The 57,671-nt window shown below is 36.7% G+C and carries 44 protein-coding genes (2 of these 44 only partly in view); 21 read left to right on the top strand and 23 right to left on the bottom strand.

The window, feature by feature from the left end; genetic code table 11:
• Both IR022_RS17980 and IR022_RS17975 read right to left on the bottom strand, forming a co-directional pair.
• Positions 1-874 carry the 5' portion of a GH3 auxin-responsive promoter family protein gene (locus IR022_RS17980; protein WP_194204770.1) on the bottom strand. The gene continues 641 nt to the left of window position 1, outside the view, so 874 of the gene's 1,515 nt are visible here — the first part of the coding sequence; its start codon is at positions 872-874; its stop codon lies off the left edge, out of view.
• Positions 871-1,572 carry a Crp/Fnr family transcriptional regulator gene (locus tag IR022_RS17975; protein ID WP_191976374.1) on the bottom strand — a complete coding sequence of 234 codons (702 nt, stop codon included), beginning with the start codon at positions 1,570-1,572 and terminating at the stop codon, positions 871-873. The genes IR022_RS17980 and IR022_RS17975 overlap by 4 nt, the downstream gene beginning before the upstream one ends.
• Positions 1,573-1,945: 373 nt before the next feature.
• On the opposite strand from IR022_RS17975, the gene tig reads away from it, so the two are divergent.
• The 11 genes from tig to metH all read left to right on the top strand — a co-directional run bounded on the left by tig (position 1,946) and on the right by metH (position 17,925).
• Positions 1,946-3,319 (top strand): trigger factor, encoded by a 1,374-nt coding sequence (tig, locus tag IR022_RS17970; RefSeq protein WP_194204769.1) that lies wholly within the window; start codon positions 1,946-1,948, stop codon positions 3,317-3,319.
• Positions 3,320-3,639: 320 nt separating this feature from the next.
• Positions 3,640-4,305 carry an ATP-dependent Clp endopeptidase proteolytic subunit ClpP gene (gene clpP, locus IR022_RS17965; RefSeq protein ID WP_050711304.1) on the top strand — a complete coding sequence of 222 codons (666 nt, stop codon included), beginning with the start codon at positions 3,640-3,642 and terminating at the stop codon, positions 4,303-4,305.
• Between the two features lie 134 nt (positions 4,306-4,439).
• Entirely contained in the window at positions 4,440-5,684 is a 1,245-nt protein-coding gene (gene clpX / locus IR022_RS17960) for an ATP-dependent Clp protease ATP-binding subunit ClpX (protein WP_050711305.1), read from the top strand.
• A 146-nt stretch (positions 5,685-5,830) separates the two neighbouring features.
• Positions 5,831-8,017, top strand: coding sequence for a DNA helicase RecQ (gene recQ / locus IR022_RS17955; RefSeq protein ID WP_050711306.1), 2,187 nt, complete (start codon positions 5,831-5,833; stop codon positions 8,015-8,017).
• Between the two features lie 176 nt (positions 8,018-8,193).
• Complete coding sequence (gene coaD, locus IR022_RS17950) at positions 8,194-8,655, top strand: pantetheine-phosphate adenylyltransferase (RefSeq protein WP_050711307.1); 462 nt, start codon at positions 8,194-8,196, stop codon at positions 8,653-8,655.
• Between the two features lie 180 nt (positions 8,656-8,835).
• A complete protein-coding gene (locus IR022_RS17945) occupies positions 8,836-10,428 on the top strand; it encodes a S41 family peptidase (protein ID WP_050711308.1) in 1,593 nt (530 codons plus the stop codon).
• Positions 10,429-10,466: 38 nt separating this feature from the next.
• The gene (locus tag IR022_RS17940; RefSeq protein ID WP_050711309.1) at positions 10,467-10,904 is read left to right on the top strand and encodes a hypothetical protein; all 438 of its coding nucleotides are present in this window, start codon (positions 10,467-10,469) and stop codon (positions 10,902-10,904) included.
• A 48-nt stretch (positions 10,905-10,952) separates the two neighbouring features.
• The gene (gene smpB / locus IR022_RS17935; RefSeq protein WP_050711310.1) at positions 10,953-11,405 is read left to right on the top strand and encodes an SsrA-binding protein; all 453 of its coding nucleotides are present in this window, start codon (positions 10,953-10,955) and stop codon (positions 11,403-11,405) included.
• Between the two features lie 6 nt (positions 11,406-11,411).
• Positions 11,412-12,791: a DUF6056 family protein gene (locus IR022_RS17930; protein WP_194204768.1), complete on the top strand. Its 1,380-nt coding sequence runs from the start codon at positions 11,412-11,414 to the stop codon at positions 12,789-12,791.
• A gap of 19 nt (positions 12,792-12,810) precedes the next feature.
• Positions 12,811-14,217, top strand: a complete 1,407-nt coding sequence (locus tag IR022_RS17925) for a DUF6056 family protein (protein ID WP_194204767.1) — start codon at positions 12,811-12,813, stop codon at positions 14,215-14,217.
• A 15-nt stretch (positions 14,218-14,232) separates the two neighbouring features.
• Entirely contained in the window at positions 14,233-17,925 is a 3,693-nt protein-coding gene (gene metH / locus IR022_RS17920) for a methionine synthase (RefSeq protein WP_194204766.1), read from the top strand.
• Positions 17,926-18,073: 148 nt separating this feature from the next.
• Here metH and IR022_RS17915 read toward each other — a convergent pair whose 3' ends face one another.
• The 14 genes from IR022_RS17915 to IR022_RS17850 all read right to left on the bottom strand — a co-directional run bounded on the left by IR022_RS17915 (position 18,074) and on the right by IR022_RS17850 (position 34,522).
• Positions 18,074-18,523, bottom strand: a complete 450-nt coding sequence (locus IR022_RS17915; RefSeq protein WP_050711314.1) for a GatB/YqeY domain-containing protein — start codon at positions 18,521-18,523, stop codon at positions 18,074-18,076.
• 29 nt (positions 18,524-18,552) lie between these two features.
• Positions 18,553-19,845 (bottom strand): cell division protein FtsZ, encoded by a 1,293-nt coding sequence (ftsZ, locus tag IR022_RS17910; protein WP_050711315.1) that lies wholly within the window; start codon positions 19,843-19,845, stop codon positions 18,553-18,555.
• Between the two features lie 120 nt (positions 19,846-19,965).
• Positions 19,966-21,378 carry a cell division protein FtsA gene (gene ftsA, locus IR022_RS17905; protein ID WP_194204765.1) on the bottom strand — a complete coding sequence of 471 codons (1,413 nt, stop codon included), beginning with the start codon at positions 21,376-21,378 and terminating at the stop codon, positions 19,966-19,968.
• 244 nt (positions 21,379-21,622) lie between these two features.
• On the bottom strand, positions 21,623-22,357 hold the full coding sequence (locus tag IR022_RS17900; protein ID WP_194204764.1) for a cell division protein FtsQ/DivIB: 735 nt from the start codon (positions 22,355-22,357) through the stop codon (positions 21,623-21,625).
• A gap of 126 nt (positions 22,358-22,483) precedes the next feature.
• Positions 22,484-23,857: a UDP-N-acetylmuramate--L-alanine ligase gene (murC, locus tag IR022_RS17895; protein WP_194204763.1), complete on the bottom strand. Its 1,374-nt coding sequence runs from the start codon at positions 23,855-23,857 to the stop codon at positions 22,484-22,486.
• A 5-nt stretch (positions 23,858-23,862) separates the two neighbouring features.
• Positions 23,863-24,978 (bottom strand): undecaprenyldiphospho-muramoylpentapeptide beta-N-acetylglucosaminyltransferase, encoded by a 1,116-nt coding sequence (murG, locus tag IR022_RS17890; RefSeq protein ID WP_194204762.1) that lies wholly within the window; start codon positions 24,976-24,978, stop codon positions 23,863-23,865.
• 13 nt (positions 24,979-24,991) lie between these two features.
• Complete coding sequence (locus IR022_RS17885; RefSeq protein WP_194204761.1) at positions 24,992-26,194, bottom strand: FtsW/RodA/SpoVE family cell cycle protein; 1,203 nt, start codon at positions 26,192-26,194, stop codon at positions 24,992-24,994.
• A gap of 90 nt (positions 26,195-26,284) precedes the next feature.
• The gene (gene murD / locus IR022_RS17880; RefSeq protein ID WP_194204760.1) at positions 26,285-27,619 is read right to left on the bottom strand and encodes a UDP-N-acetylmuramoyl-L-alanine--D-glutamate ligase; all 1,335 of its coding nucleotides are present in this window, start codon (positions 27,617-27,619) and stop codon (positions 26,285-26,287) included.
• Positions 27,620-27,709: 90 nt separating this feature from the next.
• Positions 27,710-28,972 carry a phospho-N-acetylmuramoyl-pentapeptide-transferase gene (gene mraY, locus IR022_RS17875; RefSeq protein WP_050711322.1) on the bottom strand — a complete coding sequence of 421 codons (1,263 nt, stop codon included), beginning with the start codon at positions 28,970-28,972 and terminating at the stop codon, positions 27,710-27,712.
• A gap of 56 nt (positions 28,973-29,028) precedes the next feature.
• A complete protein-coding gene (locus tag IR022_RS17870) occupies positions 29,029-30,489 on the bottom strand; it encodes a UDP-N-acetylmuramoyl-L-alanyl-D-glutamate--2,6-diaminopimelate ligase (protein ID WP_194204759.1) in 1,461 nt (486 codons plus the stop codon).
• A 37-nt stretch (positions 30,490-30,526) separates the two neighbouring features.
• Positions 30,527-32,734: a penicillin-binding protein gene (locus IR022_RS17865; protein WP_194204758.1), complete on the bottom strand. Its 2,208-nt coding sequence runs from the start codon at positions 32,732-32,734 to the stop codon at positions 30,527-30,529.
• Between the two features lie 27 nt (positions 32,735-32,761).
• Entirely contained in the window at positions 32,762-33,064 is a 303-nt protein-coding gene (locus IR022_RS17860; RefSeq protein WP_242053295.1) for an FtsL-like putative cell division protein, read from the bottom strand.
• A 71-nt stretch (positions 33,065-33,135) separates the two neighbouring features.
• Positions 33,136-34,071, bottom strand: coding sequence for a 16S rRNA (cytosine(1402)-N(4))-methyltransferase RsmH (gene rsmH, locus IR022_RS17855; RefSeq protein WP_194204757.1), 936 nt, complete (start codon positions 34,069-34,071; stop codon positions 33,136-33,138).
• 1 nt (position 34,072) lies between these two features.
• A complete protein-coding gene (locus IR022_RS17850) occupies positions 34,073-34,522 on the bottom strand; it encodes a division/cell wall cluster transcriptional repressor MraZ (protein WP_050711326.1) in 450 nt (149 codons plus the stop codon).
• 436 nt (positions 34,523-34,958) lie between these two features.
• Here IR022_RS17850 and IR022_RS17845 point away from each other — a divergent pair, with 436 nt between their 5' ends.
• The 5 genes from IR022_RS17845 to IR022_RS17825 all read left to right on the top strand — a co-directional run bounded on the left by IR022_RS17845 (position 34,959) and on the right by IR022_RS17825 (position 39,572).
• Complete coding sequence (locus IR022_RS17845; protein ID WP_194204756.1) at positions 34,959-35,804, top strand: 1-acyl-sn-glycerol-3-phosphate acyltransferase; 846 nt, start codon at positions 34,959-34,961, stop codon at positions 35,802-35,804.
• Between the two features lie 94 nt (positions 35,805-35,898).
• Positions 35,899-36,918 (top strand): GNAT family N-acetyltransferase, encoded by a 1,020-nt coding sequence (locus tag IR022_RS17840; protein WP_050711328.1) that lies wholly within the window; start codon positions 35,899-35,901, stop codon positions 36,916-36,918.
• 163 nt (positions 36,919-37,081) lie between these two features.
• A complete protein-coding gene (locus tag IR022_RS17835) occupies positions 37,082-38,305 on the top strand; it encodes a 3-phosphoshikimate 1-carboxyvinyltransferase (RefSeq protein ID WP_194204755.1) in 1,224 nt (407 codons plus the stop codon).
• Between the two features lie 7 nt (positions 38,306-38,312).
• Positions 38,313-38,741: a phospholipase gene (locus IR022_RS17830; RefSeq protein WP_194204754.1), complete on the top strand. Its 429-nt coding sequence runs from the start codon at positions 38,313-38,315 to the stop codon at positions 38,739-38,741.
• A complete protein-coding gene (locus IR022_RS17825; protein ID WP_194204753.1) occupies positions 38,742-39,572 on the top strand; it encodes a metal ABC transporter permease in 831 nt (276 codons plus the stop codon).
• 213 nt (positions 39,573-39,785) lie between these two features.
• Here IR022_RS17825 and IR022_RS17820 read toward each other — a convergent pair whose 3' ends face one another.
• From IR022_RS17820 to IR022_RS17810, 3 genes are all read right to left on the bottom strand, one after another.
• Positions 39,786-41,675 carry a carbohydrate-binding domain-containing protein gene (locus IR022_RS17820; RefSeq protein ID WP_194204752.1) on the bottom strand — a complete coding sequence of 630 codons (1,890 nt, stop codon included), beginning with the start codon at positions 41,673-41,675 and terminating at the stop codon, positions 39,786-39,788.
• 272 nt (positions 41,676-41,947) lie between these two features.
• On the bottom strand, positions 41,948-44,071 hold the full coding sequence (locus IR022_RS17815; RefSeq protein WP_194204751.1) for a S46 family peptidase: 2,124 nt from the start codon (positions 44,069-44,071) through the stop codon (positions 41,948-41,950).
• A 79-nt stretch (positions 44,072-44,150) separates the two neighbouring features.
• On the bottom strand, positions 44,151-45,644 hold the full coding sequence (locus tag IR022_RS17810; protein WP_194204750.1) for a lipopolysaccharide biosynthesis protein: 1,494 nt from the start codon (positions 45,642-45,644) through the stop codon (positions 44,151-44,153).
• Between the two features lie 293 nt (positions 45,645-45,937).
• Here IR022_RS17810 and IR022_RS17805 point away from each other — a divergent pair, with 293 nt between their 5' ends.
• Together IR022_RS17805 and hemW are read left to right on the top strand one after the other, a co-directional pair.
• Entirely contained in the window at positions 45,938-47,749 is a 1,812-nt protein-coding gene (locus tag IR022_RS17805; RefSeq protein ID WP_194204749.1) for an AMP-dependent synthetase/ligase, read from the top strand.
• Between the two features lie 3 nt (positions 47,750-47,752).
• Positions 47,753-48,883: a radical SAM family heme chaperone HemW gene (gene hemW, locus IR022_RS17800; protein WP_194204748.1), complete on the top strand. Its 1,131-nt coding sequence runs from the start codon at positions 47,753-47,755 to the stop codon at positions 48,881-48,883.
• Between the two features lie 72 nt (positions 48,884-48,955).
• On the opposite strand, the gene IR022_RS17795 is transcribed toward hemW, so the two are convergent.
• The 3 genes from IR022_RS17795 to IR022_RS17785 all read right to left on the bottom strand — a co-directional run bounded on the left by IR022_RS17795 (position 48,956) and on the right by IR022_RS17785 (position 52,842).
• Positions 48,956-49,741 (bottom strand): hypothetical protein, encoded by a 786-nt coding sequence (locus tag IR022_RS17795; RefSeq protein WP_194204747.1) that lies wholly within the window; start codon positions 49,739-49,741, stop codon positions 48,956-48,958.
• Between the two features lie 271 nt (positions 49,742-50,012).
• A protein-coding gene (prfB, locus tag IR022_RS17790; protein WP_157258327.1) for a peptide chain release factor 2 occupies positions 50,013-51,126 on the bottom strand; the annotation gives its coding sequence in 2 pieces (ribosomal slippage) (positions 50,013-51,062 and positions 51,064-51,126; 1,113 coding nt in all).
• A 69-nt stretch (positions 51,127-51,195) separates the two neighbouring features.
• Positions 51,196-52,842 carry an alkaline phosphatase gene (locus tag IR022_RS17785; RefSeq protein ID WP_194204746.1) on the bottom strand — a complete coding sequence of 549 codons (1,647 nt, stop codon included), beginning with the start codon at positions 52,840-52,842 and terminating at the stop codon, positions 51,196-51,198.
• A gap of 608 nt (positions 52,843-53,450) precedes the next feature.
• On the opposite strand from IR022_RS17785, the gene surE reads away from it, so the two are divergent.
• On the top strand, positions 53,451-54,233 hold the full coding sequence (surE, locus tag IR022_RS17780; protein ID WP_194204745.1) for a 5'/3'-nucleotidase SurE: 783 nt from the start codon (positions 53,451-53,453) through the stop codon (positions 54,231-54,233).
• A 41-nt stretch (positions 54,234-54,274) separates the two neighbouring features.
• Positions 54,275-55,423: a lipid-A-disaccharide synthase gene (gene lpxB / locus IR022_RS17775; protein WP_194204744.1), complete on the top strand. Its 1,149-nt coding sequence runs from the start codon at positions 54,275-54,277 to the stop codon at positions 55,421-55,423.
• Between the two features lie 21 nt (positions 55,424-55,444).
• On the opposite strand, the gene IR022_RS17770 is transcribed toward lpxB, so the two are convergent.
• Entirely contained in the window at positions 55,445-56,446 is a 1,002-nt protein-coding gene (locus tag IR022_RS17770; protein WP_194204743.1) for a Stealth CR1 domain-containing protein, read from the bottom strand.
• Positions 56,447-56,579: 133 nt separating this feature from the next.
• Between IR022_RS17770 and IR022_RS17765 the strand changes: the two genes are divergently transcribed.
• On the top strand, positions 56,580-57,671 hold the 5' portion of the coding sequence (locus IR022_RS17765; protein WP_194204742.1) for a glycosyltransferase. It continues 3 nt past the right edge of the window; the window shows 1,092 of its 1,095 coding nt (coding positions 1-1,092); the start codon lies at positions 56,580-56,582; the stop codon falls past the right edge of the window.

Below are 57,671 nucleotides of genomic sequence, written 5' to 3'. Positions count from 1 at the left end.
GCATATCTTTTGAATCGCCCAAATATTGTGAGCCAAAAAATCCTTCGGATGCATTATAGGTTTCCCAATAAACCATCGAATCTTTGTTTATCAACTTCCTATATTGATCTTCGAAAGGGGTGAAACTTACTCCTCCATGAAAAAACACTTCCAGATTAGGCCATAAGTCGGTCAACTCTCGACCTGTATCCACTGTAATTTTTTTCAGTAGAACCAACAGCCAAGAAGGAACACCCATAAAGGCTCTCACATCTTTTCTTATAGCATAATCAGTAAGTTCCTGTAATTTGGTTTCCCAATCGGGGATAAGAGATATTCTTTCGGGAGTCCTGCTATACTTTGCCCAGAATTTTAAATTCTTAATTAGTATTGCCGAAATATCTCCGGTAAAAACACCATCTCCTATATTATTAACCTGTTTACTACCTCCTAATACAAGAGTCTTTCCTAAGAAAAATTTAGCTTGAGGATTACTATGCGCATACAATGCAAGCATCTGTTGTCCACATTTGTAATGACCTTGTGTCAGAGATTCTTGAGTTACAGGAATATATTTGCTCTTATCGTTTGTAGTTCCCGATGACATGGCGAACCATTTCACAGGTTTATTCCACAACACGTTTTGCTGCTTATCTATCAGAATCTTTTCGAGATAGGGTTTCAAATCTTCGTAATGAAAAACAGGAACCGATTTTCTAAAATCGTCCTTATTTTTAATAGACGCAAAATCATACTGGGATCCAATATAAGTATTGGTTCCAGATTTGATAAGATAGTTAAGTATTTTTTCTTGTGTAAGAATTGGGTTATTTATAAACTGCTCAACCTCTCTGTACTTAAAATCTAAATATTTATGTACTAAAGAAGAGATCATCCTATTTTACTAATTTTTCGCAGTCTATCTTCGTCCATTATTTTAATTTTACGTCCATCCAAAGCAATAATATGTTCATCTACAAATGTAGATAATGTTCGGATAGCGTTTGAAGTAGTCATATTTGACAGGTTTGCTAAATCTTCTCTCGATAGGTAGATACTAATAGTAGCACCGTCTTCTTCCAAACCATAATTTTCGAGTAAGAAAACTAATGATTCAGCAAGTCTCCCGCGAATATGCTTCTGAGTAAGACTTACCACCCGTTCGTCGGCAATACCGAGATCGGTAGATAATTCTGTAATAAAATACATTGCCAGTCTGGTATTTGACATAACCAACTGCTCTATAAGTACCATAGGAATAAGACAAACCATAGAAGCTTCGAAAGCCGAAGCATTTGTCACATAAGGTTCTTTAGCAAAGTAAGCCCGGTATCCAAAATTCTGGACAGGGCGTATCATTCGGATAATCTGGCTACGTCCACCAACCCCGTTCTTAAAGATTTTAACTTTCCCTTTTAAGAGACACATTAAATCTTTGGGGACCTCTTCTTCGCAATAAATGATTTCATTTTTTTTGAGGTGAAGAATCTTCGCTGCATCTTTTACAAGTTCACGTTCACTATCCTCCAGAAGAGCCCACATGTCAGGGATGCTAGCTTCAAAGCTGATTACATCTCCCTTATCTTTTATCATATAACGCCATTTTTACTAGGTATCTGATATATAAGATACCGAATATAGGAGCAAATATAAATATTATTTATTCATTATCTGAGTTTTCGAGGTGATAAAAAAATGATATAAAAATTACAATAATATATTCGCTCTTAAAATCGAAGGCCAAATAACATCAACAATAATTTAATATTCAACAAATTAATCATATTAACACGGGAATTGGTCATAACTAAAATGAAAATGAGAAATAAATTTGAATATTGGAATAATATAAACTATTTTTGTGCCACTAAAAAATTTATCTTTATTCTGAGTCTGAAGCAATATAGCTGGATTTAGTAGATCGACCGAATTAATTACATAACAATATATAAAATACAAGCGAAAGATGGATACATCTCTTATAAACGTAGATAGCGTAAATGCTATACTTAAGGTAGACGTAAAGAAAGCTGATTATCAAGGAAAAGTCGATGAGGCTATCAAAACTTTTCGCAAAAAGGCGAATGTACCGGGATTCCGTCCGGGAACTGTACCAGTAGGTATGGTTAAAAAAATGCACGGAAAATCGATCCTTGCCGAAGAAGTAAATAAATTGGTTGGTGAAGGAATCTACAATTACATACAAGAAAACAAACTTAATATATTAGGTGAACCTCTTCCTAACGAAGAAAAACAACAACCTGTTGATTTTTCTAAAGAAGAAGATTTCGAGTTTTTCTTTGATATTGCTCTTGCTCCTGAAGTAAAATTGGCTTTGAGCAAAAAAGACAAAATCACTTATTACAAAATAGCTGTAGAACAAGATTTAGTTGACAAACAAATCGCTTCTTACAAAGCAAACTACGGTAAATACGAAACTGTTGAAGAAGGTGCTAAACCAACTGACCTTCTTAAAGGTGAAGTAGTAGAACTAGAAGGTGGAAAACCTAAAGACGGTGGTATCCGCGTAGAAGGAGCTGTTTTGATGCCTTCTTATATGAAAGACGAAGAAGAGCAAGCTAAATTTGCAGATGTAAAGAAAGGTGCAACTATCGTTTTCAACCCAGGTAAAGCTTACGAAGGAAACGAAACTGAAATAGCTTCGTTCTTACATATCGAAAAAGATGCAGTAGAATCTATCGCTGCTGAATTTTCATTCACTGTAAACGAAATTACTCGTTACAAAGAGGCTGATTTAGATCAAGCATTATTCGATAAAGTATTTGGAGAAGGAACTGTTACAACTGAGGCTGATTTTATCGCTAAAGTAAAAGAAACTCTTCAAACACAATTAGCTCCAGATAGCGACTACAAATTCTTATTGGATGCACGTGTATTACTTGAAGAAAAAGCAGGTAATCTTGAATTCCCTGATGCATTCCTTAAAAGATGGTTAATGGCAACAGGTACTGACAGAACTGCAGAATCTCTTGAAGCTGATTATCCTCAAATCATCAACGATTTGAAATTCCATTTGATTAAAGAACAATTAGTGAAAGAAAACGATCTTAAGATCGAAGAAGCTGATGTTCGTGCCGTAGCTCTACAAGCTGCTCGTGTACAATTTGCTCAATACGGAATGATGGGTATGCCTGATGATGTTCTTGCAAACTATGCAAACGAAATGCTTAAGAACAAAGAAACTTCTCGCAACTTGGTTGACAAAGCAATGGAAGAAAAAATCGTTGTATGTCTTAAATCTATCGTTGGAGTAGAAGAAACAGAAATGAGTCTTGACGAATTCAAAAAATTCTTCGAAGGAGAAGCTGACGCTGAATAAAGACCCATATTCATAATATTGCAATAAAAAAATAAGGTCTATACGAAGAGACCTTTGCCTCTAATCTTAAGAAAGACAAAGTTTTTATTTGTTGGTTTCCAATAATTATTTATAACTTTGTTTTAGACTAAGCTCCAATGGCAAAGGTCTCTTTTTTGTTCGCTGCACAACAAGGTCTAAGACCTGTTTATAGCTTCAACAGGTTATTAAGTTATAATTCAAATAACATACAAAATAGTTACTGTAACTTACAACATTAAAAGTTAGGCATAAAATTTGCAGTCTCCTAAGTGAATTAATAATTAAAGATATAAACAACTATGAATGATTTTAGAAAATACGCAACCAAACATATTGGTTTGAACGGATTGGCTCTCGATCAATACATGGATATAACCAGCAGCTATATTTCACCAACCATCATTGAAGAACGTCAACTTAATGTTGCACAAATGGACGTGTTCTCACGATTAATGATGGATCGTATCATTTTCCTTGGTACTGGTATTGACGATTATACTGCCAATGTTATTCAGGCACAATTACTTTATTTAGATTCTGCCGATTCGGGTAAAGATATTTCTATCTATATCAATTCACCGGGAGGATCAGTATATGCCGGATATGGAATATATGACACCATGCAATTTATCAGCAGCGATGTATCTACAATCTGTACAGGCATGGCAGCTTCTATGGCAGCAGTACTATTGGTTGCAGGACAAAAAGGCAAACGTTTTGGCTTGAAGCACTCACGTACCATGATACACCAACCTTTAGGTGGTGCACAAGGACAAGCTTCTGATATTGAGATCACTGCTCGTGAGATTGCTAAAGTTAAACAAGAATTATATGCTATTATAGCAGATCATTCTGGACAAACTATCGAAAAAGTTGCTCAGGATTCGGATCGTGACTATTGGATGAATTCTACTGAAGCTAAAGACTATGGTATGATTGACGAAATATTAGTTCGAACAAAATAATGCATACATATCATTGTGAATGACTTAATAATTGGCTGCTTATAATTTATAGGCAGTCAATTATTCGTTTGTAGACATAGGCAATAGATAATAAATACATTTCAAAAACAGGTCTGTGACCTCAAATAAAAAATATGGCTAAAAAAGGAACAAACGATTCTTGTAGTTTCTGTGGACGACCTGATAGCGAGGTTAATTTATTAATCTCTGGGATATCGGCACATATATGCGACAAATGCATCGATCAGGCATATCTTATAGTAAAAGATTCTTTAAAATCAGACAAAGGCTTTGGAGATTCACTTGACAGAAAGACGCTGCCAAATCCAAAACAAATAAAAGAATTCTTGGATCAATACATTATTGGACAAGATGATGCTAAGCGTTACCTGTCGGTTTCGGTATACAATCACTACAAAAGATTGTTGCAGGAAGTAGGCGAAGATGATATTGAGATCGAAAAATCTAATATTATCATGGTAGGACCTACCGGAACGGGTAAAACAATGCTGGCACGTACCATCGCAAAATTATTACATGTACCATTCGCAATTGTTGATGCAACTGTATTAACAGAAGCGGGATACGTAGGTGAAGATATCGAAAGTATTTTGACTCGTCTTTTACAAGCTGCTGACTATGATGTGGCTGCTGCTGAGCGTGGTATTGTATTTATTGATGAAATAGATAAAATTGCCCGTAAAGGAGACAACCCTTCTATCACTCGCGATGTAAGCGGCGAAGGTGTACAACAAGGTTTATTAAAATTACTGGAAGGTTCTATCGTGAATGTACCACCTCAGGGAGGCCGTAAACACCCTGACCAAAAAATGATTGCCGTAAACACCAAAAATATACTTTTTGTTTGCGGAGGTGCTTTTGATGGCATTGAGCGTAAGATAGCACAACGTCTGAATACTCGTGTAGTTGGATATTCTTCGGCTCTGAAAAATGCTGATATCGACAGAAAAGAACTGTTGAAATATATAACTCCTCAGGATTTAAAATCTTTTGGATTAATCCCCGAGATTATAGGTCGTCTGCCTATTCTTACTTACCTGAATGCATTAGATCATTCTGCTTTGAGAAGAATTTTAACAGAGCCTAAAAACTCAATCATCAAGCAATATCTGAAATTATTTACAATGGATGGTGTTGAACTAACCTTCGATGAGGATGTTTATGAATATATAGTAGATAAAGCCATTGAATACAAATTGGGAGCCAGAGGGCTTCGTTCGATAGTAGAAACAGTGATGATGGATGCCATGTTTACCATCCCTTCAAGCGAAGAAAAGAGCCTGCATATTACAAAAGACTACGCAGTGCAACAGTTGGAAAGCTCGAATCTGGACAGGCTGAAAAATTCTTATGAATAATTCTCATTTTTCTATTAAAAAAAAATCTTTTTCTATTGTATTTTTCACTTAAGAAGCTATCTTCGTAAGATATAATTACATTTTCAAAAATTACGAGTGTAGGTTATGTCTATTTTTGAGATTCCATTTATGCGATTTAATTAACTATGTCAAAACGAGAAGATTTATTAATCGAAAATCTAAAAAAGCATTTTGGATTTGATAAGTTCAAGGGTAACCAGGAGGCTATCATTCAGAATGTTTTAGCGGAAAAAGATACTTTTGTTTTGATGCCAACAGGAGGTGGCAAATCCCTTTGCTATCAGCTTCCTGCAATTTTGATGGAGGGTACAGCTATTATTATATCCCCATTGATTGCATTGATGAAAAATCAGGTTGATGCCATGCGCAACTTCAGCGAAGAAGATGGGATAGCTCACTTTTTGAATTCATCCTTAAATAAAGCTTCCATTGAGTTGGTAAAAGCTGATGTAGTATCGGGCAAAACAAAATTATTATATGTAGCTCCCGAATCTTTAACAAAAGAGGAAAACATCGACTTTTTGCGACATATCAAGGTATCTTTTTATGCGATAGATGAAGCGCATTGTATATCGGAATGGGGACACGATTTCAGACCCGAGTACAGACGTATCAAACCCATAATAATGGAAATCGGGCAACGTCCGCTTGTAGCATTAACAGCTACTGCGACGCCTAAAGTACAGCACGACATCCAGAAGAGTCTGGGTATGTTGGATGCAAAAATCTACAAATCATCCTTTAATCGGGAAAACCTTTATTACGAAGTTCGACCCAAAACAGAGAAAGTAGATCGGGACATTATCCGCTATATTAAATCTCAGGCTGGAAAATCAGGGATCGTATATTGTTTAAGTAGAAAAAAAGTAGAAGAATTCGCAGAAATTCTTCGTGCCAATAATATAAATGCACTTGCTTATCATGCAGGGTTAGATGCTTCTACTCGCGGAGAGAATCAGGACTCGTTCTTAATGGAAAAAGTGGACGTAATTGTTGCCACTATTGCTTTTGGGATGGGAATTGACAAACCCGATGTAAGGTATGTTATCCATTATGATATGCCCAAAAGTCTCGAAGGATATTACCAAGAGACCGGACGTGCAGGACGTGATGGAGGCGAAGGGCAATGTGTTGCATTCTATTCTTATAAAGATTTGCAAAAACTCGAAAAGTTTATGCAAGGAAAACCTGTAGCCGAACAGGAAATAGGCAAGCAACTTCTTCTTGAAACTGCAGCTTATGCTGAAACAGCGATGTGTCGTAGAATAGTTCTATTACATTATTTCGGAGAAAAATATAATCAACATAATTGTGGTAATTGTGACAATTGTATAAACCCTAAAAAACAAGTGGAAGCTCAAGATTTATTATTAACAGCGATAGAAGCTGTGTTAGCATTAAAAGAAAAATTTAAGACCGAGTATGTGATTAATTTCCTTAGAGGGAAAGAAACATCTGAGATTGAGACCTACGGACATCAAGAGTTGGAAGCATTTGGATCTGGAGAAGAGACAAACGACGAAACATGGAATGCCGTTATAAAACAGGGGTTAATTGCGGGTTATCTGGACAAGGATATTGAAAACTACGGTTTACTGAAAGTTACAAAAAAAGGAAAAGACTTTTTAAAGAAGCCAGTTTCATTCAAAATTGCTCAAGAAGAGGATTTTGATGATGAAAGTGACGATGAGGTAGTTATCAAAGGCGGTGGCGGAAGTTCGGCTGTCGATCCTGTACTATTCTCGATAATGAAAGACCTTCGTAAGAAGATGTCTAAAAAGCTGAATGTTCCTCCTTATGTAATATTCCAAGATCCTTCATTAGAATCGATGGCAACCATCTATCCTACAAGTATCGACGAATTACAAAACATACCGGGTGTAGGAGCAGGTAAAGCAAAAAGATACGGTGCTGAGTTTGTTGAAATCATCAAAAAGCACGTAGAAGAAAACGAAATTGAACGCCCTGAAGATTTACGTGTTAGAACAGTAGCAAATAAGTCGAAATTAAAGGTAGCGATAGTTCAAAGTATAGACCGTAAGGTGGCTCTTGATGATCTTGCTGAATCGAAAGGCATAGAATTTCCTGAGTTATTGGCTGAGCTTGAAGCTATTGTTTATTCGGGTACCAAAATAAATATCGATTATTTCTTGAATGAAGTGATAGACGAAGACCATATGGCTGACATCTTTGACTATTTTCAGGAAGCCGAGTCGGATGATCTCGAAGATGCAATTAATGAGCTAGGCATGTTTACCGAAGAAGAAATTCGTCTGGTAAGAATCAAGTTCATTTCCGATATGGCAAATTAAGGTCATTGACCTTCTTATTATTACTGTTTGATTCATAATTAAGTTCATCTAGGTATTAAATAATATACAACTATTTGTTGTTATATCTTGTAGCGAAAATCTACGATTTAATTCCCTAAGTCATAAAAGGTTTGTGAACCTAATAATGATACAAACAGTAAGTACAGCAGTAAAAAATGAAGAGAGCTATTTTTCCAGGTACATTCGACCCATTTACAATTGGTCATGCATCACTGGTTCGAAGAGGATTAAACGTTGTTGATGAAATTGTTATATCAATTGGAGTTAACGATAGTAAAAGGAGTTATTTTTCGTTGGAGCAACGAATTCAAATGATAGAAAAGTTGTATGCGGATGAGCCTCGAGTTTCGGTAGGTTCATACGATTCTCTGACTGTTGATTTTGCAAACAAAGTAGGTGCAAAATTTATTATCCGAGGAATAAGATCTGTTAATGATTTCGAATATGAGAAAACTATAGCCGACATGAATCGCAATATCTCAGGTATCGAAACATTAGTACTCTTTACTGAGCCAGAATTAACTCATATTAGCTCTACAATTGTTCGGGAACTTTTGCGCTATAAACACGACGTTAGCAAATTTGTACCGGATGGTATTGATTTTAATACAGACTAAGACAATTGAATTGGAATAAAATAAAACTATCCAAAGAGTCAAGTAAGAGCCTTTGCTTGACTTTTTTGCATAAATAAGGTCGTAGACTTTTTATTACTTTAGAACTATAACATCTACAACCTGTTATAATTCTAAATACATATCACTTAATACTTTTATTTACTTAAAAGAGAACACAGAATGAGAAAGACACTGTTATTGATAATAACCTGTACATTTATTTTTGTTAATACAATTTCGGCACAATACGCCATGAGTCAGGGGACTAAGAAATTAGCCACGACTATGACTTTAATAGAGAGAATGTATGTTGATACTGTTGACGACGAAAAGTTGGCAGAAGATGCTATCGTAGCCATACTAAAGGAACTCGATCCTCATTCCTCTTATCTAAGTGCTGAGACTGTAGCAGATATGAATGAACCGTTGGAAGGCAATTTCGATGGAATAGGTATATCATTTAACATGATCTCCGACACGCTGTATGTGATAGAAACAATAGCCGATGGTCCTTCGGAGCGTGTAGGCTTACTTCCTGGCGATCGTATTATAGCTGTGAACGATACCGCTATTGCAGGTGTTAATATGAATACACGTGATATAATGAAACGACTGAAAGGGCCAAAAGGAACTAAGGTGAATATAAAAGTACTTCGCCGAGGTGTTCAAAAACCAATAAGCTTTCAGATAATACGTGCAAAGATTCCTATTTATAGTCTGGATGCAGCCTATATGATTGATGATAAAACAGGCTATATCAGATTGAGCCGCTTTGGAGCAACAACCGTTGCCGAATTTAAAGAGGCACTAGCTAAACTATCATCTCAAGGTTTACAGAACTTGATTCTGGATCTTGAGGGTAATGGCGGAGGCTATTTAAATGCTGCAACAGAACTTGCTGATGAATTCTTAGATAAAGACAAGCTTATTGTTTATATGGAAGGAACTCATCAGGCTAGAACCAGCGATTCGACAACAGAAAAAGGGCTATTCGAAAAAGGAAAATTAGTAATTTTGGTTGATGAAGGTTCGGCTTCGGCAAGTGAAATTGTTTCAGGAGCAGTTCAAGATTGGGACAGAGGTTTAATAGTTGGTAGACGCACCTTTGGTAAAGGGCTTGTTCAAAGACAGTTTCCCCTACCCGATGGATCGATGATTCGCTTAACTGTTGCACGTTATTACACACCTACAGGACGTTCTATTCAGAAACCATATACACATGGAGATCAAGATTCTTACAATAAAGATTTGATTGACAGATACAACAGAGGTGAAATGATGAATGCAGACAGCATACATTTCCCTGATTCTTTGAAATACAAAACACTCGTAAATGAGCGTACCGTATATGGTGGCGGTGGTATTATGCCCGACTATTTTGTGCCAATAGATACTGCTGAATATACAGAGTATAGCGGACGTATAAATGCAATGGGCATTATTTACCGACTGTCATTACAAACAGTGGATGCTAATAGAAAAGAGCTTCTGAAGAAATATCCGACTATCGAGAAATTCAAAAAAGAATATGAGGTATCGGATGAACTTCTATCAGAAATGATAAAAATGGCAACCGATGATAAAATCGAATATAAAGAAGATCAATATCTCAGATCTAAAGAACAGTTTAAGCGCAGAATAAAGGCTTTAATTGCGAGAGATCTATTCAACACCGAAGCATACTTCAAGATTATCAATGACGAGAGTGAAATCTTCAAAAAAGGTCTTGAAATTATAAATAGTGATACTGAATACAATAAGTTACTTAAATAAGGAGTATCAAGAAAGAAAAGAATAAACATCAATAGATTATGACAGCAAGAAAAGTGTATAAAGAAATTTCGAAAGTTCTGACCGAGGCAATTAATGGTTTGAACGAAGGGTATACAGGCAGTTCTTTAACTGATATATTTCTTGTTGTCGATAAAGATAGCGGTAGCCTATCCGTTTTTGATGATGAAGAGAATCTACTTTCTCAAGTTATAGTAGAGGCTTGGGCATCAGAAGATGATGACCAAGTTATTGCCCGTCAATTAAGAGAGGTTGTGGAACAATTCGATATGGATAATAAGTTCGACTCTCTGGACGTGTTTAAACCATTCTCGATTAACATTGCTGATGAAAACTTGGTGGTTCTCGAAGAACTATTAGTTATTGAAGATGATTCTATCATCAGAATCGAGAATGATTTTCTTAGCCGTATAGATAAAGAATTTGACGACTTTTTAGATAAATTGCTGAAAGAATAAGCTCTTCGCATCTTATTCACACACAGCTACTCCAAGATAGATTATACGATGAAACAATTAAATATAAATATAAAGAATAAACGAGCAACTTTCGATTATGAGTTACTCGATACTTATACTGCGGGAATAGTATTAACCGGAACCGAAATTAAATCAATCAGATTAGGTAAAGCCAGTCTGGTTGATACTTTTTGTATATTCGAGAAAGAGGCCCTATGGGTAAGAAACATGAATATTACCGAATATTTTTACGGTTCATACAACAACCACGTAGCTCGTAGAGACCGCAAACTTCTACTCAATAAAAAAGAACTAAAAAAGATTCAGCGATCTGTTAAAGAAACAGGCTATACAATTGTTCCTACACGCCTATTTCTTAACGACAGAGGCTTGGCGAAACTTAATATTGCAATTGCACGAGGTAAAAAGCAATATGACAAACGACAAACTCTAAAAGAAAAAGATGATAAAAGAATGATGGATAGAATAATGAAAAAATAAAGAGGAATGAATTACAATAAAAAAAAAATAACGGGGGATAATACTAATAAGATTATTCTGGGATTATTTCTTCTTATTTTTTTCATCTTAGTTTTTTTACTAAATCGATTGTATCCTATTCATTCAGATGATTGGATGTACTCATTTATTTTCAATGAGACTCCACCCAAACGTATTGAAAGCATACTCGATATATTCGTATCACAGTACAATCATTATCTGTATTGGGGTGGTCGAAACGTGGTTCATTTCATCGATCAGCTTTTGTTATTATTGAATCCTATTATCAGAGAGATAATCAATAGTATAGCTTATATTCTTTTCGCATTTATAATATACAGAATAGCCAATAACGGGCGACCAACCAATCCCTTTTTATTTTTGCTGATCAACTTATTGATCTGGTTACTAACACCCGTATTTCCTCAAACAGTTATTTGGATTACAGGCAGCAGTAATTATTTATGGGGCACATTAATCATCATTGCATTTCTATCATACTATTATAGCTTTTATTTGAACGAAAAAAAGCACAAAGGTGTTTTTAGAAACATTCTGTTTTTGCTCTGTGGAGTTATTGCAGGATGGACAAACGAAAATTCCGCCATCGCACTTATTTTCATCCTATTCAACATACTTCTGTATTTTAAGATAAGAAAGATCAAGATACCTCTGTGGGCTACTTATGGCTTTATTGGTGTTTGTATAGGTTGCATCATTATGCTGTTAGCACCCGGTAACTTCATCAGATCGAAAGATACACATGCAGCGTTTAATCTGACTGATAAACCCTTCATGGATGTACTAGAGTACAAAGCGCGAAATATATATTGGATTTATAAATATGTCAATTCAATAGGTATTCTTATTGTAATATATGCATGCTTTACATTCCTCTTCTTTTGTCAGAATAAGGATAGCAGGAATTACAAAGCATGGTTTGGCTCATTATTGTTTTTTACTGCGGCTCATGTCTCAGCTTTTGCAATGATTGGCTCACCTATATTTCCACTTCGTGCTACATTCTGCTTATCAAGTTTTATGATCATATCCATATGCATACTTTATGCCAATATCAGTTTGAGTAATTTGACTCTCAAAATCGGAAATATTTTGATATTGATCGCAGGAACTACTATCTTCGTATTTACTTACATAGAAAGGTATCAAGTGTTATCCTCTCTTTCTGACAGATATCAGCAAAGAGAATTATATATAGAAGACCAAAAAGAAATAGGTAATAAGGATATTATATTAAAAGAATCACCGATTATACTGCCTGCCGAATTTGATTTTGAAGATATTTCGGGTGATCCAACATCTTGGCGGAATACAATTTGCGCCGACTATTATCAGTTAAATTCAATAAAACGGATCGATCCGTAAGCACATCTAAGATTGACTAATGAAAGAGTATTACGAAAACTGTATCAGCAAATATCTTAAACTAGATGCTACACTATCTGGTGAAAAGTCAGCTAAATTTATTTTTAGCATACTTCTGCTATTCTTTTTCGTACTCATTCTATCGCTAAATATTATATATCCTTTATATGCTGACGATTGGGGTTATGTATTTAAAGAAGGAACAAATTTCACTCAAAGGAATAGTGGTATATCCGATATTCTACATTCGCAGTATAGCCACTATTTTGGGCATGGCGGAAGAACTGTAGTGCATATCATAGCCCAATATCTACTCTTTCTTGGAGGTTATTGGACTGATCTCCTTAATAGTGTTGCTTACATTCTATTTACTTTTGTAATATACAAGATCTCTAATATTGATAGAAAGGTTAATCCTACGTTATTCTTTTTTATCAATATCCTAATCTGGTTTTTTCAACCAGCATTTTCTCAAACAATTCTCTGGATAACAGGTAGTGCTAACTACTTATGGGGAACGCTCATTATTATTTCGTTTCTATATTTCTTTTGCCAATCATTTATAAAAGAAAGCAATAAAAGTTCCGCCTCTAAAACTACTATCTTCTTCTTTGCTGGTATTATTGCAGGATGGACTAACGAAAATACAGCTTTAGGCATGATATTTATGATCTGCCTATTGCTTATATATTTAAAAAGAACACATAATCCAATACCGATGTGGATGATAACCGGATTGGCAGGAGCAATTATAGGCTTCATCATTATGGCTGCCGCACCCGGTAATTATGTAAGATACGAAGGTATCATCCAAACTAATGAAGTCATACAACAATCGAAAATAAAATATTACTTAACAAGGCTACTACCCGTCATAGGTGATTTTTACAAATTTGCGTTGCCTCTTGTCATGATATATTCGCTAGCACTAGTCACATATATCTATTTCGACAAAAAAAGAAATATAAGAATCATATACCTATCGCTCTGCTTCTGTGCTGCTGGTATTATAGCAGATATGGCAATGATTGCTTCTCCTGAGTTTCCTTCTAGGGCTTGGTTTGGTATCATTACATTCTTTATTATTGCTATTGGAATTATATATGCCAATCTAAAGACAGAACATATATACCTTTCAGTTATAAAGACACTTCTAATCTTTTTTGCATCAGTCTATTTCTTACTGACATACCAAAAAGGATTTAAAGACTTATATGCTCTTAACGAAGTATTTAAAAGAAGGGAACAAATTATAGATCAACAACAAAACAAGGCTGAATTCGACTTTGTTACTAAAGAAACAATCAATCCTCAAACAGCTCTACCGATGATAGATGAAGTTCCATCGGATAGTGAACACTGGATAAATTACTTCTATATTAAATATCACAAAATCAGATCCTTCAAAATAGAGTCCGAGAAATAAATAAGAATACTAAGAATGCTACAGATTAAAGATATACTAAAAGAGAGAATACTTATATTAGATGGTGCCATGGGTACCATGATACAACGATATACGCTTACTGAAGAAGATTTTAGAGGAGACAGATTCAAAAACTCTACGAATCTCCTTAAAGGCAATAACGATTTATTGTGTCTTACCCGTCCTGATATAATTGAAGCTATACACTGCGAATACTTAGAAGCAGGAGCAGATATCATAGAGACCAACTCGTTCAATGCAAACTCTATTTCTATGGACGACTACAATATGTCGGACTTAGTAAAAGAAATGAATATTGCAGCGGCTCGTCTTGCTCGTAAGGCAGCAGATGAATATACAAAACGTACACCTAATAAGCCTCGCTTTGTGGCAGGATCAATAGGCCCTACTAACAAGACTGCATCTATGAGTCCTAAGGTAGAGAACCCAATCTATCGTGCTGTGACCTTTGACGATTTGCATCAAGTATACAAAGAGCAAATAGAAGGTTTGATTGATGGTGGAGTTGATCTGCTTTTAATAGAAACTATATTTGATACACTGAATGCTAAAGCAGCTCTTTTTGCAGCAGCAGAAGTTCGCAAAGAACGAAATATAGAGATGCCAATTATGATTTCGGTAACGTTATCAGACAAAGGCGGACGTACTCTTTCGGGACAAACAACCGGAGCATTTCTTGCATCTGTCAGCCATATCGATTTCCTCTCAATAGGTCTTAACTGCTCATTCGGGGCATCCGACATGAAACCTTTCCTTAAGGAATTGGGCAGACTTGCACCTACATATGTATCGGCATATCCTAATGCAGGTTTACCAAATCAATTTGGAGAATATGATGAGACTCCCGAAATTATGGCTAAGCAGATCAAAGAATATATAGACGAAGGTCTTGTTAATATTCTTGGTGGATGTTGTGGTACTACCCCCGATCACATAGCGCAATACGTGAGTTTAGTTGAAGGAGCAACTCCTCATAAACCTGCTGAAAAGCCTAAATATATGTGGCTTTCTGGTTTAGAATTATTGGAAGCTAAACCTGAGATTAATTTTATAAATGTTGGTGAGCGTTGTAATGTAGCCGGTTCTCGTAAGTTTCTTCGACTTATAAAAGAAGAAAAATACGAAGAAGCACTAACTATTGCCCATAGACAAGTAGAAGATGGCGCTCAGATTCTTGATGTAAACATGGATGAAGGTCTATTGGATGGAGTCAAAGAAATGACGACCTTCCTCAATCTGGTAGCGTCCGATCCCGATGTATCACGTATTCCCGTAATGGTCGATTCATCTAAATGGGAAGTACTTGAAGCAGGTCTTAAATGTCTGCAAGGTAAAGCTGTTGTAAACTCAATCTCGCTGAAAGGTGGAGAGGAAGAGTTTCTTCGTCAAGCACGTTTGGTTAACCAATACGGAGCAGCCGTAATTATTATGGCATTTGATGAAACAGGACAAGCTGATAGATTTGAGAGACGTATCGAAATATGTGAGCGTGCTTATAAGTTACTTGTAAATGACGGATTTAATCCGATGAATATAATCTTCGACCCCAACATCTTAGCAATAGCTACGGGGATTGAAGAACATAGAGGCTATGCGGTTGATTTTCTTAAAACCATTGAATGGATAAAAGCGAATCTACCTCATGCTAAAATCAGTGGAGGTGTTAGCAACCTTTCGTTCTCGTTCCGCGGGAATGATTATATACGAGAAGCTATGCACTCGGTATTTCTTTACTATGCCATCCAAAAAGGTATGGATATGGGTATTGTGAATCCGGGGCAGTCAGTTATATACGACGACATCCCCACAGACCTTAGAAACCTCATAGAAGACGTTATCTTCAACAGAAGAGAAGAAGCTACCGATGAACTTATTGATTACGCTGAGCGTATCAAGAATGAGAAATCGAACCAACCCGAACAAAGAGTAGAAGAATGGCGTAGCTATGCCTTAGATCAGCGTTTAGAATATGCTCTGATTAAAGGTATCAGCGACTTTATGGAAGAAGACTTGGAAGAAGCTCTAAGAGTGTATCCAAAAGCCGTAGATATCATCGATAAACCTCTTATGTCAGGGATGAACAAAGTAGGAGATCTCTTCGGATCGGGAAAAATGTTTTTACCACAGGTTGTAAAAACCGCACGTACAATGAAACGTGCCGTAGCTATACTTGAACCTACACTTGAGGCTCAAAAAGATTCAAAATCGGTTTCTAACAGTGCCGGTAAACTTGTTATCGCAACCGTGAAAGGCGATGTTCACGATATTGGTAAAAATATCGTAGCTATCATTCTGGCTTGTAACAACTATGAAGTTATCGACCTTGGCGTAATGGTTCCACCGGAAGTAATTATCCAAAAGGTAATAGAAGAACAACCTGATATATTATGTCTTAGCGGACTTATTACTCCATCTTTAGAAGAAATGAGTATTGTTGCTCATGAAATGGAAAAAGCTGGATTTACAATTCCTCTTATGATTGGAGGTGCTACGACTTCTAAACTGCATACAGCTATAAAAATTGATCCTAAATATAACAACGGTTCGGTAGTATATGTGAAGGATGCTTCACAAGCTCCATCAGCTGTTGCTAAACTCATCAATCCTGCCTCTAAAGAATCTTTTATCCAAGAGATAAGAGACGAGTATCAGGATCTGAGAGATTCAATGGAGACAAAAAAAGTGGAACTTCTTCCACTTGATGAAGCTATAAAGAATTCATTCAAAATTGATTGGGCAAATTATACACCGTCTACTCCTAATAACTTGGGTCGCCATATTATTCCTCACATTCCGATAGAAGAGATTCTTCCATATATCGATTGGAAGTTCTTCTTCCACTCCTGGAATCTTTCGGCACGTTATCACACTGTACAGCATTTAGATGGCTGTCCTAGTTGCGATATTGAATGGCTGAACACTTTTCCCGAGAAAGAGAAAGAAAAGGCTCAAGAGGGTATGAGTTTGTATCGTGATGCTAAGAAAATGTTAGATCAACTAATCTTTTCGAAAGCGGAGTACATCAAAGCTGTATATGCTATTCATGAAGCTTACGTAGATAATGAATGCATCTATATCAACGACATTTGCTTTCCAATGTTACGTCAGCAAAAGAAAAACGACAAAGGGGTATATCTTTCTCTTTGTGATTTTGTTCTACCAAAGAACAGTGGCAAAAAAGATTATGTAGCAGGATTTACAGCAACAGCAGGTGTAGGTTCTAACGAATTGCTAAGTCAATACGAACATCAGGGAGATGAGTACAATGTATTGCTATTGAAATCATTACTTGACCGTTTGGCTGAAGCCACAACCGAATACCTTCATGCTAAGATCAGAAAAGAATTTTGGGGATTTGCTCCAGATGAAGATATTACGATAGATCAGATGTTTTCTCTTAAATATCAAGGCATCCGCCCGGCAGTAGGTTATCCTTCTATACCCGATCAGTCTATCAACTTCCTATTGAATACCGATCTTTTACAATCAACAGAAATAGGTGTTGAACTAACCGAAAACGGTGTTATGCTACCTAATGCTTCGGTGAGTGGACTAATCTTTGCTCATCCACAATCCAGATATTTCAGTATCGGACAGATTTCAGAAGAGCAAGCTGATAATTATATCGAACGCCGAGGAGAAAAAGCTGAGCTAACCAGAAAATTTCTAGCTGCCAATATGATGTAAGATCATAAACCTTTTTATTGCCTTGGTAAGGCAAAACTGCATTTGCTAGGTACAAGCAAAAAGGTGCAATCATAAATAAAGAAGCCGATGAAAATTATTTTCATCGGCTTCTTTATTTATGATAAGAATCAAAAGGTTTGTTGACCTTTTATGATAATAGTTTCTTTACAGTCTCCGAAATAGCTTTTCCGGGAGCTAATCCTGCTAATTGTTTTGTAGCAGCACCCATTACTTTACCCATATCGGCTGCACTTGTTGCTCCTACAGAAGCTATAATCTCTTTCAATTTAACTTCAAGCTCTTGTTCTGTGAGTTGCTTTGGTAAATAGTGCTCTAGTACAGCTATTTCTTCCAATTCTTTTTCAGCTAGTTCGGGACGATCTTGCGACTTGTAGATATCTGCACTGTCTCTTCTTTGCTTTACCATTTTTTGAAGAATCTTCACAGCAACTTCGTCCGATAATTCACCATCGCTATCTTTAGCTGTTTTTGCTTCAATAAACTCTTTTTTCGCTCCGCGTAATGCCTCTAATTTGATCTTATCTTTAGCACGCATTGCATCTTTAATATCTTCACTTACTCTATCAAACAAGTCCATATATGGTTGTATTTTTAAGGTCTCAGACCTTAGTTAAATAAATCTGTTGATTTTTTAGTTTCGGGCTTATAGTCATTCGGATTGAAATCTTCACCTCTTTTAAATACAGGAGTGTTTTCCAATGCTTCAACTATCTTATCATCATCCAGTTCTTCGGTCGATAATATAATAGGACGTGGAGTAAAGAATGATTTAACATCCATAGTTTTAACTCCGTCTTTCCCGTAATGCTGCTCAATCATTGTATTGATACGGCGTTTTTCTTCCTCTTCTTTGATGAAACGTTCCTCTTCCAAGCGTTGCTCTTCTTCGGTCATTTCTCTCAGATGATCTCCAATACCTGGTATGCTCGACATTCCAAAACCTGTTGCCAGCAAAGTAATTTTAACCTTACCACCCAAGCTCTCTTCTGTTGCTGTACCCCAGATAACTTCAATCTCAGGACCAAAGCGTTTCATGAATTCAGATACAGATTCCATTTCTTCAACAATAAGTGGAGTTTCTGCTCCTGCATAAATGTTGAATAGTATCTTTTTCGCTTTAAATACATCATTGTTATTCAACAATGGCGAATGTAATGCGTTTCTGATAGCTTCCTCTACTCTGTTTTCTCCTTCGCCCATGCCACTACTCATGATAGCGACACCACCATCTTTAAGAATGGTTTTAACATCGGCAAAGTCGAGATTTATATGTCCGTGTACGGTTATAATCTCGGCAATACCTTTTGCTGCAATAGCTAAAGTATCATCAGCTTTGGCAAATGCATTCGGAATCGTAAGATCCGAATATATATCTATCAAACGCTCATTGTTGATTACCAATAAGGCGTCTACATTTTGAGCAATATCTTCAACACCTCTAAGGGCTTGGATTATCTTTTTACGACCTTCAAACACAAAAGGTATTGTAACAATACCAACGGTCAGAATATTCATATCTTTTGCAATACGGGCTACAACAGGAGCTGCACCGGTTCCGGTTCCCCCTCCCATACCTGCCGTAATAAATACCATTTTGGTACCATCAGCCAGAAGTTCCTGTATGTCTTGGCGACTTTCTTCGGCAGCAGATTTTGCTACTTCGGGGCGGTTACCTGCTCCTAGACCTTCGGTTGTACGTCTACCAAGTTGTACACGGGTTTCAACGGGAGATTCATGCAATGCCTGATTGTCTGTATTACAGAGAGCAAACGATACGTCATGTATTCCCTCATTATACATATGATTCACGGCATTTCCACCACCACCACCTACACCAATTACTTTGATGATAGTCTGGGTTTTTCGCGGAAACTGAAATTCTAATATCTCGTCATTCATATAGCGTATCTTCTTTATTTATCACGTTTGTAAGGTTGCAGACCTTATATTGCTTTGGTAGGTCTAATATCCCTAATTAGCTATTAATTCGAAATTGGAGGACTAAAAGCTGTAGATTAATTAATCTTCATCTTTAAACATAGTTCCACCTAAGTTCTGTATTTTACCGAAGAAATCAAAAAGACCAGGCGATTTTTTGTCTTTCACCTTTTTCGCTTTTCTTGGTCTTTCTTCGTATTCCGGCTCTTCGTCTTCGTATTCTTCGTCATCATCATTATCCACAGATGGTTGTTCATGATGTGCAGAAGAGTTCTGATTTCTTTCTGAGGCTTCAGAATAACTACCACTCTGTGCTGAATCTAATGGACGTGGACGGTTGATATAATCAACTTTAGGAGCTTCTACTTTTTCGCAATTCTCATTTGCAAATAACAATAGCCCTAAACATTGAGCATATGCAGGATTTTGCAATAAATCGGCTGCATTGTTAATATACAATCGTTTTGCTGCTCCTTTTTTAACTGGCATCTGTGCTTTTTCTTCTAAAAACTCAGGCAAACCTGTCAATTGAGAAGCACCTCCCACTATTATTATACCGGCATCTAATTTGCCTGCATAACCCGATTCTTTTATCTGATTAAGGATGTTTAAAATAATCTCTTCTTCACGAAGTTGGATTACTTTATTCATCTCCTTTACATCAACTTCTGAATTAGAAGAAGATGTGGCTTGTTTATTTTTATCCTTGCCTACTCTACCGTATTTTATTTTATACGATTCGGCAGCTGTGTCTATAAAACCTAATTCTTTTACATCTTTAGAAATGGTGCGACCTCCAAATGGTATCACTGCCATGTAACGAAGAAGACCTTCCTTGTATATTGATAGTGTAGTTGTACCTGCACCAAAGTCGATAAGAGCACAGCCTGCTTGCTTATCAGTCTCATCCAGAACAATAGCTCCGGCTGCAACAGGTCCAACAATAAATCCGGCAATGTCTAACTGATTCTTTTCAGTAATACATTTTATAAGGTTGCTCTTGATATTAGGACGGCCTACTATAAGGCGATAACGCCCCTCTACTAGAGTTGCAGTTTTACCAATAGGATCATCCTCGGGATGTCCATCCAAAAATATTTCGGGTGCAACAACACTATAATTTGTCAAAAAATCAGGCTTATTCTGACGAGCTTGTTGTTCCATTTGGTCTATAACCGCAAATGAAACTTCCGACTCATCTATAAGATCTTTTGTTAAAGTATATTCTATTGCCCGCAGAGATTTTCCGGCAACCGACACATATATTTTTCCTATTTTACGACCCGACTTGTTTTCCAACAAGTTTACCAACTTCTTTATTTTTCCTGCTGCTTCATCTATATTGTAAACCACTCCGTGCTTTACACAATTATCAGATGGGATAGATTCTGATGCGAGAATAGATATTACTCCCTGCTCATTTTTCCGTCCTAACAATCCTACAATTTTCGAAGTCCCTAAGTCGATACCGACAATAAAACCTGATTGTTCCATATCTTCTTTCCTATTAAGGTCTAAGACCCATTATATCATTTCCTCAAGCAAAACAATTCTAGTTTGTTTACTTAGATAGATCTCTAAACTCTTTTATTTACTTATATACATACTAAACGTTCTTTTCACAAAAATATTTAAGCTCGTAAAGCTTTTTATGGCTTTGATAAACATAATAACAACAAGCTATTATAATTATCGGCTCTGCCTTTAATATTTTTTGTATCTGTAGTATTTCTTACATTCAACGCTTTGTGCCTACAACTTGTTTGTCGTATTTCAAATTTATTTTTGTATACCTGTTCCAACCCGTACCGGGTAAAGCTTCGGTATAGAATTTTTTCAGTCGATCTAGCTTAGCATCAACATCTTCTAACTTCCCCATCAGTACTTCGTGATTCCCAATTCGGGTTATCAAGATAACTTCGTCTTTCGGTTGAACCACAATTTGTTCGATCTGAGCATTCCAAAATTCGTTCTTTGACAAAAATAGTGCAAATTTATATAAATCTGTCTTTGCAAACTCATCTTTTATTTCCCCGGTTGCAATTGGTAGGTACGCTGTATTATGAGTAGAGAGGGGCATTTTCTCCCCATCTTTATCAATATAGTAACTTTGTTCACCCGATGGCATAACCCTGAGAATAGGGATTCGCTCAATAATTACGGCTCTTATACCACCTCCGCTAGTTAAGAAAACCTCGGCAGATTTAATCAATTTATTAGACAACAAGGCTTCTTGTATAGCTAAAGTATTAACTTCTTTTAGCTGCTTTCCATAAGGATTTAACCCTCGCGAGTCTATATCTTTCTCCAGGTCAGACACCTGTATAAAACGGTCAGTATCTTCATTGTTTACCACAATCTCAAATTGGTTGCATATCTTATCTTGTGGCTTTTTCTCGAAAAAGAAAGCCGCAAAAATCAGGTAACCACCCAATAAACACAATCCGATAATAACTAATATTTTCTTTACCATTCAGTATTTTAAAGTCTCAGACTTTTTTCAAAATTAAGTAACATTTAAATAATTATTGCTACATTATTGTTTGTAACCAAACTATGTTTTTATTCACTCCTATGTCCTGTAACAAGGTTAGTAGCCTTATTTTAAACGAGCTTCTAATATATCTTTTATTTCAGGTAACAGACGATCAATATCTCCGGCTCCAATTGTCAAGAGTACTTCAATATCGTCCTTTTTCTCTAGTATATCTAATAGTTCTTCTTTTTTACACAACGTCTTTTTGCAGGTTACTTTATCAAAAATAACTTTTGAAGTTATACCTTCAATAGGTTTTTCGCGAGCAGGATATATATCCAATAGAATCAATTCATCCAAGAGTGATAAACTTCTAGCAAACTCATCTACAAAATCTCGGGTTCGTGTATATAAGTGCGGTTGAAAAACACCCAGCACTTTTTTATCGGGATATAATTCTTTGACAGAAGATATACTTGCCGACAGTTCATCGGGATGATGCGCATAATCATCTATCATTACCAGATTATCAGATTTGAGAAGAAAATCAAAACGACGTTTTGCTCCTTGAAAGGTAGCCATTGCACGGCGTAATTCTTCATCCGTTGCTCCATTTAACCAAGCCAGCGCCATAGAACCTATTCCGTTTTCGATATTAATTCGAACAGGAACTCCCAATTCTATATTTTTAATAGTGGATTTAGGTGTCACAAAATCGAAACGAATAGTACCTCCACCTACTTTTATATTCTCTGCATGAAAGTCTCCTCTATCAATAGAATATGTATATAGTCTGACTCCTTCAACCAGTTTAGGTGACAATTTTATATTGTGCTTCATCACTAAAGCCCCTCCGGGTTGGATTAGGCTTGTGAATTTTTCAAAGCTTTTCAAATATTCGGCTTCTGTACCATATATATCAAGGTGATCGGGATCAACCGAAGTTATCAAAGCCATATAAGGATGCAGCCAATGGAAAGAACGATCGTACTCATCAGCTTCAACCACCGTAAATTCACTTGTATCGGACAACATGAGATTACTTCCGTAATTCTTAAGTATTCCTCCCAGAAAAGCATTACAATCGAGATGAGAACCTTTCAGAATATGAGCAAGCATACTCGAAGTAGTTGTCTTACCATGAGTACCTGCACAACATAAAGCTTTACTGCTTTTAGTTATCAAGCCTAAAACCTGAGCTCGTTTTTTAAGATCGAAATTATTTTGTTGGAAATATTGTAACTCAGCACTATCACTGGGTAAAGCTGGGGTATAAACAACTAAAGTTGAATCTTTATCTATAAAATCAGTTGGAATATTATTTGTATTATCATCGTAATGAATACTTGCTCCTTCTTGCACAAGAGTCTGAGTCAACAAAGTTTCGGCTCTATCATATCCTGCCACTTTTTTACCTTTCGATAAAAAATAACGAGCCAAGTTACTCATACCAATACCACCTATTCCTAAAAAATATACTGATTTTATATTTTCCATAATTTCTATTTACCTTCTTTATTAACCAGTTTTTCTATTTCGTCAACTATATGATCTGCCGCATTAGGATGCGCCATTGTCTTTATATTTTTTGCTAACATAGCAAGCATACTGTCATCTTTCACTATCTGTAACGCACTACCTAGAAGTTTGGACGTCGCATCTTCATCTTTAATCATTATAGCAGCATTTTTATCAACCAATGCCATTGCATTTTTAGTTTGATGATCTTCAGCTACATTCGGAGATGGTACCAAAATTGTAGGTTTTCCCAATATACTAAGTTCCGATATAGAACCTGCTCCTGCTCTCGAAACCACAATATCGGCAGCCTTATATGCCAAATCCATTCTATTTATAAAATCATATAAATGAATATCTTTTGCCTGAGGTTTATCCGACATTTCTATTGTCAAATCATATTGGTAACGTTCGCCACATTGCCAAAGAATCTGCACTCCTGAATTATCTAAGAGAGATAAATTTCTCATTATACTCTGGTTCAAAGTGCGTGCGCCGAGACTTCCTCCCAAAACAAGAATAGTTCTTTTCATGGGGTCAAGCTTGAAGAAACGATACGCTTCTTCTTTCGAAACGTCCGAAAGCAAATCCTGACGACAAGGGTTACCCGTCAATACTATTTTATCTTTTGGAAAGAATGCTTCCATCCCTTCGTAAGCTACACAAATTTTAGAAGCTTTTTTAGCCAATAATTTATTAGTTACCCCGGCATATGAGTTTTGCTCCTGAATAAGAGTCGGTATACCTCTTCTTGAAGCTACTTTTAACAATGGACCACTTGCATAGCCTCCTACACCAATTGCTATATCGGGATTAAATTTCTTTACAACACTGTTTGCCTTAAAAAGACTTGTTATCAGTTTCTTTACAACTGCTATATTTTTAAATAATTCTTTTCTATTGAAACCTGCTACCGGAAGACCTACAATGTCATAACCGGCTTTTGGAACGCGGGTCATTTCCATTCTATCTTCTGCACCTACAAAAAGAATAGCTGCATCGGGATAACGCAATTTGATAGCATTGGCAATAGATATGGCAGGAAAAATATGACCTCCCGTACCTCCTCCACTTATAATAACTCTCATCGGCTGTTTCATAGATCGTTTTATTTTACTCGTATTCTACATTTGCAATATCTTCATCTACATCTTCATGTTGATCTTCTTTTGCATTTGAACAAGCTAATATTATTCCAAAATAAATACACGTTATGATGGTAGAGGTCCCTCCCCTACTGATAAGCGGCAGAGGTTGCCCCGTAACGGGTATCAAATTTACGGCAACAGCCATATTGGCTAATGCTTGTACTGTTATAATCAATCCCGCACCCAATAAGAGATAACGGGGAAATAATTTCTCACATTTAGAAGCCAAAACTCCCGTACGAATCATTAAGGCTACATATAAAAGTAATGTAAACAGACCGCCCAGTAACCCCATTTCTTCGAGAATTATGGCGAAAATAAAGTCGGAATAGGCTTGTGGCAAAAAGTCTCGCTCATTTCCACTACCGGGCAAACCTATAATTTCGCCATTAGCTATTGCAATCTTTGCATGCGAAACCTGATAGTTGTCATCTGTTATCTTATATTCTTCGGGCGATGAAATATTGCTATCTTCCTGCTCTGCCGAATGTCGATCGATACGATTTTGCCATGTAGCAAAACGATCAGGCAAATAATCTCTTGCCGTAGATTTAGGTATGAGAGTTAGAGAACCGACCAATAGAACCAGAGCACTAACACCGCACAAAGCTATCAATCCTAACTTCTTAAAGCTAACCTGACCGATAAACATCATCAAATAACAAACTCCAAAAAGCAAACAGGCTGTTGATAAGTTTTCTGTGATAATAAGGGCACAGGTAACCAATATACCACCCATTAATATTTTAAATAGAAACGATTCGTTATCAGGTTTAAGTTTACTCAAAAAGAAAGCTACAAAACCAACCAAAGCTAACTTAGCAAACTCCGAAGGCTGTATGGTAAAAGCTCCTACCCCCAACCAACGTTGCGCGCCATTGACATCCGTACCGATAAACATAGTCATTACCAGCAATATCCACGATATAGGCAACAATAGCAATAATGCTGCAAAATAGCGTGTAGGCACTCTTTGAAGGAACATTACAGACCCAAAACCAATCAGAAGGAATACTGCATGACGCAAAATAGGCCCCCAGTGATTGTGTTGGCGATAAACAATGGTACTGGAAGCACTGAATACCTCCAATAGTGAAATAATGCATAAGGCTATAAATATGCACCAGATTGTTTTATCCCCTTTAAATATTCGCTCAAAGACGTTCATATAAGTAGCATTAAATATTTATTGCTCTATTTTATAATTATACCTATCATCGTTTCCATGTATCAAAGCAATAAAAAGGCATGAGACCTATTAGAGTTTTCTTACCCAATACTTAAACTGGTCGCCTCTGTCTTCATAACTTTTAAATAAATCGAAACTTGCACAGCAGGGTGATAAAAGAACAGAATCTCCTTCTCCTGACAATGAATAAGCTTTTGTTACAGCTTCTTCCATAGAACCTGCATCAACAATAGTTTCGATCTTTCCATCGAAAAATTTATGCAGCTTCGAATTATCTACTCCCAAGAAAACCAGAGCATGAACTTTTGTTTTTACAAGCTCCTCTATTTCCTGATAGTCGTTTCCTTTATCTTTTCCACCCAATATAAGTACAACTTTTGTTTTCATGCTCTTCAAAGCATACCAACAAGAATTGACATTAGTAGCTTTAGAGTCATTTATAAATTGTATCCCTTTTACGGTAGCTACTTTTTCTAAACGATGCTCTACACCTTTAAAATCACTCAATGACAATCTTATCTTCTCATCTTTAATGTCTAAAAGCTTGGCTGCAATAGCCGAAGCTAGAGAATTATATAAGTTGTGAGTACCCGTTAAAGCCAATAAATCTTGCTCCATGGTGAATACTGATTTTGATGTATTAATTACTATCTGATCATTATCTGCATATGCTGATACATTGTCAGCTTTATGCTCCGAGAACGTAAACACCCTAGCTTTAGGCTGTTTCTTTGCCACTTCCTTTGTTACAACCGGATCTTCTGCCCAATATATAAAAGCATCTTCCGGTGTTTGGTTTTGAGTAATACGCATCTTTGCGTCTACATACTTCTGAAAATCATGATCGTACCGATCCAAATGATCGGGTGTTATATTGAGTAATATAGCGATATCTGCTTTAAAATCGTACATATTATCTAACTGAAAGCTACTAAGCTCCAATACATAATAGTCGTAACTATTTTCAGCAACCTGCCTTGCAAAACTTTGTCCGATATTACCTCCCAGAACAACATTCAGTCCGGCAGATTTTAGTACATGATAAAGCAAACTTGTTGTAGTTGTTTTACCATTGCTACCCGTTATGCATATTTTTGTTGCATCGGTATATCTACCTGCAAATTCTATTTCCGAAATAATAGATATTCCTTTAGCTTTTGCCTGCAGAAGTAGAGGCACACTATCGGGAATACCTGGACTTTTAATTATCTCATTTGCTGAAAGTACATGCTCTTCGGTATGACCTTTTTCTTCGAAAGGAATATTCCGTTCTGTCAATTCAGTTTTGTATTTATCCAGCAAAGCTCCATTATCGGACAAAAAGACTTCAAATCCTTTTGCCAGAGCCAGTATAGCCGAACCTACTCCACTTTCGCCTCCTCCGAGTATTACTATCTTTTTCATTTAAGTTAAGTCTCTAATTATTAAGAAACAGAAAACATTAATCCCTTTATACTATTGCCGTTTAGTCGCGATATAATTCGCTCCAACTTTTTATCGCATTTTCAATGTAGCTAAAGTAATAGCTGCCAATATAATTCCAATAATCCAGAAACGAACTACAATTTTAGATTCGGGTACCGGGTTAAATGGTTTTTGTATAAGTGCTTGTATTCCCGAATTGCCCGATTTTTGAAAGTGATGGTGTAAAGGTGTCATTTTGAAAACACGACGTCCTTCTCCATATTTCTTCTTCGTAAATTTGAAATAGAATACCTGAATCATTACCGACAAGCTCTCCACAAAGAAAACTCCGCAAAGTATAGGTAATAATAGCTCCTTATGTATAATAACAGCAAATACACCTATAATACCCCCCAAAGTTAAGCTACCTGTATCTCCCATAAATACCTGAGCAGGAAAGGAGTTATACCAAAGAAAACCAATGGTAGCACCTATAAAGGCGGAAGCAAATACAACCAGTTCTTCACTACCGGGAATAAACATTATATTCAGATAGGAGGCAAACTCAACGTGCCCCGATACATAAGCTAAGATACCAAGTGTTACACCTATAATAGCCGAACTACCTGCCGCCAAACCATCGAGACCATCGGTTAGATTGGCTCCGTTTGACACCGCAGTTACAATGAATATTACGATGAATACAAATAATATCCATGCAGCAGGAGTTGAATAATCGCCTAAGAAGGATACAAACGATTCATAATCCAAGTTATTATTTTTCAGAAAAGGAATAGTTGTCTGAGTTGATTTCACACCCTCTACCGTATAAGTAACTCTTTCGATTACATTATCTTGATTACGAATTTCAGTATTTTCTCTAACTATTACTGTTGGGCTCAAATACAAAGTCAATCCAACAATTAAGCCAAGACCTACTTGAGCAATAATCTTAAATTTGCCATGCAAACCCTCTTTATCCTTTTTAAAGACCTTTATATAATCGTCTAAAAAGCCTAACGATCCTAACCACAATGTTGTTATCAGCATCAATATGATATAGGTATTTTCGAGACGTGCTAATAATATGACAGGAACTATAATAGCAATGATAATAATGATACCTCCCATAGTAGGAGTGCCTTTCTTACTAAGCTGTCCTTCGAGTCCCAAATTACGTACAGTTTCACCTATTTGCAGCATCTGCAACTTATCGATAATCCTCCGACCTATAACCGTAGATATTATCAGAGAAAGTATAATAGTTATAACTGCTCTAAAAGATACATATTTAAACATCCCTGCACCGGGAAAGTCTAAGGAATCCAAATAGTTAAATAGATAGTATAGCATTATATAATTTAATTTTATCGCCTATATCAGGTAGTTTATAATTTCTTAATTTAGGATTACAATCCAAGTATGTTTTTGACAATTTCTTTATCGTCAAAATGATGTTTCACGCCTTTTACATCTTGATAATCTTCGTGTCCTTTGCCTGCAATAAGTATCACATCTCCGGGTTTTGCAAAAGTACAAGCTGTTTTTATTGCCTGTTCTCTATCTACAATACACAAAGCTTTTTTCATCTGTACAGGATCTAAACCTGCAACCATATCATCAACGATAGATTGAGGCTCTTCGAATCGGGGATTATCCGATGTTAGAATCACCTGATCGCTTAATGTTACCGCCTCGCGAGCCATTATAGGGCGTTTGGTTTTATCTCTATTACCACCGCAACCTACTACGGTAATCACACGACCACCTCCTTCTAAGACATCATGAATAGCTCCAAGCACATTAACAAGTGCATCGGGTGTATGTGCATAATCTACAATTGCAGTAAAGCCATCTTTGGAACGAATAGTTTCAAAACGGCCTGCAACCGATTTCAAAGTACTCAACACTATCAAGATTTTCTCTATATCTTCACTTAGCAATACAGATGCACCATATACTGCCAATAGGTTGTAGACATTGAATACTCCTACAAACTGAACCTCAAGTTCTCTACCATTTATTTCGATAGCAGTACCATCGAAATGCTTTTCGATAACACGAGCTTTAAAATCGGCAAGAGTTCGTAGCGAATATGTATATTTCTTGGCTTTAGTATTTTGTAACATTACCAAACCATTCTTGTCATCTACATTTGTCAACGCAAAAGCGGTAGCTGGCAGATTATCAAAAAAAGCTTTTTTCGCTTTTAAATAATCTTGCATAGTACCGTGGTAATCTAAATGATCTTGAGTCAAGTTAGAGAATATACCTCCTTTAAACTCTAAGCCACTGATTCGTTTTTGGTGAATGGCGTGCGAACTAACTTCCATGAAAGCATATTCACAACCTGCTTCAACCATCTTAGCCAGAAATTCATTCAATGAAATAGGGTCTGGCGTGGTATGAGTTGCCGGAAACTGATCGTCGTTTACATAATTGCAAACCGTAGAAAGCAATCCTGCTCCATATCCTAATTTACGAAAAACATTATACAGAAGAGTTGCAGTAGTAGTTTTGCCATTTGTACCGGTAACACCAACCAGATTCAATTTCTGAGAAGGGTTGCCATACCATGCCGAAGCCATTTTTCCAATGGCATCTGCCGCATCTTTTACCTTTATATAAGTAACAGATGAGTTAGATGTATCAGTATCTTCGTCATGAATAATAACTTTTGCTCCCAACTCTATTGCTTTCGCAATAAAATCATGACCATCCACTTGAACACCTTTCAGTGCTATAAACGCATAACCCGTGGTTACTTTGCGTGAATCAGAAGTAATGCCTGTTACATTTACATCTTTAATGCCTAGTATTTCTACTATATCTTCCGATTTTATGTTTGATATCAAAGCCTGCAATTCCATATCCTGTATTTTGTTAAGTCCTCAATTATTAATTGCTTTATTTTAGCCCAAGTGTTACTTGCGAACCTTTAATTACTCTGCTTCCTGCCGGAACAGATTGAGATGTAACAGTTCCGTATCCTTGTAAGACCACCTTTAGACCTGCTCTTTCAAGAAGAAACAAAGCATCTTTAGCACCCATTCCGCGAACATCGGGTACTAATCCGTTCTGAACTACATTTTTACTTAATTCTATCTTATTTTGCAATGTACTAGCCATTACCCATTCAGCCTCACCAACGGGAAGCGTAAAAGGAATATTCAACTGAGTAAACACTGTTTGCATATCTTTCAAAGACCCATTTTTAACATAAGGCATCATCGTCATCACAGAATCGGGCTTACATTGATCTGGGGCAACAAAAACATTACGTGCATATACCTCCTCGGCTATACGCTTGAAAACTCCTCCCGGCATAAGCCCTCCCGAAGGAATACCTCTAGGACGTCTGATACCTACAAAGCAAGTATATAAAGGTTTATCTGCCGGAAAATATCCACAAAACGACACAAAGTGTCCGTTAGCATAATTACCACCACTTGCAATTTGAGCTGTACCCGTTTTTCCTGCAATTTGAAACGATTTCGATGCAACAGCTTTACCCGTTCCTTCATTTACAACACCCACAAGCATTGCTTTTATCTCTTCTAAAGTTTTAGGAGAACACAGAGAGGGATTAATCACCTCTGTTTCGAACTTCTCCTGAACATCTCCATCCTTTATAAATGCCTTAGTGAGAAAAGGTTTTATCATTTTACCACCATTAGCAATACCATTATAAAACATGAGTATATAAATAGGTGGAATTTGAGTTTCGTATCCGAATGACATCCAAGGAAGCGTAGTTTTTGACCAATAACTCGATTTATCATTTGGATGACGAATAACGGCTGTACCTTCTTTTCCGCTCAATGGTACATCCCATTCTATCTTTTTCGTAATTCCTAAATCATATAAACGTTGAACGTATTTCTCCGGATTATTTTCATACCCCTTCAAAATAGTTTTTGCAATAACAATATTAGATGATATATACATACCCTCTGCTACTGTCAAATCTCCTCTATCCTGACCCTTTTGCCAGTAGTGATCTCGTATCCAGCTTTTACCGTATTGATACAAACCGTTTCCCACATGAAATTTTTCATTGGGAGTAACAACTCCATCCTCTAAAGCAATCATTACAGAAAGCGTCTTAAAGGTTGACCCCGGTTCGTTCATATACGAAAACGCATTTGGATTACCCTCTGCATATACACCATCCGAAATCCGGTCAAGGTTAGAAATTGCTTTGATTTCACCCGTTGCAACCTCCATTATAATAGCTGTACCCGATTCGGCATCCGTTTCTACCAATTTTGCATACAATGCACGTTCGGTTATATCCTGAATATCCACATCAAGAGTTGTTTTTACATCCCAACCATCTTCGGCAGGAACTTCAACTATATCAATCCAACGTCCTTGTACTTTTTGACGGCTCTTCACACCGGGTTTACCTCTCAATATAGAATCGTATTTCATTTCGATACCACTCGCCCCGCCTTTTGCCATATCTTTATAGATAGAACCAACGGTACGTCCGGCAAGTCTGCCAAAAGGTTTAGCACGCATTGTTCTCTCCTCTACAATCAAGCCCGTTTTGTTTGAGCGTTGATTCAAGAATGGATAAGTACGCAGTTCTTTTAATTCCAAGTAGTCTATATCTCGTTTTATGATTCGAACATAACGACTTTTCAACTTCACTTGCTTATCAGAACCACTTGCTTTGTTACGTTCTATTTCGGCTAACTCTCTACGGCTTAATTCCCAGCCATTCAGAATAACATTTTTATATTGAGCAGCTGTTCTGTCAGGAAACTTTTTAGATAACCTAACCGACAAATCTCCTACATATTTCATTAAGGTATCTTTTCGTATACCTTCCGACATAAAATCCATATACACCCCATAAAGAGGTTCACTTGTTGCCAACAAACGACCGTCGGCAGCATAAATATTACCTCTATTGGGCTTAATCTCTCTATCTTTTTTCACAGTCTCTTTGAGACCTAATGCGCGCCACTGTTCGCCTTCTACAAACATTATGCGAATGATATAACCGAAGATTACAATAAAAACAGTCAAAAAAAGAATCACTATCAACCCATATCGATTGATTATCGCATTCTTCTTTTTTCTGATATTATTCGCATCTTTTGACATGCTTATACTAATATATATGTGTTGTTTTTATTTCTGTTTACCTAATTTAAAAGCCGGAACGGAAGGTGTCATCAGCTTAAGATCATTCTGATCGATAAGAGTTTGCACCTGAGTTTGTCTGCTTATACCCGTCAAATCCGAAGAGATAGTTAACGACTCGTATTTAACATCTTTCAGTTCTCTTTTTAAAGATTCTATCTCAGCCATTTTCGAGATACAACTGTAACGATTGCTGATATACAACACCATAATAATAAAAACGACAAGCATAAAGCGGGTATTCTTCAAGAAGAAATCTTCAGTGAGAATAGTCCCACCTAATACGTGCATTATATTTTTCTTTATATCCTTGAGCTTCACACGCATGTTCTAATTTATAGGTTTACAACCTCGTTTAAATCTTATTTCTTTTCTGCAATTCTCAGCTTAGCACTTCTTGATCGGGGATTAGCATCCTGCTCTTCGGGAGATGGAGTTATAACTCTATTATTCACCAATACAAAGGGAGTATTTACATTTCCGTAAAAATCTTTATCTACCTCTCCTTCGAAATTACCGGTCTTAAAGAAATTCTTAACCAACCTATCTTCTAACGAATGATATGTGATAACCGACAAACGTCCGCCTGGAGTTAAAACGCTTAAAGCCTGAGTCAACATATCCTTCAAAGTCTGCATCTCCTGATTCACTTCAATACGCAGAGCCTGAAAAGCCTGAGCCAATATCTTTTTCTCTTTAACTCCTTTTGCATACGGAGTCAATATCGCCAATAAATCTTTTACTTTTTCGAATGGCTTTTCTTTGCGTTGACGAGCTATTGCCGCAGCAATTTGTCTCGAAGGTTTCAATTCACCATATAGATAGAGAACATTCGCAATATCTTCTTCCGCATATTCATTCAATATCTTTGCAGCTGTAAGATTCGATTTCTGATTCATTCTCATATCAAGATCACCTTCTTCGAAACGAAACGAGAAACCGCGCTCGCTATCGTCAAAGTGGTGAGAAGATACGCCCAAATCAGCAAGAACAGAATTCACCTCTGTTACATTATGATATTTTAGAAACGTTTTTAGAAAACAAAAATTACTGCGAATAAAAGTTTGTCTTTTATCATCAGTAATATTATGTATTGCATCTTCATCCTGATCGAAAACATATAAGTGACCATCGAAACCTAGTCGAGATAAAATCTCTCGAGAATGCCCTCCTCCACCAAATGTTACATCCACACAAATATCATTTGCCTGAATATTCATACCATCTACACTTTCTTTTAACAGAACAGGTACATGATAACCATCAGCCGTTACAACCGTATTTTTATTTTTTGCCATATCAATCTTCTCCACTCATTATACGTTGAATCTCAACTCCAAAATCTTCGGGAGCAACCAGAGTTTCATTCAATTGATTTTTACCCCAAATTTCTATCGTATTGTCGACACCAAGGAATTGTATTTCAGAACCAACACCTATCATTTGCAAATAACGCTTCGGTATAAGAATACGACCACTGGCATCAATTTCTAAACGCTCGGCATCTACCACAAACTGACGAAACAGTTGCTGTTGGGCTTTATCCCAACGACTCAATCGCAAACGTAGCTTCTGAACCTCAGCATCCCAAACTTCCACTGGATACAAAACAAGACAATCTTGGAAAATATCTTTACGCAGAATAAGCACAGATTGGGCTTCTGCTTGCAAAACCTTCCGGAAATTCGCAGGCACAAACACACGCATTTTTGCGTCAATCTTTGCATCTATACTACCTAAAAACTGCATTCTATCCTAAGTTTAGACATTTCAATTTGTTAATATTCCAAACAGAAACGCTGTGATTACATTCTAAAACATTGCTTACACACCTTGTATTCTATACAATAGTGCGTAAAGGTATAAAATTATCCACTTTCCCCCACTTTTAAACACAAAGTTTTAATAAAAAGTTTTCAACACACCCATTTCTATAAAAATCAACCCATTAGAGTTAACAAAAAACAGATAAAACAAATTACTTAAAACAATCTTAAAATATAAAAATGAGAATAAATAGGACTACTAAACCGTGACTTTGTATAAAAAAAATTATCTTTACAGTTTTGGAAAATCAGAACAAGGTCACAGACCTCTTTATTGCTTTAAGAGTATTAAAAAACAGAGAAATAGAGTTAGTAAACCAATAATAAACGGTAGGATTTCTACTGTGCCCGGAAAAGTAATGGATGAAGTAAAAGATAATGCTCCGAACTTAATTGATTTGGACAAGGTGTTTATAGATAAGGCTCCCAAGCTCTATGCCAAGACACCTACTTTTGCTCTAAACTACATAAAAAAGAAAATACACCTTGAAGAGCTAAACGAGATATTGACTATCTATGCGGATAAATATGGGGTCGATTTTATGGATTCCGTTGTTCAGTATTTCGATTTACATTTAAATATCAAAGGCTTAGAAAATATACCGAATGACAATCGATATATTTTTGTTTCCAATCATCCTTTAGGTGGGCTCGATGGTATTTGCTTATCGTCTATCATCGGAAATAAATTCGATAAAAAAATAAAATATCTGGTTAACGATGTTTTGTATTTTATAAAAAATCTGAGACCGATATTTATTCCGATCAATAAATACGGAGCGCAAGCCAAAGAAAAGGCTGCATTATTGAACGAAGCCTATGCTTCGGACGATCAGATCATTACATTTCCGGCAGGATTATGTTCCCGCAAAACAAACGGGAGAATATATGATCTTAAATGGCAGAAGTCTTTTATACAGAAAGCCATACAAACCAAGAGGGATGTTGTTCCTGTGTATTTTGAAGCGAAAAACTCAAATTTCTTTTATAGATTTGCAAATATTAGAAAGAAACTAGGGGTGAAATTTAACATTGAAACATTTTTTCTACCCGATGAAATGTTTAAAAATAAGCATCAGACATTTTCTGTTACTTTTGGAGATCCCATACCGTGGGAATCTTTTGATGAAACAAAAACTCATCAACAATGGGCAGAAAAAGTAAAAGATATAACATACAGTCTAGCCTCAAGTAATAAGCAATAAGGTCATACACCACGCTCCTACTCAGGTTAGAAGAATAACGAAAAATCGTTACAAATATAAAATACAGAAATAAATATTTGACGTTACTTAAAATATGGAAAGTATTATTCCGGCAATTGATAAGAAACTTTTAAAAGCTGAGCTTACAAGAGATAAATTCTTACGTAAGACCAACAAAGCCAATAATGAGATTTACATTATCACGCATCACAATTCTCCGAATGTAATGCGCGAGATCGCCCGTTTGCGCGAAATTGCTTTCCGTTATTATGGTGGAGGTACAGGCAAAGAAATAGATATAGACGAATATGATATGATGGATAACCCCTACAAACAACTGATTGTATGGAATCCTGAAGCCGAAGAAATATTAGGCGGTTACCGTTTTATCTGTGGTCCTGATATCAAATTTGATGAGCACGGAGAGCCCGAATTGGCAACCTCTCATCTTTTTCACTTTTCACCTAAATTTATCAACGAATATTTACCCTACACTATTGAACTGGGACGTTCGTTCGTTTCACTCGAATACCAAAGTACACGTGCAGGATCGAAAGGAATTTTTGCTCTTGACAACCTTTGGGATGGATTGGGAGCCCTATCGGTAGCTGAACCTACGATGAGATATTTCTTCGGAAAGGTTACCATGTATGACACCTATGATGCTAAGGCTAGAGATATGATTTTATATTTCATGTTTAAGCACTTCCCCGACCCCGACAAGTTAGTATATCCTAAGAAGAGTCTACATATCACTACCGAAACTAAAGTTTTAAAGAAACTTTTTATTGAAGACGATCTCAAAAGTGATTATAAAATATTGAATACAGCTGTACGCAGATTAGGAATCAATATTCCACCTCTTGTAAATGCTTACATGGGTCTTTCTCCACAGATGAAAGTGTTTGGAACAGCCGTAAATGACTTGTTTGGAAACGTAGAAGAAACCGGAATACTTATTGACAAAGACGAAATTCTGGAAGAAAAGCGTAAACGTCATATAGAGTCGTATATACTCGACAAACCCTCTAAACGTTTCTTAAAAAGATTACGACAAATGATCAACTGGAACTGGAGTTCGTACCGTACAAAAACCACAAAAAGAACAAAATAGCTATACACATCAAGCTCTTGAAGCGAGGCTAAAATCCTGCTCCAAACATTGATAAGTATCAACTTAACTTTAATTTTTATAAACTTTAATTTGGACTGGCTTTTCCAAAGTTGCTTTTTGCTATCTTTGTAATTATTGTAATAAATACATTTTACCAATACTCATGAAATATAAAATAACAGCACCAAAATCTCCGACATATACAAGTATTAAACTTCCTGCTTCGAAAAGCATCAGCAACAGAGCTCTTATATTAAAGGCTCTTAGTAACAGCCCTTTTCCTATCGAAAACCTGTCTGATTGCGACGATACTAAAGTGATGTTGGAAGTTTTTAATTCTAAAACAAATACGTTTGATATAGGTGCAGCAGGAACTTCGATGCGTTTTCTTACTGCCTACCTATCAAAAATACCGGGAGAATGGGTAATCACCGGAAGTGAGCGGATGCAACAACGACCAATAAATACATTGGTGGAAGCACTTAACACTCTTGGTGCACATATTGAATATCTTAAAAATCAGGGATTTCCTCCATTAAAGATCAGAGGTAGTGCATTAGACGGAGGAGACATCTTCTTGTCGGGCGGAATAAGTTCTCAGTTTATTTCGGCTCTATTAATGATCGCTCCAACAATGGAAAAAGGTTTGACTCTACACCTTGAGGGTGATGTTATTTCGATTCCTTACATAAAGCTAACGCTTCGTATGATGGAAAAATTTGGAGTAAAATGCGATTGGGTAGATAATGTTATCAAAATATTTCCGAATGAATATAAGCCAATCCCATATCTGGTTGAATCAGATTGGTCGGCAGCTTCCTATTGGTATTCAATCGCAGCATTGAGCAGCGATGCCAAAATTGAATTAAAAGGCTTATTTAAGGAAAGTGGACAAGGCGATTCTAAGGTTGCCGAATTATTTCAAGACCTAGGTGTTGAAACCGAATTTAAAGAAGACGGCGTTATTCTAACCAAGACTGATAGAATTGCTAAAAAGCTATTCCACAATTTTATAAATGAGCCCGATCTTGCTCAAACCTTTGTTGTTACCTGCTGTATGATGGGTGTACCTTTCCTTTTCACAGGACTTCAAACTCTTAAGATTAAGGAAACAGACAGAATAGAAGCTCTAAAAGCTGAAATGAAGAAATTAGGCTATGTTATAACAGACAGCCAAAACAGTATACTTGAATGGGATGGCGAAAGATGCGAGCCAGAACAAACTCCTGTAATAGCTACTTATGAAGATCATCGCATGGCAATGGCTTTTGCACCAGCCGCTCTTAAATTAGAGAACCTTACAATAGCTGAGCCTATGGTTGTTACTAAATCTTACCCCTATTTTTGGGAGGATTTAAGTAAAGCCGGATTCTCGGTAGATAAATAAACAATTAATGGAAATACTCTTTATCTTTTTAGGCATTATCATATTCTTTGTGATCGCTCTGTTTGTATGGAACTCATACCAGCGAAAACAAGGAAATACTGAACGTGCTGAAATAGTAAACAGCGATCCTATAGATGGCACATGTTGCGGACAACATGCCACTTGCGAACAAGACAGTCTTCTGAACTGTTTTGTTGAGGAATCGGACTATTTTGATGATGAGGAACTGGATAAATACAAAAAATATTCGGAGGAAGACTATACAGCTCAAGAAGTGGATGAATTCCGTGAGGTATTCTATACATTGCTTGATGAAGATAAGCCACGTTGGGTTAGAAGCCTTCAACAACGAGAAATCCCTATTCCGAACGAATTAAAAGACGAGATACTACTTATAATTAACGATTTGCGTAGTACACAAACAACCAACGCTTAAATGGACTTTTTCGAACTTTTTCGATACGACTTTTTCATCAATGCTCTTTTAGGAGGATTGTTTGCCAGCATTGCCTGTGGCATAATAGGTACATATATTGTAATCAAGCGTCTGGTATTTATCAGTGGGGGTATCACACATGCTTCGTTGGGAGGGCTGGGAATAGGTTTCTATTTCGGTTTCAACCCTATACTTTCGGCAATGGTATTTTCTATCCTATCAGCATTCGGTATCGAATGGTTGTCCGGTAGAAAAGGGGTTCGCGAAGACTCTGCAATAGCCGCCTTCTGGTCATTCGGGATGGCTATCGGGATTATTTGCATATACCTCAAAGCAGGTTTTGCTCCTAATCTTTCTGAGTATTTGTTTGGTAATATATTGACTATCACCACTTACGACATATATGCCTTTATTGCATTATCAGCAGTATTGGCTGCTATATTTTACTTTTTCAGACGCGAAATTCTGTATGTAGCATTCGATTCTGATTTTGCTAAGACCCGAAATCTTCCCGTAAAGTTTATAGAATATGCTATGATGTTTTTCATTGCTGTATCTATTGTTCTTACTATACGCTTGGTGGGTGTTGTATTGCTAATGTCTCTATTGACTATGCCTCAAATGACAGCCAATCTATACACAGCCAATTTCTCTAAGATGATTTTTCTTTCTATCGTCTTCGGATTAGTAGGATGCATTTCTGGACTTATATTATCTGCATTCATCAATGTACCTTCGGGTGCGTTCATTATATTTATTCTGATCGCAATCTACTTTATTTGCAGATTAATAAATGTAATATTCAAGATAGATACTCTAACTGCAAAATAAAGGCTACAAACCTTTGTATAGCTTCACTAAATACAAGAGTAATTTATCTTTTTTATCTCTCAGCAATAATATTTCATTTTACATAAATAAGGGGTGTCCCCAAGACACCCCTTATTCTCACAACCTTGTGCTAAACACTAAAAAAACATAAACACAATAAAACTGCTTCCTATAATTACTTTTTGTTTCCTGTCTTGTAATCTATTCCTCTTTTCAAGGACGCCCACCGCCTCCACCAGGACCTGTACTAACATTACCCACTGTAGCTACCATTGAAGTAGGAGTAAATGTACCTGATGATGTTCCTTTGGTATAAGTTGCGCCGGTATATAATCCGTGGAAATCTGTTCCACCCGAAACACTACCTCCTGTATAAATTGTATAGGTTGTAGTTGATACCAAATTGGCACTACTAAACAATAAGGTCATCTGACTATACGTTCTTGGTACTTTATAGGTAAGGACACCCGTACCATCAGCCGTCTCAATATGTACAAACTGATTAGCCATTCCCGAACCTCCGTAAATAACCGTACGCTGAGTACTTACGCTCGATGTAGGTGTACTGGTAGAACCTCCAACTCCAACTAATGTACCGCCTGTTATTTTGAAGGTGTTATTATCACAATCGAATCCCTCTTCTGGCGCTCCTGCACCTGCTGAAACTACTGTTCCACCCGTTATAGTTAAAGTTCCATTAGAATCTATTCCATCGTTTGTTTCGCTATAACAATAAATAGAACCTCCATTTATCTGAATATGATTGGTGGCATTGATACAATCATCGTAAGCCTCTATCTCGATCTCTCCATTATTTATGGTTAGTGTAGTCTTACTTTCTAAACCCTCTGCCTCTGTTTTTGAGGTTTTAATAGTTATAGTACCATTATTGATCGTCAGATCACCATCACTTTTTATAGCTTTGGCCGCTGTATCATCTTTTCCATATTTAAATTGATCTCCTGTAGTTACCACAGATATAGTTCCATTGTCTACTGTCAGAGTTCCATCAATACTGATACCTTTACCTCCTGCTCCTGAACTATTGATAGAAACTGTTCCTTTTTTCATCAAGAAGTTCCCACCTGCTTTTATACCTGCCGACGAGGATATGTCTGCATCATCTGTATCATAATAAGCACTACCAGTAGTTACAAGAGTTATATCACCATCAACAATTGTAATATCTCCTTTACTTTTTATTGCCTTTGCTCCTTCACCCATAGTTATTATATCAATTATACCTCCACTGATAGTTATATAGGGGAGAATCGAAATATCAGTTCCTTTGTATGAGGTTTTAATTCCATCTCCTACACTCTTCACTTTTATGCTTCCCCCATTTACTGTAATATATCCTTCTTCGCATTCTATACCATCGCCCAATGCTGTAATATCTAATACTCCACCATCTATACGAACATAATCGTTGGCATGAATACCATCTTTAGCAGCAGTTTTCACTGTTATATTTCCGCCTTTTATTCTTATATAATCATCGCTTACTATTGCATGCTTATTGTATCCATAAACTAGAAGAGTGCCATTTCCATCAAAATTCAACTGTCCTTCACTGAACAGAGTACCTTTCATATCTTCATCGCCACTTGCTGTATAAGTTGCATTATCGACCAACCTATTAGAAGTACCTCCAACCAATACTAAGGATACTTTCTTTCCCGATTGAATATTTATAGCTGCTCCGTCACCATTTATAATACTTACACCATTGAGGCCAACTCCAAATTTATAATCACTGTAAATCTTAAAAGAACCATCTTTAGTTGTTCCCGATAATACATAATTCACCTCTGTGTCTGCTATTGTAGATGTTACTGTAACATCGCTCCCTGTCTTTGTTACCACTACACCTTTATCAGCATATGGGTTTGTAATCTCGACTCTATTATCCGAATAAGCAATCAATACTGCATTTACAAATGTGGTATCTTTTGTATTGGTCACAAAATCTTCATCAACTACAACATCACTTCCATCACCTCCACCAGTTACATCGTCATCCTTATCATCATCACTACTGCACGATAGTACAAAAACAGATGCAACAGATAAAAAGCTTACTAAAAGTTTGTTTAATCTCATACTCTAAAATTATTATAAGTGAGGACTTCGACCTGTTAAAGTATTAGCTAGCATAACACCTCCTGCCATAAGCCTTATATATTTCATTAAGCAGACAGAGTACTTTACAGTTTTCAATATTATAAGTTTCTTCTAAAACTGGCAACTACATTCTACATAAGGAGTAATCTGCTCGACCAATTATACTATTTAGCAGATAAAAAAAATAGCCTTGCTAGAATTTATCTAACAAGGCTATCTATATTGTTGAAGGTATAGTACCTCTCTTTATCTTATTTCTGAATAGTAAGCTCCTCAATCAAACGAGGGCAATTCATAATTTTGTCGATAGTATAAAGTACATAACGAATGTCTACACTGATCGTACGTTGTAACTCTGGCTCAAATACTACGTCGCCACTCAAAGCTTCCCAGTTACCATCGAATGCAAGACCGATCAATTCAGCCTTACCGTTAAATACGGGACTACCTGAGTTACCTCCTGTAATGTCATTATTAGAAAGGAAACCAATAGACATAGAACCTTTTTCATTAGCATATTCGCCCCATTTCTCTGCACGAAGATTATCTAAGATATAACTTTGTACAGCAAACTCAGGATCGTTAGGATTTTCTTTCTCTAAAATACCTTTACTTGTAGAGTAGTAATCATATTCAATTGCATCAGCAGGGCTATAACCGCCTACCGAACCATAGCTAAGACGTTGAGTAAAGTTAGCATCTGGAGAGAATGCTTTATTGGGTTCCATTTCCATTAAAGCAGCCATGTACTTACGAGCATTTCTATCGATGATAGGATATACGGGCGAAAGATCTTCAACAACCTTCAAACGACCTTCGGCAACCGATCTTGCCAAAATCATAGCAGGGTCTTTATCCAACTCTTTTACACCTCCAGCACTTATCGCCGAAATAAGGTTGTCTAGGTTGGTAAATTTACTGTTTTTGAAAACCCAATCAGCATATTTATCATAGTCACCTTTAAACTTCTTATCAATAGTTTGATATACACTAGGCAGATATTCAGCAGGAACTCTTTCTCTGTATAGTTTAAGTAAAGCAGGCATTACTTGTTTATCCAACTCAGGAACATAATCTTTATATGTATCCGTTAGTTTTGCTCTCAGATAAGCCATTAGCTCTTCTTTGTCCGAAATATTAGCAATGTTTACGCTATTTGCCAAACGTGCTATTTCTATTCCATTGTTGAATGTTTCACCAAAATAGGTTCCTATTTCCACTGGCTTCATTGTGTTTTTATACACAACTTCAAGACTTGGTAATACATCACCATATTTTTCAGTTGCAGCAGGACTGCTAGCTATCCAATCTGCAAGACGAGATTCTAAAGCTTGTTTAGCTTCTACTACATTCAACTTTTTCAGAGCAGCATTCATTCCCATAGCATTTTTCCAATAATTGGAACTTCTGCTGAATTTCACCGAATACTTGATACGTACGGCATCATCTGCATTCATTGCTTTTCTCCAAATATCTTGTTTCACGGTACGAACTTCAATACGTGGAATATTTTCAGATTCCATCATTTGAGTAATTCCCCAAGAAGATAAATAACGCTCAGTACTTCCCGGATAACCGATTGTCATTGCATAATCTTTATCCTTGTATCCTTTTATTGAAACAGGCACAGAATATTTAGGTTTGTAAGGCACATTGTCTACACTGTAATGCGATGCCTGATTGTCTTTATTAGCATATACTCTAAATACAGAAAAGTCTCCTGTATGACGAGGCCATTGCCAGTTATCGGCATCTCCTCCGAATTTACCGATTGAAGATGGTGGAGCAAAAACCATTCTTACATCTTTGAATACTTCGTAAACAACCAAATAGAATTTGTTACCTGTATAAAAAGGCACAATACGTGCTGTTAAGAACTCATTGTCTTTGTATTGAGCCAGAATATCGGTTGATATTGAATCTATGATATGATTTCTTTCTTCTTCAGATGTAGCATCTGTTACACCCACTGTCACCTGATCGGTAACATCTTCTGTCTTTTGAAGAAAAGAAACAGTCAACCCTTCAGTGTACAACTCTTCGGCTTTCGATTGGCTTACAAACCCATCTTTCAGATAGTCATGCTCTACCGAACTATGTTTTTGAATAGCATCGTATCCACAATGGTGATTGGTAAAAATCAGACCTTCTTGCGATACAGCTACACCTGTACAACCTCCTCCGAATATAACAACTGCATCTTTTAGAGACGCATTATTTTCGCTATAAATACTATCAATAGGGAATGTAAATCCCAGCTCTTTCATACGAGCTGCACTTTGTCTGTTTAGCTCTTTTAACAGCCACATACCCTCATCTGCCTGAACAGAAGCTAGCGAGAGTAAAACGCCTAGCAATAAAAAGATTTTCTTCATTTCAATTATTTAAATTAAGGTCTAAGACCTATTGGATTATTTCGAGATACACACTAAAAAAAGAATAGTGCTTATTCCTTTATTTTCGTTTTACTATTTTACCAATAACGGGAATTTCCGATAAGGGTAAATCTCTCTTGATAAGAACAAAAAAGAAAATAGCGAACAACACTGTATTAAACGCCAAGCGTAATGCTTCTGTATCGAAGCGTATATAACAACTTACTCCATAAAGCACAATAGCCAGACCAAAATACAAACCTATCGATTTGAAATCGTAAGGCAGTGGTCGGTATTTTCGTTCAAAGTAGTAAGAAAGTAACATCATTATCAAATTACAAATCAATGTAGCCCATGCACTAGCTATATATCCATAGATAGGTACAAAAACAATATTCAGTACAATAGTTATTACACAACCTGCGATTGAGAATATTGCTCCGAAATAAGTTTTATCGACCATCTTGTACCAAAAAGACAAGTTGAAGTAAACCCCAAACAGAATATACCCCATCATTACGATAGAAACCACATTCAACCCCTCATAGAAATCCTTACCTATAAAGTGTTTTATTATATCCATATAAAACATTACTCCAAGAAATATAATCAAGGAGAAAATGATAAAATACTTCATAGCTTCGGTGTAAGCTTTATCGTGATTAGCGTCTTTGTTTTTAGCAAAAATAAAAGGCTCGTAGGCGAAGCGGAAAGCTTGTGTGAACATCATCATAATAATAGCTACCCGCGAACATGCCGAATAGATACCCAATTGACGAAAAGCTTCTACCTTATCTTCAAATAAGAATGGATAAATTATTTTATCAACTGTTTGATTCAGCATGCCTGCAATTCCCAATATCAATAAAGGGAAGCAATATTTAAGCATACGCTTCAACAGATCGGTATCGATGACGTATTTAAAGCCTCTCAGTTCAGGAATCAAGAGAATAAATGTAATTGCCGAACCTATAAGATTGGCTACAAATACATAACCTTCTTTGTATGACGGATTATAAAACCAAGCGATCAATGATGGATTTACAGCATGAATCTTAGGGCAAATAATCAGGAAAAAGATAGTAAATGCAATGGTTATAAAAATACTCGACAACCGAAGGGTGGCAAATCGAATAGGACGTTTCTTGTATCGTAAATAAGCAAAGGGAATGGTCATTATAGTATCAATCCCTACCACAATAGCCATTATAGCAATATAATCGGGGTGATGCGAATAATCTAAAAAGTCGGCTATAGGATTCAAAAAACTAAAACAAAAAACCACAAAAAGAATAGAGGTAAGGGCAATAGACAGAAGAGTTGTAGAATATACCTTCATTGGCTCATCATCTCCCTTATTCATAAAACGAAAAAAGCCGGTCTCCATGCCATATGTAAGAATCACCGCCAGTAAAGCAGTATAGGCATAGACGTTGGTCATTACACCAAATTCGCCGGTGGTTAACACCCTTGTATAGATTGGCACAAGACACCAACCTATAAATTTTCCCAGGATACTACTCAAACCATAAATGGCGGTATCCTTGGCCAGACTTTTCATTCCTCCTGCCATCTTTCTGATTTTTCGGATGCAAAGGTAATATAAATCGTATGTATATTATAGTTAATATGAATGAAATACACAACATTTTAGACCTATCGTTACCCTAACAACTAATGTGTAGACAATTATAAAAATCAAGCTATTAACATCAATTAATGATTTATTCAGCTAACTTTGTGTTATAAAAACTTCAATAATACATTTGAGTCGTATATCCGTATCGTTTAATAAGCTTTACTGATGTCTCTTATAGGAATAATAACGAGGTCTGAGACCTTACCACATAAGTAAAAAACATAGAGATGAGTTACTATCATTTAGCCGAGCTTGTGCATAAACGAGCAGCCAAATACAAATCGAGTACAGTTCTTAAATACAGAGATGCCAACGAAAAACGTTGGAAAACAATCTCATGGAATCGTTTTTCAGAATATGTCATGAAAACGGCATGGGCTATGGCTGAGGTTGGAATTGAGGCTCAAGAGAATATAGGAATATATTCTCAGAATATGTGTCAGTACTTATATACGGAGTTTGGAGCTTTTGCAAACAGAGCCGTAGTTGTTCCTATATACGCAACAGCATCGCCACATCAAGTAGAATACATAGTGAACGATGCTCAAATAAAAACGCTATTCGTAGGAGAGCAGTTTCAATATAACAACGCATACAAAGTACAACAGCAGTCGGAAACTCTGAAAAAGCTGGTTATATTCGATCCAAATGTAAAACTTCATCCCGAAGATCATACATCCGTATATTTCAGTGACTTTATGGCATCCGGAGAAAATTCTGATGCAGAAGTAAAGGTTACTGTGAGAATGAAAACAATTCGCGAAACGGATATTGCCTGTATCATCTACACATCAGGTACTACAGGTGAACCTAAAGGAGTTGTTCTTCTACACTCATCTTTTCTTGAGGTTTTTAGAATCCACGATGAAAGATTACCACAACTATCGAACAGAGATGTATCGATGAACTTCCTTCCATTAGCACATATTTTCGAGAAGGCTTGGACATACTATGTTATACATAAAGGTATGACAATCGCAATCAATACAGATGCTAAGGAAATACAAAAATCTATCAAGCAGGTAAGACCAACAGTAATGTGTAGTGTACCTCGTTTCTGGGAAAAAGTATTTCAAGGCGTTTCCGAAAAGATCGAAAGCTCTAAAGGTTTAATGAAATGGTTATACACCGATGCGATAAAGACAGGAAAGAAATATAATCTTGACTATAAGAATAACGATATAAAGCCTCCGATTGGCAATGCTATAAAGTTCCACTTTTATAACAATACCATATTCCGCATATTAAAGATGGTAATTGGTATCGAAAAAGGAGTATTATTTCCTTGTGCCGGTTCTCCTTTATCTGATGAAATAAACATATTCCTCAAATCAGTAAATATACCTATCATAGTGGGTTATGGCCTTACTGAGACTACAGCTACTGTAAGTTTTTACCCTCCCATTCATTTTAAAATTCATTCAGTAGGAGCAGTAATGCCGGGTCTGGAAGTAAAAATAGACCCAACAAATGATGAGATTTTGGTTAAAGGTCGTACTGTAATGAAAGAGTATTACAAGAAACCCGAAGAAACAGCTAGAGTATTTACCGAAGATGGATTTTTCAGAACCGGAGACTCGGGTAAAATGATAGAAGGTAATGTTATAGTATTGACTGAAAGGATCAAAGACCTTTTCAAAACATCAAATGGAAAATACATTGCACCACAAGCCATTGAAACCATTATTGCAAACGATAAGTTTATTGATATGATAGCTGTTATTGGCGATGAGGTGAAATTTGTAAGTGCACTCATTGTTCCAAACTACGAAGCTATAGTTAAATGGGCTGAAGAGAACCAAATACTATACAGCAATATGGAAGATCTGCTCCTTAATAAAGATGTAAATTCGATGATATCAGGACGTATCGAAATGCGTCAGGCAGATTTAGCTCCCTACGAAAAAGTAAAACGTTTCACTCTTCTTCCTGAGCCATTCACTATGGAATCGGGAGAGTTAACAAACACCCTCAAGATAAAGAGAAAAGTTGTAGTTGAAAGATACAAAGACTTGATTGAGAAAATGTACGCCGAATAATAAATGGCAGGAATATACATACATGTTCCCTTCTGTAAGACAAGATGCATATACTGCGACTTTTTTACAAGAACCGATATGAAACAAAAGAATCCTTATGTATCAGCAATATGTAAGGAAGCTGTTCTCCGTGCCGAATATTTGGGCGGAGAAACTATCGAAACAATTTACTTTGGAGGAGGAACACCCTCTCAGCTATCCATCGAAGACTTACAGTCCGTACTCAATACCCTTCGGAATACTTTCGAGATAAGCCCTCAGGCAGAAATTACGCTAGAAGCTAACCCCGATGATTTGAATGCTAGTTATATAGCTCAACTCTTATCTTCGGGATTCAACCGATTGAGTATGGGCGTACAGAGCTTTGATGATGCACAATTGAAGTTTCTCAACAGACGACATTCAGCCCAAAGAGCAATAGATGCAGTCAAAATGGCTCAGCAAGCTGGCTTTCAAAATATAAGTATCGACCTCATGTATGGTCTCCCTGACCTTACAATGGATATTTGGCAAAACACACTTGATAAAGCAATTGCCCTGAATATACAACATATATCGTCCTACCACTTAATATATGAGGCAGGTACTAAACTATATCGTTTACTACAAAAAGGCGATGTAAGATCGGCTGACGAAGAGCTTAGTCTGGATATGTTTTCACTATTAATTGGGAAACTGAAAGAAGCCGGATTCATACACTACGAAATATCCAATTTCGGTAAGGAAGGGCTTTTCTCTCGTCATAACAGCTCTTATTGGCTCGACAAAAAGTATCTGGGTTTAGGACCTTCCGCACACTCATTCAACCAGATTAACAGGTGCTGGAATATAGCATCCATACCCAAGTTTATCGAAGGAATAAAAGCCGAAAAGCCGAATATTGAAGAGGAAATACTGGATACTCAAGCCCGATATAATGATTTCATCTTAACAGGTATGCGTACCATGTGGGGCATCAACATTTCGACTTTGAAAGATAAGTTTGGAGATAAGCTGCTCGAGTACTGCGAGGCCAATTTGAGAAAGCATCTCGAATCGGGAAATGTAATTCTCGCCGATAACCACTACAAAATAACACCACAAGGCATCTTTATTTCAGACAGTATCATGAGCGATCTCATGTATGTAGAATAAAAAAAACAATATAAAAAAGAGGAGCTGTTTCGATATCGAAACAGCTCCTCTTTTTTATAGTATAATTTCTGATCAGAAATCAAACCCGATCTTTATAGTAATAGCTCCGATATTAGGGTGAGACGAATCAATTTTTCGCCCATATTCATTAAGTACAGGAACTTCCAGTTGTTGTAATGTGTACCCCATACTAAAATTTATTGCTGTTCCTGTAGTAATAGCACATCTAGCACCTATAGAAGGAGAGAGATAAAGTCCTTCTACGTCTTCACCAAGTGTATAACCACCTTTTAGGTCAATAAAGGGAGAAATTTTTCCAGTATTGAAATCGATCCGAGGGTTAATGAATATAGGAAAAGACACAGTAGACTCAGAATCGTTGCCATGGTAAAAGCTCACTCCACCACCAACACCTAAAAACAGATATGGATTAAATTGGTAACCATGCGAAGTTGTAAATTCTAATCTATTCAATTCAGCAACATCCACACTTACAGAATAACCCAAATCGAACATACCACGATAACCTTCATGTAAGCTATATTCATTTGATGAATACATTGGCTCGGAAAATTCTTCCGCATGCCTGCCATAATGCCCAGATGATGTTCTACGATCATTACACCTTCTGGGAGGTGCAGCAGCCGCATTCTTTTCGATGCTTAATACCTCGTCCATATCATAAACATACACCTTACCATCTTTTGACCTTATTTCTAAAGACTTGTCAGGAATTATTTGTATAATTTCTCCTCGAATCAAATTACCATTTTTAAGATATACTATTTCAGGTAAATCTTGGGCACTCAGCGAAACGCCGACAAATATAAGAAGAGTTAATAAAATTAGTTTTTTCATCTTATTCAGATATTAGTTGTTAATAGAGTTTGTTCACTTTATATTATAATTTATTTTCAATCTGATCATTAGAGCCACTTAGAATATGTAAATTTATGTTATTTTATGATAAAAACCAAAATTTCTGTCAAATATATAGAGTATTATAATCTTAATTTAGAATGCATCCCCTCCTACCTTAACAATCATTATTAACAAACTGTCTTGAATAAGAAAGGGTTGCCAAAAACGACAACCCTTTTTCATACTATTTTAATTAGTATCTTTTATTTTACACATCTGCTCCAAATTCCATAAGGAAAGCTTTGATGAAACCATCAATATCGCCATCCATTACCGCATTGACATTCGAAGTCTGATAATTTGTTCTATGATCTTTCACACGGCGGTCGTCAAAAACATAACTACGGATTTGCGATCCCCATTCTATTTTTTTCTTTCCGGCTTCAACCTGCGATTGCATACGGCTTCGTCTTTCAAGCTCCATATCATAAAGTTGCGATTTCAATAAACGTATCGCATTATCTTTATTACCGAACTGAGAACGACTTTCCGTATTTTCGATTACAATCTCTTTATCTTCGCCAGTTTCCTCGTCTTTGTATTTGTAGTGAAGACGAACTCCCGTCTCTACCTTATTTACATTCTGACCTCCTGCTCCACTAGAACGGAAAGTATCCCATGTAATACTACCCATATTGACTTCAATCTCAATTGTATCGTCAACCAAAGGCACCACAAAAACAGAAGCAAAAGAAGTCATACGTTTACCTTGTGCATTGTATGGAGACACACGCACTAAACGGTGTACACCATTTTCCGACTTAAGGTATCCATAGGCAAAATCTCCTTCAACCTGAATAGTGGCTGTTTTGATTCCCGCCTCATCACCTTCTTGAAAGTTGGTAATGGTTACCTTGTAGCCTTTAGACTCGCACCAACGTTGATACATACGGAAAAGCATCGAAGCCCAATCTTGACCTTCGGTACCACCTGCACCACTGTTTACTTTGAGTACTGCACCCAGCTTATCTTCTTCACGGCGAAGCATGTTCTTAAGCTCCATATCCTCCAATACTTCTATTGTCTGGGCATAGGTCTCGTCCACTTCTTCTTCTGAAGTAATTCCTTCTTTGTTAAAATCAAAAGCCAGTTGTAGTTCTTCTACCGCTGCTTTTACTTTATTATAACCCGAAAGCCATCCTTTTAGTCCTCTGATTATTTTCATCTGCTCTTCGGCAGCTTTATTATCAGACCAAAAGTCAGGGTCTTGCGTTCTTATTTCTTCTTCTTCTAATTGGATTATTTTTGCATCGACGTCAAAGGTACCCCCTCAACGCTTGCTCGCGCTCCAACACTTCTTTGAGTTGGTCTACAGTAATCATATGCTATGATTGTTTAGTTATTATTCTTAATTTTTCAGTTGGCAAAGATAACCAATTAATCCAAAAATCTTAGTTCAATTGCTCTATCAAGTTCGAAGGAAGATAGAATGTATCATTTTTATCGATATAAACTGTTACTGATCCTAAATCTATTTCTTTGCCATTAACATAAGCAATCGACTTAAATGCAGGAACAACTAATGTCTTCTTACCTTTTCTTACGGTTAGTTGAGGAAAAGCTGTCGATTTATCAATTGTACATTTTAATCCCTTAAATACCTCCTGATGTTTCGCAAAAACCTCTTTGGTCATTTCAGGTAAACTTTCTTCAAGCCCTAAAACGTCAGACAGATAATTGTTAATCTGTATATTGGTATTCATACCCAATGGCACATCTCCTTGAGGATGGTAAGCTGCCAAGAAAACCTCTTCACCTGTATGTCCTCCTGTTGTAAAACCAAAATAAGTACGGCTATTCATTATATCAACAATGGCATGTCCCATATTTTGACTTTCAGCTTTCTTCATATAGTCAGCCTCTTTATAGTTCTTCGAACTTAACAAACTAGCCAATTCGTCCTCAGTAAGATCTATATCTGTGTATTTCTTAAATACAGCTTTAAAATCTTCGGGTTTCTCTTGTAATAAGATGCGCTCTAATCCTTCGCCTGTTCTTTTGTATTTCGAAACATTGGCAAACAGATCGTGAATAGTTGCTTTATCATAACTCTTTAAATCTCTGCGTCCGATGGTAAATCCGCTGTTACCATGATCGGGAAGTATTACAACTGCAGTTTCACCATCTTTTTTTGCAAATTCAATAGCTGCACCTACTGCCTTATCAAAAGCCAAATATTCTGTTATACAACCTACTGCATCGTTTCCATGCGCAACCCAATCTACTTTACTACCTTCTACCATAAGGAAGAATCCGTTATCATTTTCAGATAAATGATCTATTGCTTTTCGGGTCATCTCTTCTAGAGATGGAATCTTCGAATCATCGCGATCTAAATCGTAAGGCAATTCTTTCTCCTGAAATAAAGCCCACACTTTATTATCGCCATCGAATGAACGAAAAGCGTTTATATCATCTTGAATCAAAGTTGTATTATTCTTTTTGAAGTGATTCTTCATATCATCCGTCATGATAGAATTACCACCGCCAAACATTACATCCAAATTATTATATGCTATCTGAGGAGCAATATATTCGTATTTGCCACGTGCATAATAGTGAGACGAGCAATCGGCAGGTGTAGCATGAGGAAATTCAACAGTAACAACCATCCCAACAGCTTTCTTCTTTTGAATTTTGGCTGCTTCGAGAATAGTTACTAACGGCTGATAAGCCATCGAAGGATCGACCTTTACTAGATCGTTTTCGGGGTCGGCAACAGGATAGATAGCTACATTACCCGTACGCTGAGGCATACCTGTCATGTATGCAGAGGTAGTTGGAGCCGAATCACCAATAGGAGCATTAGACGAGAAAGTTTTCACCGTACCACACATATATGGATCGATATTCAAATTCTCGCCACCCAACTTATTATATATTTGATACCATCTTGCAGCAGATACTACTCCGATAGAGGTACCATCGGGAATCATTACTATCACGTTTTTAACTGGTTTAACCGGTCTGTGGTATTGTTGAGACCAAACCAAGCCGCAAGAAAGAATCAGAATTAAGGAACAAATAGTTTTTTTCATAAAATAATATTTAGCCAAACATCAATCTTAAGGTTCTAAACCTTAGCGTATCTACAAAAGTAGAAAATTTAGACCAACATTCCCCTTTTAAACCTCTGCCCTTTTTATTTATTCATCAAAATATAACAATAATGGATAGCCACAACTATAAGATATAGTAATAAATAGATAAAATTAGACAGTCCTACAAGATACCCTAAGCTATTATTTATCTATCAAACGGACATATTTTTTGAAGCACGGATACTTTCGGAGTGCAAAGCGTGAATCGCCTTGATATAGGAGACATGATTAGAGGCAACCGAGCAAAATTGAGTATATCGTTGGTCCACAAACAATTATTCAGATGGAAAAACAGCACAACCCAGCGAATAACCCAACAAACGATTCTCTTATCGCATTGATAATAAACAACTTGAACACAAACAAAACCCAACGATGGATTCACAAAATAACTGAGTAACAACCCAGCGATAACCCAAACTTTAAGAAAGAAAAGAAAGAGGAAGAAAGAAATACTATTTCCCCCTATAATCCCCCAATGGGTAAAATCGCTCACCGAAAATATTTCTGTATCTTTGTAATTCAATGTAAAATATAAATTTGTTATGTCTGCAAAGAAACCATTAATACTTATTACAAACGATGATGGCTACCAAGCCAAAGGTATAAAATCGCTAACCGAATCATTGGTCGGACTAGGAGAAATAGTAGTTGTTGCACCAGATGGTCCACGATCAGGAATGTCTAGCGCCATCACATCAATACATCCGATACGCTATTATTTATTAGAAAAAAACATAGAGAAAGATATAACCATTTACGGATGTACAGGTACGCCTGTGGATTGTGTAAAATTAGGAATTAGCGAAATATTAGATAGAAAACCCGATCTTGTGGTTTCGGGAATCAATCATGGTTCTAATGCCTCTATCTGTGTTATCTATTCGGGAACGATGGGTGCTGCAATAGAAGGATGCTTATACAAAGTACCATCTATCGGTTTCTCGTTACTAGATCATCATTTTGATGCTGATTTTTCTCATACGTACAAAATAACACGCTCACTAAGTGAAAGCGTACTTAAAACCGGCCTGCCTAAAGGAGTTTGTCTGAATGTAAATATACCTCATTCAACAAAAGCACTAAAAGGTCTGAAAGTTTGCAAACAAGCTCCGGGACAATTTGTAAAAGAATTCAAAAAATCGGCAGACGGTGCTGATAACGAAATATACTGGTTGACTGGATATTTTGAGAATGACACTCCTGATGATACTTCTACAGACGAATGGGCTTTAGCTAATGGTTACGCTTCGGTTGTTCCAACCAAAGTAGACTTTACTGACCATGAGCTAGTGGTTCAAATGAAAAACTTGGAAAACCTTATTTAAGGGCATAATATCGATCTATTTACTTATAAAGTATCTGACATATGAAATATTTTCTTGTTGCGGGAGAAGCTTCGGGCGATTTGCATGCTTCTAACCTTATGGCTGCACTTAAAGCTTCAGATCCTAAAGCAGATTTCTGCTTTTTAGGAGGAGATCTTATGCAGGCTCAAGGAGGCAAGCTTATCAAGCATTACCGAGAAATGGCTTTTATGGGCTTCATTCCCGTCTTGCTAAATCTGAGGACAATTCTCCGCAATATGAAAATGTGCCAACAAGCAATTGTTGATTACCAACCCAATGTAGTTATTCTAATAGATTATCCGGGATTCAATCTAAAGATTGCCAAGTTTGTAAAGACACAAACTAATATTCCCGTATATTATTACATCTCGCCCAAAGTATGGGCATGGAAAGAATACAGAGTAAAATCGTTCAAGAAATATGTCGATGAAATGCTATGCATACTTCCTTTTGAAGTTGATTTCTTTAAGAAACACAACTATCGGGTAGATTATGTAGGCAACCCTACAGTTGATGCAATAGCCAGCTTCAAAGAAAAAAACAAAGAAGATTCTCGCGAAAAATTCATACAAGAAAATAACTTAGAAGAAAAACCCTTCATCGCTCTATTGGCGGGAAGCCGTAAGCAAGAAATAAAAGACAACCTCCCTACCATGTTGGAGGTAGTAAAGAAGTTCCCTAACTATCAAGCGGTGATTGCTGGCGCACCGGGTATGGACCCCCATTACTACAAAACATATATAGGCGATAGTAATTGCAAAATAATTTTCGACCAGACTTACCGCTTGCTTTCTTATTCAGATGCAGCACTTGTAACCTCAGGAACTGCAACTCTCGAGACATCCCTATTCAGAGTACCACAAGTAGTATGTTACAGAATGCCTGTACCCCATATTGCACATTGGGCATTCAAGCATATTTTACATACTCCTTACATTTCGCTTGTGAATCTGATTGCAAACCAAGAAGTGGTCAAAGAATTGTTTGCTAAATACTTCTCGCGTCAAAACATCGAAAAAGAAGTAGATAAACTTCTAAACGATAAAGCTTATAGAAATAATATGCTGGAGGGATACGATCGCATTATCGGTATATTAGGCAAACCGGGAGCATCACAAAAAGCTGCACAAATTATTATACAGAAGCTAAGCCCGAACAAAGAACTGTAAGGAACGAATCAGTCTACAATATTAATACTTCTCAAAAGCTGATTTTGAAGGAAATACTTCTTTAAAACTTCTCTTTAGAGTATTCTTTGCACGCTTGAAATCTAAGATTTCCACACTGTCATTGAGGCACATTATATCATACTCCTGACGTGATATCTGATCACAAATATGAAGCAATGAACTATCTGTAATATCTACATACGTTGTGTCTTTTACAGTATTGTAAGGGTAAAAATTCCCCGCAGCCAATTGCCAATAACGTATCAACCATTGATTTACATCAGAGTTTGACCGGAATCTAGATCGACATGTCAAATGCAATACTGATGTTGCCTGAGACCACACCTCGTGGTAAGTAGATTTTAGGAACGCATTGGGAAGATGGGGATCTACAAATCCCGAGAAGTCGCGCCAAGTAAACAGAAAGGCATTACTCAATAAACTAAACCCATAATTTAAAGAAAACCATTTTCTCCAGAATTTTCTTATTTGTTGATGCTTATTGAAGAAAGAATCAATTATATCCAAATCATTTATAGCCATATGAATAATACTTCCATCCGAAGGCTTCGAAGTCATAACACCATAATCGCAAGGCAGTCCCTTTTTGAAAAACCGTGAAGGCTTTACAGGATTCAGAACATATAAGTCGTCATTGAAATATATAAAATGCTCGGATAACGATTCTATACGATGCAAATTGAGTTCTATCGTATTTGCACTGAATGTAGGTAGATATTCTTGAGGAATAAACTCTTCGTGCTTCACCCAGTTTAATTGAGGATGCTCGAGATTGAGCCAATCGGGAATATGCCCCGATGTCACAAAATGAATCTTATTAATCCAGGGCATAAACTTCTCTACCCCCCTGAACCAATAACGAAGCAAATCCCAATCTCTAAAACGAATAGAGCTGGTATCACCTATCGACGACCGTCCTGCATGTTGTCTGAAACTTTGCTGCCATTCCTTGTCTTGCCCATTCACCCAAGGCAACACAATATCGATACTGGATGTATTCATTTTTAATCTTCGTAACTTTTCTGTAACACCTAGCCTAATAAGAAAAAGCCCCAACACTCTATTCTCCTATACTTATAAACAGTATAATTTTACAAAAGTTTATACCTTTGTTTGTACATCAATATTTTTTTGAATGAAAATTCTTTTATTGGGAGAATACAGCAACCTGCATTGGACTTTGGCACAAGGGCTACGGGCTTTAGGACATTCGGTTGTAGTGGCTTCTAATGGTGACAGGTTCAAGAATTACAAAAGAGATATTGACCTTTCGCGAAAGAGCGATAATATTATCGACACTCTTAAATACGCTTATCTACTCAGCAAGAACTTTAGACTATTCAAAGGATTTGATATTGTACAAATTATAAATCCTCTTTTTCTCGACCTTAAACCCTATAAAAATCTCTCGGCTTTCAATTATCTAAAAAAGCACAACGGGAAGGTTTTCATGGGAGCTTTTGGTAATGATGCATATTGGTTGCAAGCTTGTTTAAACAAAAACACCTTTCGATATTCTGAATTTGATATTCCCAATCAATCAGACTATCTCTGTTCTGCAAAAGATATAATCAAAGTTTGGACTGACGAAGACAAAGTGAATGTAAACAAAGAAATAGCCGAAAGAGCAGACGGTATAATTGCCTGCCTTTATGAATACTTTGCTTCTTACCAGTCACAATTCGAGAAGAAGCTGACTTATATACCTGCCCCTATCAATACTTCCGAGATAGCTTTTACACAAAGAGGCAAAGACCCATCCAAGGTTAGATTCTTTATAGGAATACAAAAACAGAGAAACGAAATCAAAGGAACTGATATCCTATATAAATGCTTGCAAGAAGTACAATTAAAGTACCCGAATGAATGTATCATCCACAAAGCAGAATCTGTACCTTACGATGAATACATCACCATGAGAGATCAATCGGATGTATTATTAGATCAACTCTATTCATACACTCCCGGAATGAATGCGCTGACAGCCATGGCACAGGGTCTTTTAGTGGTAGGAGGTGGAGAACCCGAAACATACGACCTCTTAAATGAAAAAAACAACCATCCTATCATAAATATACTCCCTAGCGAGGAGGATATATTCAACAAATTAGAGAATCTAATCTTAAATAGGGAACAGATTCCTCAACAATCAATCAATAGCCGTATATTCGTAGAGCAACATCACGACTATCTAAAAATAGCACAGCAATATTTAGATACTTGGTCA

The sequence above is a fragment of the Dysgonomonas sp. GY617 genome (genome assembly GCF_015233815.1).
GTDB lineage: Bacteria > Bacteroidota > Bacteroidia > Bacteroidales > Dysgonomonadaceae > Dysgonomonas_A.
Note: the sequence above shows the minus strand (reverse complement) of the source record. Positions and strands in the feature narration are given on the sequence as shown.

Coding starts and splice junctions, on each gene's coding strand:
- surE (WP_194204745.1), top strand. CDS start 53,451: ATGTCTGCAAAGAAACCATTAATACTTATTACAAACGATGATGGCTAC.
- mraY (WP_050711322.1), bottom strand. CDS start 28,972: ATGCTATACTATCTATTTAACTATTTGGATTCCTTAGACTTTCCCGGT.
- hemW (WP_194204748.1), top strand. CDS start 47,753: ATGGCAGGAATATACATACATGTTCCCTTCTGTAAGACAAGATGCATA.
- IR022_RS17785 (WP_194204746.1), bottom strand. CDS start 52,842: ATGAAAAAAACTATTTGTTCCTTAATTCTGATTCTTTCTTGCGGCTTG.
- rsmH (WP_194204757.1), bottom strand. CDS start 34,071: ATGGCAAAAAATAAAAATACGGTTGTAACGGCTGATGGTTATCATGTA.
- ftsZ (WP_050711315.1), bottom strand. CDS start 19,845: ATGAATGACGAGATATTAGAATTTCAGTTTCCGCGAAAAACCCAGACT.
- IR022_RS17900 (WP_194204764.1), bottom strand. CDS start 22,357: ATGGTAAAGAAAATATTAGTTATTATCGGATTGTGTTTATTGGGTGGT.
- IR022_RS17885 (WP_194204761.1), bottom strand. CDS start 26,194: ATGAACGTCTTTGAGCGAATATTTAAAGGGGATAAAACAATCTGGTGC.
- IR022_RS17925 (WP_194204767.1), top strand. CDS start 12,811: ATGAAAGAGTATTACGAAAACTGTATCAGCAAATATCTTAAACTAGAT.
- IR022_RS17810 (WP_194204750.1), bottom strand. CDS start 45,644: ATGGCAGGAGGAATGAAAAGTCTGGCCAAGGATACCGCCATTTATGGT.
- IR022_RS17940 (WP_050711309.1), top strand. CDS start 10,467: ATGACAGCAAGAAAAGTGTATAAAGAAATTTCGAAAGTTCTGACCGAG.
- IR022_RS17870 (WP_194204759.1), bottom strand. CDS start 30,489: ATGGAATTGCAGGCTTTGATATCAAACATAAAATCGGAAGATATAGTA.
- recQ (WP_050711306.1), top strand. CDS start 5,831: ATGTCAAAACGAGAAGATTTATTAATCGAAAATCTAAAAAAGCATTTT.
- IR022_RS17820 (WP_194204752.1), bottom strand. CDS start 41,675: ATGAGATTAAACAAACTTTTAGTAAGCTTTTTATCTGTTGCATCTGTT.
- IR022_RS17770 (WP_194204743.1), bottom strand. CDS start 56,446: ATGAATACATCCAGTATCGATATTGTGTTGCCTTGGGTGAATGGGCAA.
- IR022_RS17835 (WP_194204755.1), top strand. CDS start 37,082: ATGAAATATAAAATAACAGCACCAAAATCTCCGACATATACAAGTATT.
- IR022_RS17840 (WP_050711328.1), top strand. CDS start 35,899: ATGGAAAGTATTATTCCGGCAATTGATAAGAAACTTTTAAAAGCTGAG.
- IR022_RS17830 (WP_194204754.1), top strand. CDS start 38,313: ATGGAAATACTCTTTATCTTTTTAGGCATTATCATATTCTTTGTGATC.
- lpxB (WP_194204744.1), top strand. CDS start 54,275: ATGAAATATTTTCTTGTTGCGGGAGAAGCTTCGGGCGATTTGCATGCT.
- IR022_RS17815 (WP_194204751.1), bottom strand. CDS start 44,071: ATGAAGAAAATCTTTTTATTGCTAGGCGTTTTACTCTCGCTAGCTTCT.
- tig (WP_194204769.1), top strand. CDS start 1,946: ATGGATACATCTCTTATAAACGTAGATAGCGTAAATGCTATACTTAAG.
- metH (WP_194204766.1), top strand. CDS start 14,233: ATGCTACAGATTAAAGATATACTAAAAGAGAGAATACTTATATTAGAT.
- smpB (WP_050711310.1), top strand. CDS start 10,953: ATGAAACAATTAAATATAAATATAAAGAATAAACGAGCAACTTTCGAT.
- clpX (WP_050711305.1), top strand. CDS start 4,440: ATGGCTAAAAAAGGAACAAACGATTCTTGTAGTTTCTGTGGACGACCT.
- IR022_RS17845 (WP_194204756.1), top strand. CDS start 34,959: ATGGATGAAGTAAAAGATAATGCTCCGAACTTAATTGATTTGGACAAG.
- murD (WP_194204760.1), bottom strand. CDS start 27,619: ATGAAAAAGATAGTAATACTCGGAGGAGGCGAAAGTGGAGTAGGTTCG.
- clpP (WP_050711304.1), top strand. CDS start 3,640: ATGAATGATTTTAGAAAATACGCAACCAAACATATTGGTTTGAACGGA.
- coaD (WP_050711307.1), top strand. CDS start 8,194: ATGAAGAGAGCTATTTTTCCAGGTACATTCGACCCATTTACAATTGGT.
- IR022_RS17850 (WP_050711326.1), bottom strand. CDS start 34,522: ATGCAGTTTTTAGGTAGTATAGATGCAAAGATTGACGCAAAAATGCGT.
- IR022_RS17975 (WP_191976374.1), bottom strand. CDS start 1,572: ATGATAAAAGATAAGGGAGATGTAATCAGCTTTGAAGCTAGCATCCCT.
- IR022_RS17860 (WP_242053295.1), bottom strand. CDS start 33,064: ATGCACGTATTAGGTGGGACTATTCTCACTGAAGATTTCTTCTTGAAG.
- IR022_RS17865 (WP_194204758.1), bottom strand. CDS start 32,734: ATGTCAAAAGATGCGAATAATATCAGAAAAAAGAAGAATGCGATAATC.
- IR022_RS17915 (WP_050711314.1), bottom strand. CDS start 18,523: ATGGACTTGTTTGATAGAGTAAGTGAAGATATTAAAGATGCAATGCGT.
- murG (WP_194204762.1), bottom strand. CDS start 24,978: ATGAAACAGCCGATGAGAGTTATTATAAGTGGAGGAGGTACGGGAGGT.
- ftsA (WP_194204765.1), bottom strand. CDS start 21,378: ATGGAACAATCAGGTTTTATTGTCGGTATCGACTTAGGGACTTCGAAA.
- murC (WP_194204763.1), bottom strand. CDS start 23,857: ATGGAAAATATAAAATCAGTATATTTTTTAGGAATAGGTGGTATTGGT.
- IR022_RS17805 (WP_194204749.1), top strand. CDS start 45,938: ATGAGTTACTATCATTTAGCCGAGCTTGTGCATAAACGAGCAGCCAAA.
- IR022_RS17945 (WP_050711308.1), top strand. CDS start 8,836: ATGAGAAAGACACTGTTATTGATAATAACCTGTACATTTATTTTTGTT.
- IR022_RS17930 (WP_194204768.1), top strand. CDS start 11,412: ATGAATTACAATAAAAAAAAAATAACGGGGGATAATACTAATAAGATT.
- IR022_RS17825 (WP_194204753.1), top strand. CDS start 38,742: ATGGACTTTTTCGAACTTTTTCGATACGACTTTTTCATCAATGCTCTT.
- IR022_RS17795 (WP_194204747.1), bottom strand. CDS start 49,741: ATGAAAAAACTAATTTTATTAACTCTTCTTATATTTGTCGGCGTTTCG.